The following is a 49,445-nucleotide window of genomic DNA, read 5'->3' as shown; positions in this document are numbered from 1 at the left end:
GAGGTGCCCGCCCTTCGCGAGCACGAGCACGCCGAGCGACGCCGAGAGCCGCTCGGCTTGCGCGAGCGCCTCGGGCCACGTCGCGGCGCGGCGCTCGCCCGCGAGCACGGCCTGCTCGTGCAGGTTGGGCGTGATGAGGTGGGCGAGGGGGAGCAGCTCGCGCAGGGCCGCCTCGGCGTCGGCGTCGAGCAGGCGGTCGCCGCTCGTGGCGATCATCACGGGGTCGAGCACGACGACGGGTGGCTTCACGCGTCGTAGCCAGTCGCCGACGGTGCGGATGATCTCGGCGTTCGCGAGCATGCCGATCTTCACGGCGTCGATCACGACGTCGTCACTCACGGCATCGAGTTGTTCAGCAAGGAACGACGCCTGCGGAACGTGCACGCTCCGCACGCCGCGCGTGTTCTGGGCGACGAGCGCCGTGACCGCCGACATGCCGTAGCCGCCGACCGCGGCGATCGACTTGAGGTCGGCCTGGATTCCGGCGCCGCCCGAGGGGTCGGTGCCCGCGATGCTGAGGACGCGAGGCACCCGGCGGCCGGTCGTGCCGCCGCCGCTCATCGCTCGCCCCATGCTGCCGCGAACCGTGCAGCTGCATCGCGCGGATCGGATGCCGCGCACAGCGCAGACACCACGGCGACTCCCGCCGCGCCGGCCGCACGAAGCGGCCCGACGTCATCGAGCGTGATGCCGCCGATCGCTACGCACGGCAGCTCCGCTGCGCGGGCGAACCGCGCGAACCCGTCGACGCCGAGCGCCGGCGGGTGGTCGGGTTTCGTCTTGGTGGGGTGGATGACGCCGACGCCCAGGTAGTCGACGGAGCCGCGCGGCATCCGCTCGACGGCAGCGAGATGCGTCGGATGGTTCGCCGTGAGCCCCACGATCGCGTCGGCGCCGAGGAGCTCGCGCGCCTCGAGCACGGTGTCGTCGCGCTGTCCGAGGTGCACGCCGTCGACGGGCACGCCGCGCTCACGGGCCGCGACGACGACGTCGAGCCGGTCGTTGAGGAGGAGTACCGCACGGCCGTCGATGACGCCGGCGAGCTCCTCGAGCTGGGCGAGCATCGTCGCGGCATCCGCCGACTTGTCGCGCAACTGCACCACGCGCACGCCGCCGGCGACGGCGCCGGCCACGACCGAGGCGACGCCGCGCGGCCCGCAGAGCGTCGCGTCGGTGACGAGGTAGAGCGAGAGGTCGAGCGCGGTTCGTGTGCTCACGACCGCACCAGCGCCGGGGCATCCGCGACCAGCAGGTCGGCACGTGCCACGAGGTCGTCGGCGGTGACGCTCGCGAGGGCGTCGAGGAAGAGCGGTCCGAAGGTGCCTGGGCCGGATGCCGGTGCCGCGGCGAGCTCGGCCGCGATCGTGTAGCTCACGGTGGCCGCTACGGTCGCCGCGAACGCGTCGTCGCTCACCGCGAGGAACGCCGCGGTCACCGCGCCGAGCGCGCAGCCGCCCCCTGTGATGCGGGTGAGCAGCGCGTCGCCGTTGCCCACACGCGCGATTCGGGTGCCGTCGGTGATGAGGTCGATCGCCCCGGATACCGCGACGACCGAGCCGTGCGCGGCCGCGAGTGCTGCCGCGGCATCCGCTGCCGATTCGGTGGAGTCGGATGCGTCGACGCCGCGGCCGCCCCCGCCGACACCCGCGAGCGCGATGATCTCGCTCGCGTTGCCGCGGATGGCCGTGGGCCGGTGCTCGAGCAACTCGTGCGCGAGCGCGGTGCGCACGGGCAGACCGCCGACCGCGACCGGATCGAGCACCCAGGGCGTGCCGGCCTCACGTGCAGCGGCGACGGCCTCGCGGGCGGCGTCGCGTTGCTCCTCGTGGGGTGTGCCGAGGTTCACGAGCAGGCCCGAGGCGATGCGCGCGAAGACACCCGCCTCCACGCGGATGTCGACCATCGCGGGCGCCGCCCCGAGGGCGAGCAACGCGTTGGCGGTGAAGTTGGTGACCACGCTGTTCGTGATGCAGTGCACCAGGGGCGTTGTGGCCCGCACACGGTCGAGCAGGGCGGCGGCATGCTCGGCCGGATCGGCAGGGCGGGCCGGGTTGGCAAGGCCAGCCGGGTTGGTCAGGTGGGCAGGGTCGACAGACAGACGATCGCTCAACGCAACATCCCTTCGCTAGTTCGAACTAGATCAGGTTCGACGGGTGTGATCTCAGCCGCATGGTGCGGCACCCCGTGTCACTGTCGGTCAGCCTAGCGGCTGCCCAGGTTTGCCGACTGCCGAGCTCGGCGTCAGGCGGTGACGACCGGCGGGCCGACCGGCACCTCGACCCAGTGCGCCGGCGCGGGCAGCATGATGCCGCCCGCCGCGAAGACGATCACCGCGAAGGCGTAGATCATGATCACGATCGCGAGCGCGCCGAGCACCATGGTGGCCGGTACGGCGAGCGAGACGCGCACGCCCGCGTTGCGGTAGCGCGGCACGGCCATGAACGACACGCACATGGCGATGGCGCCGAATCCCGTGATCCAGACGGTGCGCAACGCGTCGCCCTCGAGCGGTGCCGCCACGGCGAGCACGACCGCGCCGATTCCGAGCAGCAGGCCGGTCCACGCGAAGAAGCGCGCGAAGCCGATGCCGCCGATGTCGTCATCGCCGCTCCACCAGGGCCTTACGGGTTCGCTCATGCTCTCGATCGTACGACCTGCCCGGTGGTTGAGCAGCGCCGCCGAAGGCGACGCGTATCGAAACCACAACCCCGCCGGCGCGCTCTATGCTGTCGCGGTGGCATCCGTCGACCGGCTCTTCTCCTATGGAACCCTGCGCCTGCCCCACGTGCAGCGCGAGACGTTCGGCGCCGAGCTGCCGACCGCGCCCGATGTGCTCGCCGGCTGGCGGGTGCGCATGGTGCGGATCACGGATGCCGCGGTGCTCGCGTTGAGCGGCGAGGCCGAGCATCCCATCCTCGAGCACACCGGCGACCCGGCCCACCGTGTCGACGGCGCCGTGCTCGAGCTGACGCCCGCGCAGCTCGCTGCCGCCGACGAGTACGAGGTCGACGATTACCACCGCGTCGAGGTGACGCTCGAGTCGGGGCTGGTGGCGTGGGTGTACGTGGCGCGCTGAGCGGCGCCGATCGCCGTGACTCACGAGGTGGTTTCGATACGCGTCCGGCTTCGCCGGGCGCTACTCAACCACCGAGGCTTGCCGAGTCTGCGATGCCGTTCCCAATCGCTCGTGTGAATCCCGCCTCATGTGAGGCGAATCTCACATGAGCGGCGCCGGCGCTACCTGGGCATCTCGATCGGGCGATGTCCACCCCATTCCGGGAGCTGGATGATCGACGTAGCGTGAGCCTTAGAGACTCCAGCGCCCTTCGAACGAGCAAGGAGGCAGCATGCCGGCCGAAGAGGAGATGCCGTCGACGCTGGCGCGTTCCCCGAAGCACGCACAGGAGATCTGGACGAAGACCTTCGATGCCGCCGTCGAGACGTACGGCGATGGGGAGCTTGCGCGGCGCACGGCATTCTCGGCCCTGAAGCACCAGTACGAGAAGGTCGGCGACCACTGGGAGCAGAAGGAGCATCCGGGTCCGAGTGACAAAGGTGCCACCGATCGCAGCGGCGAGACGGCGGGCGGCGTCGACACCAACGCGTCGAAGGCCCACTTGTACGACATCGCGAAGCGGCTCGATGTGCCGGGCAGGTCGTCGATGTCGAAGGACGAGCTGATCGAGGCGATCCAGCGCGAGAACGATCGGCAGACGGCGGCGCGCCGGCGCCGGTGAGGCATCCCGGCGCGTCGGCGTGGGCTCAGCCCTGAGCTTGGTCGGGCAGTGGCGCGCCGTGCGGCAGTCCGTCGGCGAGTGATCCGGTCTCTCACTCGCGCGACCGATCTGTCTCGAGCGACCATCGGGATGTCTCTCTGCAAAATCGGTCAACTTGTAAACAGATCGACCGTTTTTTCAGGGCGATACCACCTTCGACTCCGCCCAACTCGACTCTGCGAGCGATACGCCCTCGGTCGACTGAGTTGACTCGGTCGACTCGGTGACCCTTCCGACTCGACTCAGCTCGGCGGCCGCACCTCGGGCCCGACGCCGTCGGGAGCAATCGTGTCGTCATCCGACTTGCCGCGATGCGCGATCGCGTCGGGATCGTCGTCGTCCTCGATCGTGACGGGCTGTTCGTCGACGCCGAGCGACTCCGGAACGAGGGCCGCGGCGCCGAAGTCGGTTCCGATGCTGCCGACCCCGGGGAAGCCGCCGGCCCGGTCTATGCCGGCATCGCCTCGGGTGTCGGTGGGGATAGTCCCGTGGTCGCGGGGGCCCTTCGGGGTTTTGTCGGTGCCCGTCGGCTTTTCGTCGGTGGCATCATCCATGGTGGCGTCATCCATGTCGGTCATGGTCGGTCCTTTCGTCCGCATTCTCACCCTCGCAGGCGTCGCGGGAGGGCGCACGGGGTTGACACCGCCGCGGCATCCGATGCCCGTTTGCGTGCGGTGACCCGGCATGGGTTGAGCTCCCCATCGCCCGCGCGAGGGCGCGAGGGTAGCGTCGTCGTGTTCGGCCAGGGAATCAAGGGAAATCCCATGGGGGGCTGACGGATGCTGGGACCGCTCGGTCATCGAGCGGTTGGAAAACCCGTGTGTGGTGAGCTGAACCTCTGATGGGCCGGCCAAGCGACCGGCCCATCACCAGCTTCGAATCCGACGTCATCCGCGCCGAAGAAACGCCGGCAGCGCGGCATCCGGAACCGCACTCAGCCTCGCGTTCGGCCCCAGCTCAGCATGCGCGACATCCAGTCCTTGCGGCCCAGTCGAAGCAGCTTCTTCCAGCCGGTCGATGCGGCGATAGGGGCCGGGGGAGCAGTCGGAGTCGGCCGTGCCGTCGCCGCGGGCGCCGGAACGCTCGGGGGAGCGGTCGTCGGTGTCGGTGTCGGAGCCGGAGCCGACTCCGGCGCAGACTCCGGCGTCGGCGCCGGCGCCGGCTCCGGAGTCGGCGCGCCGGCCGGGAGCGAGAACGCCAGCGTGCCGAACCCGAGCTGGTCGAAGCCGCCGCTGTTGGGTCCGTAGTCGCCGCCGCCGCCCTCGGGGCGCACCTGGGCCGCGATCTCGGCGACGTGCGGCGCACTGAGCCCTCGCCGCACCACGTAGTGGTTGTAGATGAGCTCCCACACGGGCCGCACATGGCCGCGGCCGGCCTCGGAGATGACGGTCTGCGACCGCCAAGCGCCGTTCACGCCGTGCTGCCAGCTGTAGGTCGTGAATGGCACATCGTGGCCGAGGTTGTACTTCGCAACGTACTCGGCGGCCTTAAGGAAGCGGTTGTCGTCGTAGCCGTAGAGGTCAATGCCCTGGTTCCACGCCATCTCGCAGAACGTGCCCATCTGGCCCATGCCCATCAGGGTGTGGCCCTGGTCGCGACCGCTCTCCTGCCACTGGGCGAGGCCGTCGGAGTGCAGGATCGGCACGGCATTGCCGATCGATCCGTTTCCGCCGCCGCTCTTGAAGTAGGTGACGGCCTGGTCGATGAGGTCTTGGCGATCGCAGAGGATGCCGATGGCGAGCACCGCGTTCATGTTGCAGAGATCCCAGTTCGCCCAGTAGTTCGAGATGTGCGCGCCGTTGTGCACAGTGAGGAAGTGGTTGTTCATGGGATAGAACACCCTGAGCAGCAGGTCTTGGGCGGCGGCGAGGTCGAATCCGGCATAGCCGCGCAGCAGATCAGCGGCGACGGCGAACTGGTATCCGTAGATTCCGACCGCGAGGAACCGATCGGCATTGCCGTTGACGGCGGTGAGCGTGCGCGACCAGACGTTGAGGATGTTGCTCGCCGTCGCCGCGTGGGCTTCGTCGCCCGAGACGTGCCAGCGCAACGCATTCTGGTAGGCGGCGTGGATGTCGTTGAAGAACGGCGCGTAATTCTGGCCGTCGCCGCCGCGCACCACCGTCGCGATGGGGCGCGGCGTCCAGCTCGCGCTCGAGTGCCGGTTGTTGACGAGGCGTTCCCAGCCGGCCGTCCACGGTTGGGCCCCGGCAGCGACCTGGGTGCGCATGCGGCTCAGATCAGCTGCGGTGTGGAGCATCCGTGGGTCGGATGCCCCGGCCGCATGAGCAGACTCGGGTGTACCCCAGAGCGGGCCGAGACCGGCGCTGGCGATTGCGACCGCCGAAAGTGTGAGGACCGACCGCCGGCTCACCGCAACGGACGTGAACGTTGTCTCGATTTTCATGTGTGTCTCCCGGTTGTCCCCCGGTGAAGCGAACACGGCCCTCGTCGAAGACCGTTCCGGCCATGCTAGGGGCCGCCTGCGACCCGTTGCAAACGCATATATATCTCACCTTCGGGCCCCGGTGGTTGAGTAGCGCCCGGCGAAGCCGGCCGCGTATCGAAACCACTTGTGCGCCGACGAATAGGCATTTATCCACCCCAGTGTCGATCTCCCCCAACCCCATTCGACGCCAGAATGAGAGCGGAACTACCGCCGGGAAGGAACATCATGCGCACCCTCATCGTCACCGAGTTCATCACCCTCGACGGAGTCATCGACTCGCCCGGCAGCGGATCGCACCCGCGAGCCGGCTGGACCTTCAAGGACGTGCCGTTCGTCGAGGAGGCATACGAGATCAAGGGTCGCGAGCAGCTCGAGGCCGGCGCGATGCTCATGGGCCGCGTCAGCTACGAGGAGTTCGCTCCGGTCTGGCCGACGATGGAGGAGGAGTTCGCCGAGTACAACGCGATGCCCAAGTACGTCGTCTCGAGCACGCTGACGGATCCCGAGTGGAACAACACGCAGGTGCTGCGCTCGCTCGACGACGTCGCGAAGCTCAAGCAGACCGAGGGCGGCAACATCATCGTGCACGGCAGCGCCACGCTCGCACAGGGCCTGGCCGCCGCCGGCCTCGTCGACCGCTACCACCTGCTCGTGTTCCCGATCCTGCTCGGCGACGGCAAGCGCCTCTTCGGCGGCGGCGACCCCTACACTCGCCTCGACCTCGTGGAGCACGAGGCGTACTCCAACGGTGTCACCAAGGCCGTGTTCAACGTCGTGCAGTGAGCCGTCGGCGCGTCAGCCGGCGGCCCGCTCACACCACGTCGACGCGGCAACGGATGCCGGGTGCCGCCGCAATCCGCCGGTCGCGCGTCAGCAGCGTCGCATCCGTCTCTTCCGCGAGCGCGACGTACGACGCGTCGTAGCTCGAGAGGTTGCTGCCGAGCTCCCATGCGCGGGTGGCGAGTGCCTCCCACGGCCAGAGGTCGATCGGCAGGTCGAGCAGGTCGGCATGCGCGAGCGCCGCCTCGGCGCCCGAGAGCAGCCGGGCGTTCATGCGGCGGCGCAGCACGTTCGCCACCTCGAACGGTAGGAGCGCCGGAGCAAGAACGGCAGCATCGCGCAGGCGGGACGCGATCACCTCTCCGGGCTCGCCGGGGTCGATCAGCAGCGTGACGATGGCGGATGCGTCGACAACGACCAGCGGGCGGTGTGCTCGCATCTCGCGCTGTTCCGAGCCTGCTCGGCGCGAGCTCCCGCGTCGGTCAGCGGTGGTCGGCATCGAGGTCGGCGAGCAGCTCTGCGGTGTCGAGCGGCGGATAGGTGCGTGCTCGCATCCTTGCGCGCATCAGCGCTTCGAGCGCACTCGGTCGCGCGGCAAGCGCCTCGAGCTCGCCGCTGAGGTACTCCTGCAGCGATTGCCCGCCTCGGGAAGCGCGCGCCGCGAGCTCGTCGCGCACTTCGTCGGGAACCGAACGGATCGTGATGGTGACGGGCATGCAGGCAGTTTATCGCAGGTGCATGCAAAATGCATGCACCGCGTCAGCCCAGCGAGCTCACGAACTCCCGCACCCGCGAGGCGATCTCGTCGGGCACCTCGCCGACCGTGAAGTGGCCGCCCTCTTCGAGTCGCTCGAACACGCGCAGGTCGAGATAGTGGCGACGTGCGAGCGACTCGGGGTAGGCGGCTTCGTGCCGCTGGATGAAGACCGCCGCCGGCACCGACGTGGGAGGGATGGGGTCGGGCTGGTCGGCCCCCTCGTAATACGGGCGGAACGACGACCCGATCGATTGCGTGACCCAGTAGATCATCGCTTCGGTGAGGATCCGGTCGCGCGAGATGCGCCGCTCGAGAGCTCGCGGGTCGCCCGGCGGGGTGTCACTCCACTCGACGAGCTTCTCGGCGAGCCACGCGAGGAGCCCCGCGGGCGAGTCGTTGAGTGCGGCAGCGAGCGTGTCGGGCCTGGTCGCCTGCACGTGCCCGTAAGCGCCGTCGACCTCATGCTTGGCCGCGATGCCGTCGAAGAAGGCGCGCTCGTCGGGCTCGGTGAGGGCAGCGCGTTCCTCGCTCGTGGGGAAGTGCGCGTGCGTGGCGATGATGCCGGCGATCTGCCCTGGGTGACGCGCCGAGATGAGGTCGCTGACGTTGGCCGTGACATCCTCGCCGTACGTGAAGTAGCGCTCATAGCCGAGCACCTCGGTCATGAGCGCGTGCATCGTCGCGGCCAGGCGCTTCTCGGACATCTCGCCGTCGGCGTATGGCGAAGAGAACGCGAATCCGGGCAGGCTCGCGACGACGACGTGGAAGTCGGGCAACCTATCGGCGAACTCGAGCTGCAGTGCGAACGTGTGCGGCCAGCCGTGCATCACGAGCAGAGCCGGGGCATCCGCTCGCTCGGATCTCACGTGCACGAAATGCACCGCGGCGTCGCCGATCTCGGCGATGAACTGCGGATGCCCGTTGAGCCATGCCTCGCGTGCTCGCCAGTCCCAGTCGATCCACGAGTCGACGAGCTCGCGCAGGTAGGCGGCGCTCATGCCCGCCGGGGGCCGCCGCGGTGAGTCGCCGAGCAGCCGGCTACGTGCGAGACGCGCCCGGAGATCGTCGATGACCTCGTCGGAGACGTGGAGCTCGAACGGTTGCAATGCGGTCATGCGCCGACCGTACTCTCGGCCGCCGACAGCGGCGTTGGCGGGATATCGCGTCAGCTCGGCAGCCGACCGTCGATGCCCAGTGCGAGGGAGCGGCCAGAATGGGCAGGTGACTCGTCGTGGACTGATCCTGTTCGCCGCGCTCGGGATCGCCTGGGGCGTCCCGTACCTGTTCATCAAGGTGGCGGTGACCGAGCTCGACCCCGCGATGGTGGTCCTGGCGCGGTCGGCTCTCGCGGCGATCCTGTTGCTGCCGCTCGCGTTCTTCCGGCGCGAAGTGTGGCCGGTGGTGCGGCGGTGGAAGCCGATGCTCGCCTACACGATCGTGGAGATCGTGCTCCCGTGGTACTTCCTGAGCTCGGCCGAGCAGCGCCTGCCGAGCTCCACCGCGGGGCTGCTGCTGGCCACCGTGCCGCTCGCGGGCGTCGCCATCGCCTTCGCGATGGGGCGGCCCGCGCAGCTCTCCCGCATGAACTGGGCAGGCATCGCCCTCGGCATGCTGGGCGTCGCGGCGCTCGTCGGTTTCGATATCGGCGGGTCCGACCTGATCGCCGTCGCGGAGATGGCGGTCGTTGTGGTCGGGTACGCGTTGGGCCCGGCGATCCTCGCCCGATGGATGTCCGACCTGCCGGGTGTCGGCGTCGTCGCCGTGTCCCTTGCCGGCACCGCGATCGTCTACGTGCCCTTCATGCTGCTGACCGATGGCTGGCCGAGTGTGTGGCCGTCCGAAGCGGCCATCGTGTCGATCGTCGTCCTCGCCGTCGTCTGCAGTGCGCTCGCGTTCCTGCTCATGCTCGCGCTCGTCACCGAGATCGGTCCCGTGAAGGCGACGACGATCACCTACGTCAATCCCGCCGTCGCCATCGTCGCCGGTGTCCTCGTGCTCGGCGAGCGAGTCACGGTCTGGACGGTCGTCGGGTTCGTCCTCGTGCTGCTCGGCTCCTACCTCGTGACGCGCCGTCGGCGGGAGACGATCGCGCCGGCGGAGCTCGAAGAGGCATCCGTCGAGCAGGTCCGCTAGCCAGCTGTCGCCGAGGCTCAGTCGGGAATCCCGGCCGCGAGCTCCTCGAACACGTCGCGTACCTCGTCGTGCACGGCGAGGGGTGCCGACTGCCCCATCCACAGCGATTGCAGGTCGGCGCGACCCTGGCGGATCGCCTCCACGCGGAACTTCCCGGTCATCCAGTTCTGCACCGGGAACGGGGCGATCACGCCGCCCTGCTCGATCTCGCGGATGAAGCGGTTGGCCGCGCCGCGGGCGAGCCGTCCGCTCATCGCGCGCGTGAGCACCGTGTCGTGTGCCGCCGTCGCGCCGATCGCCGCACGGTGCGCGTCATTCGCTGCCGACTGTCGCGTGCGCAGGAAGGCCGTGCCGACCTGCACGCCGGCCGCGCCAAGCGCGAAGGCCGCCGCGACGCCGCGCCGATCGGCGATGCCGCCCGCGGCGATGACGGGCACGCCGACCGCATCGACCACCTGGGGGATGAGCGAGATGGACCCGACGAGCGCCCGCTCGGGCCGACGGAGAAACGACACGCGGTGCCCGCCCGCCTCCATCCCCGTTGCGACGATCGCGTCGACGCCGCTCTCCTCCAGCGCCACGGCCTCGTCGACCGAAGTCGCTGTGCCAACCAAGCGGATGCCGCGCGCCCGCGCACTCTCGACGACGCCCTCGGCCGGCACGCCGAACACGAAGCTTGCCACGGCCGGCCGCGCCTCGAGCACGGCGTCCCACTGCTCGTCGAACGACGGCAGGTACTGGGCGGGTGGCTCGGTCGGCACTGGCACTCCGACCTCATCGAAGAAGGGTCGGAGCGCCTCGACGGCGTCGTCATAGTCGGAACGCGGGAGCGGGGCATCCGCCTCGGGGTCGGTCAGCGGCAGCCAGACGTTGAGGTTGAACGGTCGGCTCGTGGACGCGCGGATCGCCGACGCCGCCTCGGCGATGCGGCCGGCGTCGTACCCGTAGAGTCCGAACGAGCCGAGCCCGCCGAGCTCGCTCACGGCGGCAGTGAGCTCGACCGACGAGAGCCCACCGAACGGGCCGAGCACAATCGGCTGATCGATGCCCAGCATCGCCGTGAGGTGATTCATGCGGTCCGTCATCTCGTCGCTCCTCGTGCCCGGGTTGCAGTGTCCGTGCTTCGTCCAACCTACGGCCGGCCGCCAAGGCTCCGACCAAGACAGTCGACAAGTGCACGAGCGATCGATCCGTCGCCATCGAGCCGTGGATTGAAAATCGTGACATCGAAGCCGACGGCATGCCGGCTGTCGATGGCGACCCTCAGCACGTGCTCGAGCTCATCCCAGGTCAGCCCGCCCGGAGCACGGTAGTCGACGGCCGGCATCACGGCATCGTCGAGCACATCGCAATCGAGATGGATCCAGAAGCCGTCGAGCTCCGGGCGCACGAGTTGTTCCAGCGCTTCATGCGCGGCGTCTTCGACGCCTCGTCGTCGAACCTCCTGGAGGTCGATCATCCTGATGCCCGTGTCCTCGATGCGCTGGCTCCCGAATTCCGCCGCCGTGTCGGCGTCACGCCGCGCGAACTGCACGACGTCGTCGTCGCGAACGAGCGGGCGCTTCCCCTCGAGATCTGCGACGACATCCGGCCCTCGGCCCGTCGCCAGGGCCAGATCCATCGAAGCGGCCTCACCGTTGGGATCGGCTTCCGGCTGGTAGAAGTCGGCGTGGCCGTCGAGGTGCAGCAATCCGTAGCGCCCGCGGCGACGGAGCGCCAGCATGGGGCCCAGAACGACGGTGCAGTCACCGCCGAGCACGAGCGGGATCTCGCCGCTGTCGAGCACCTCGCTCGTCGCGTCAGCGAGGGTGCGAGAGTAGTCGCGGATCGCGGTCGGATTCAGCATGTTCGTCGCCGAATCTCGTTCCGGATCGTACGGCGGCGGAATCACCTGCCCCGCGTGACGCGCGCCGAGGGCGTCGGCGAGACCGGCATCGAGCAGCGCCTCGGGGAGGCGTTCAACACCCCGGGGGAAGAGCCCGAGCACCGACGGGGCTTCGAGGATCGCGTATCCGCCCACGACTCCCATTGTGCCGTCATCGGCAAGGTCCCACCCATCAGCCCTCAACGAGACAGGGCGTCAGATCCCAGCGGTCACTGCACGGTGGTGAAGATCGCGTCGTCGTACTCGAAGCTCGGCGCGATCTCCATCGTGAGCGAGTTCGGATCGGCGACCGACCACGCGGACCGCCACGTGACGGACTCTCCCGGAAGGATCACCGTCGTCGGCGCGATGCCGACGTCTTGGCCGTCACCCGTGATGTCGAAGATCTGGCTCCCCTCCTGGCCGCCCGACGACAGGCGCTCGTAGGGGAAGGGCTCGAGGTTCTCGGTCGAGTTGTTGACGATCGTCAAAGTGAAGACGACGTTGTGCGGAAGGTCGGCACCGGCCGCGTACTCGCTCGGGGTGTAGGGCTCCGGAACCGAGACCGAGAGTTCGACGCCGTTGTCCCAGATCATGGACTGTCCGAACGCGAGGTTGCCGACCGGCTCGGGTTCGACTTCCTCGACCGGCTCGTCGGCGACGGGGAGGTCTTCAAGGTCCTCAGCAGCTTCGGATGCCTCGGCGATGAGCCCGTCGATATCGCCGAACGCCTCGTCGAACGAGGTCGCGACGACGGTGAAGAACACGACGAAGCCCACGATCGTGCCGAGGATCGAGACGATGAGCCCGGTGATCGCCGGCCACTTCCTGCCCTTGAGGAACAGCGCGACGATCGAGAGCACGAAGGCGATCGGCAGCAGGATCCAGCCGACGATCAGCGCGCCGGGGATGCAGGCGAAGATGAACCCCAGCGCCGCGACGGCGAGCGCGATGATCCCGAGAACGTGCGGTTTGGTGGCGGGCGCTGCCGGGGCCGTCGGTGGGGCCTCCGCCGTCGCCACCGGGCTGCCCGTTGCCGCAGCCGCGTAGTAGGGCGACGGCGCGGCGGGTGTCGGCGCGATCGGGTCGACGGGCGGGACGATCGCGGTCGGCGCGTCGCCTGCGGCCGTCGCTTCCGGCGCGGCGGATGACTCAGTGGCGGGAGATTCAGCGGCGGATGCCTCGCCCGACGCGTCGGCGGGCGGCTGCGTCGCACCCGGGCCGGGCGCCCGGTGCTCCGTCCAGACGTTCCCGTCCCAGTACCGGAGACCGCCGGTGCCGTCGTCGTACCATCCTGCCGGGGTCTTGCTCGGGTCGCTCATGTTCTCGATAGTGGCAGAACGCGCCCACCGCCAAGTGGGCGGAAAGGCCCCAGATCGGGGTACACGACGTGACCGGCGGGCCGTCGATTCCGCAGGGGGACGCAGCCTCCCAACCCAGAAAGGGGTGGCCGGCTGTCACGCACTCGCGTGGCAGCCGGCCACCCCTTGTCGCCCTGTGGCGTTCTCCGCGCCTACGCGGCGGCGGCGGACACGCTCACAGCGGCCCGCAGCCCGTCGACGAGCGGCGTCGTCGGGCGCCCGATGAGGCGCGACAGCGTGCCATCCGACTCGGCGAGCACGCCGTTGCGAATACCAGTGTCGATCGCGGCGACGAACCCGGCCGTGCCGGCATCCAGACCGAAGCCCTCGAGCGCGGCCACGTGCTCTTCGGTCGAGAGCGACACGTAGGTCACCTCACGCCCGACGACCTCCGACGCGGCGGCGGCGAGCTCGGAGTAGCTCCACGCGACATCGCCGCCGAGCTCGTACACCTGGCCGATGTGGCCGTCTTCGAGCAGCACCACGGCGGCCGCTTCCGCGAAGTCGACACGGGAGGCGCCCGCGACGCGTCCCTCGCCCGCCGACGACGCGATGACGCCGGTCTCGGCGGCGCGCGCGACATCCGCTGCGTAGTTCTCGGCGTACCAGTTGTTGCGCACGATCACGGCGGGAACGCCCGAGGCGGCGATGGCCTCTTCGGTGGCCTTGTGCTCGGGGACGATCGCGAAGTCGGCAGTGGTGGCGCGGGTGGCGCTCGTGTACACGAGCTTCGTGACGCCGGCGGCCTTGGCGGCGTCGATCACGTTCTGGTGCTGCGCTGCGCGGCTGCCGAACTCGGTGCCCGAGACGAGCAGCACGGTGTCGACGCCCTCGAGCGCGGGGGCGATGGTCTCGGGGCGTGCGTAGTCGAGTTCGACGGTGCGGATGCCGCGAGCCGCGAGGTCCGCGAGCTTCGACGTGTCGCGCGAGCTCGCCACGATGGTGGCGGGGTCGGCGCCACGGGTGAGCAGTGACTCGACGACGAGGCGGCCGAACTGACCTGAAGCGGCGGTGACGAGGATGGTCATGGTGTTCCTTTCGATTGGGACACCAGCTGCAACCGGATGCCGCGCGCTTACCTTCCCTCGCGAAGGTACCCACTTCTTGGTAAGGTACCCACATGACGGTAAGTCTTGCTGAGATCCGGCGCACCTCGGGCGAAGTTTTCACCGAGGGATGCCCCACCCGCGTCGTGCTCGACCACATCATGAGCAAGTGGGGCGTGCTCGTGCTGCTCGCGCTCACCGACGGCACCCTGCGCTGGGGCGAGTTGCGCCGCGAGGTCGAGGGCATCAGCGAGAAGATGCTCGCCTCCACGCTGCGCCAGCTCGAGGCCGACGGGTTCGTGGAGCGCACCTCCTATCCCGAGGTGCCGCCGCGCGTCGAGTACGAGCTGACCGACCGCGGGCGTGAACTGATGGAGCGGATGCTGCCGCTGGTCGAGTGGGTCGCGGCGAACGCCGGCGACGTCCTCAAGGCCGACCTCATTGCGGGGCGCGGGTAGAGGAAGAGCTGGTCGCGAGCCAGCGGCGAAGTTCAGCCATGCCGATGCGCACTGCTGCGCCGATCGGCGCTGACGCCCTACCATCGGACGTGCGCGGGTGCCCGCCCGCCGCATTCGAACCGCCCCGACGACCGCCCAACCCGATCCGCCGACACGACGGACCGACTTCCCCCTGGAGTCCGGTTGACTACGCCCGTTGACGACGAACACGTGTCGGGCTCGGGCGCGCCCTTGGCGGAGCTCGAGCGAGACGACGATCGGGCCGGTGCACACGCGCGGCGTCTCGAGATTCCGGCGATCGACCCGCCGAGGCATCCGCTCGCCGAACGGCCCAGGTACTTCTTGAGCTCGCTGGAACCGAGCGGCGACTACGACGCGGTCATCGTGACCGTCTCCGACGGCGAGCGGCGGCGGTACTTCACGACCCGCGACGGCGCGCAGCTCACCGAGGTCGACGAGGAGTCGTTCGAGCGCCGGCGTGAGAGCGGAGTGCGTTCCCTGCTCGAGCTCGATGAGCGGGAGCTCGGCGAGCTGGAGGTCGAGCTGAGGTTCGTGCGTCCGGTTCGCGGGCGCGATCCGATCGCGGAGGCGGCCGAGTCTGCGGCCGACGCAGCGACACGTGAAGAGGCCGAGCCGGAGCCGGTGCCGGCAGCATCCGAAGCGGCCGAGGCTCCGGCCGATCCTACGAACGAGGACGACGACGCGGAGGTGGACCCGGTGACCGAGGAGTTCGAGGAGATGGTGATGGAGTCGACGATGATGACGTCCGAGGGCATGGAGGGCAGCGGCATCCGGAGAAGCGGGTACGTGCCGGCGGTCGAACCCGAACCGGCGCTGCTCCCGATCCCGTCGGCCGAATCGATGTCGGCGACCGACGCGATCGCGCAGGTGTCGCTCGCGAAGGGCATCTCGTTCATCGCGCACCGCGGCCGGCTCGACAAGAGCGGTGCGCCGTACATCGACCACCCCGGACGCATCTCCGAGCGCTTCGACCCGGTCACCGAGCCCATCGAGGCCGCGGCCGCGTGGCTGCACGACGTGCTGGAAGACACGGCCGTCACGGCCCAAGAGCTGCTCGAGGCCGGACTGATTCCCGAGATCGTCGAGGTCGTGGAAGTGCTCACGCGCACCCCTGAGGTCTCGCTCGACGAGTACTACGCACGCATCCGCCGCGACCGGATCGCGCGCCGCGTGAAGCTCGCCGATATCGACGACAACACCGCGCGGTGGCGTCTGCGCCGCCTCGAGTACGAAACCCAGTTGCGCCTCGTGGAGAAGTACCGCTACGCGCGTCAGGCGCTCGGCGCCGACTGACGATCGCCCTCGGCGGGTTATCCCGACGTGCTGCTTCGGGAGTGGTTCTCGCGCGCGCGGAGCGCCACTTCGATGTCGTCGAGCAATGCGGGGGCATGCTCCGTGACGGTGTTCCAGAGACGTGCATTGTCGAGGCCGGCGTAGTTGTGTGCTGCGACGTTTCGCGTGGCGCGCAATCCATCGCGGGCCAGCGCGGGGAGCGATAGCGTGACCTCTTCGGGCAGCTCGCGCGTGACGAAGTCAGCGAGATGGATCACCGCGAGCATGCCGACGTCGTAACTGTCGGATCCAGCCGCGATGAAGGCTTCGCGGCCATCGCGAGCGGCGCGCGTGAACCGAGATCGAAGACGAGCCACCTCGCCGAGTAACCGCTCCACATCGATGTTCGCTGACTCGCTCGACCTCGGTCGTGCCCGGAATCCCGAGCGGGGAGCCTCATCGCTCACAGGGGCACCGCTTCACTCCGGATCGCTCGAACGATGGCGTCATCCGGATCATCGACCACGGCGTCGACGGGGAAACCGACGATGCGCGCGACCTCGTCACGAAATGCCGCGAGCGTGAGGAAGTCGACATCGTCACGGGCGCTGACGAGGAGGTCGACATCGCTGTGCTCAGTGTCGGTTCCACGGGCCGCCGAACCGAAGACGCGGATGTCGCTGACGCCGAAGCGGGGGCCCAGCTGGCGAATCTGCGCCGCGAACAGTTCGAGGGGAATCGAGGGCCGGAGCTTTGCAGCATGAAGGATGCGGGAGAGCAGCTCCTCGCTGGGATCGCGGGCGCCCGATTCGATTGCTGCCAGGTTCGGCTGTTTCACGCCGGAACGCCGAGCCAGTTCGCGCTGGGACAGACCGGCGTCCTCCCGCGCCCGGCGGACGAGCGCGGCGGCTGAAGTCTCGGACGGCATGCTTGAGTATATCGCGCTGATATCAGCGACGTGCTGACGTTCGCGCGTCAGCCTCCAGCCGACCGCTGGTCGACCTCTCGCCTGAGCCGGTCGTCATCGAGGCCGAGAAGCTCGAACGTCTCGCGAATCTTGGCCGCGGCCTCAGGACGCTTCTCCTCCAGGCAGTCGACCAGCCGCAGACCTTCATTGCTCACCTCGCCCAGGGATCCCAACAGCGAGGTGGCCGTCGAGAGCGGCACGATGATCGTTCTGACCGATTCAAGCGATCCCGTCGCTTCGCCGGCGGACTCCACGACGTAGCGCAACGAACCGCCGAGCGCCGCCCGCTCTTGCGCGCAGACGGTCGTATCCACTTCCGTGCCTTCGAACACGTCGGGCTCGATGCCGACGCTTCCGAGGTACTTGTCGATCTCACCGTCGGACGCCATGATCCGCATGATCTCCGGGTAATCATCGTCAGTGATCTCGATCGTCGGTTCGAGACCTGTTTGTGCATCAGCCATCTCGATCTCCCCCTCGGCGGCGCAACGCTGCACCCCTATCGGTGCGGAATTTACTCCGCACGCCCCCTAGAGGCAACGCCTTGAACTCGACCTCGAGCCCGCCGGCTCCTTGAAGACGGGCCGGCGAGCTCGCTGGCGACCGTCACGCCGTCGCCGCCGCAACGGCGCGCATCCGGCTCAGCGCCTCCACGACGAACTCCGCGTCGCGTCCCATGCCCATGAGCGTCTCCGAGACGACCGAGTACTGGAACGGCATGCCGACGAACGCCAGCCCGGGGCATCCGCTCGCCATTCCCCGGTGCTCGATCGGGAGGCCGGCGGCATCCGTCACGCCGTCGATCGCGATCCAGCTGAGGTCGGGGCGCGATCCCGTGCACCAGATCACCGTCGCTGCGTCGATGACGGTGCCGTCGGCGAGCACCGGGCGGCCTGCCTCGACACGGTCGATGCGAACCACGCGAACGACGCCAGCACGCTCGAGGTCGGCGGGCTTGTTGCGCACGAGCATGACGCCGTGGTCGAGCCCCTCGGCCCTCGCCGCGCGACCCTTGGCGGTGTCGATCGTCGTGCGCAACAGGAAGCGCACGAAGATCCCGCTCACGAGGTTGCCGATCGGCTTGTCGATGTCGACCGGCACGTGCCCCGGATGCCGCCCGGCGAGCGTCACCGCGTGGCCGTTGCGCGACGCCTCGAGCGCGACATCCGTGCCCGAATTCCCGGCGCCGACGACGAGGACGGGGCCGTCGGCGAGCTGCTCGGGTCCGCGATAGTCCATGGAGTGCAGCTGCCGGATCGACGGGTCGAGCTCGGCCGCGAACGCGGGCGCGACGGGGATGCGATGCGCACCCGCCGTCACGATGACGTGGTCGGCGACCACCTCGCCGCCGCTGTCGAGTTCGAGTCGGAACCGTCCGCCGGCGAGCCGGGTCAACTCCACGACCCTGGTCGACAACCGCACGGGCAGATGGAAGTGCTGCACATATCGCTCGAAGTAGTCGGCGAGCTCCGTGGCGGTGGGGTAGCCGAATCGACCCACATCGGGCCGCAGCCCGGGCAGGCTCAGGAACGGACGCGGCGTGAACAGGCGCAGCGAACGGTACCGCTCCCGCCACGAGTCGCCGACTCTCGCGTGGTCGTCGAACAGCTCGAAGCGGATGCCGCGATCGGCGAGCCGCTTGCCGACGAGGAGTCCTGCGGCGCCGGCGCCGACGACTGCGGTGTCGAGTGTGGTGGTGAGCATGGTGGCCTCCTGGTCGGGCTGATGCGGAGTCGCATCGCGTCACCCTTCACGCGGTGGGGGTGCCAGCGTACGCCCGCGCCCTGGCGTCGTCATCAGTGGTGTCCCTACGGTGGCCCGCTGAGGGGCCCGTCACCCGGCGGCGTCGCGGTCGGGCCAGATCGCGATGTCGACCTTGTTGCCTGCTGGGTCGGCGAGCGTCCACCACCCGTGCCCCTCCGGTTCGTCGGCGATCCGCCCGCCGGCCGCGAGCGCTGCATCGACGCGCGCCCGGCCGACGGCACGCGGCACCGAGACGTCGAGGTGGAACGCGTGCCGCAACGGCTTCTCCGCCGCGAGCTGCTGGAACCACAAGCTCGGTCCGCGGCCCTGGAGGTCGACCAAGTCTTCGGAGCCGTGCTCGGCGTAGCCGAACAGTTCGCGCCAGAACGGGCGCACGTCGTCATCGGGCTTCGACGCGATCGCCACTTGGATCGTCTGCACTTGCGACGGGTCGGATGCGGCGCCGAACTCGCGCGAGGTCGTTGAGACGCGCCGTGCGAGGTCGAGATCGGCATCGACGAGCTCGGTGAAGTCGCGGGCAAGCCGAACGGCCAGGCCGTCGGCGCGGACGTCGAGGTGCAGCCGATCCGCCCCGTGCAGCTCGGCGAGCGCGCCGGCGAGCTGTGCGCTGCGGGAGAGCGACCGGGTGCGGAACCACGCCGCCGGTCCCCAGAAGCAGACCGGCCAGTCGTCGAGATCGGATGCCTCGCGAAACGCTCTGAACATGCGCTCGCCTCGCTCGAGGTCGGCGGGGCCGGCGGCGACGAGGGGAGCGCTCCTCGGCTCCGCAGGCGTCTCGGGCGCATTCCGGCCGACCGCGAGGTCGTCGCCATAGCGCGCAGCCTCCGCCTGCGGCACCGGCAGGTCGGGCCAGGTGACGAGGTCGACTTTGTTGCCCGCGGCATCCGCGCACGTCCAGTACCTGGGGGAGACATTACGGGCGAGGCGCCCATCGGCGGCGAGCGCCGCGTCGAATCGCCGAACCGCGGTCTCGCGAGGCACGGCCAGGTCGATGTGCATCGCGTGCCGCAACGGCTTCGCCGGGTCGAGCTGTTGGAACCACACCGTCGGCCCACGACCGCGCGGGTCGACGAGATCGTCGCCCGCGTTGTCGGCGTACCCGAGCACCGCCCGCCAGAACGGCAGCACCTCGTCGACGGGCAGTCGCGTCGCGATCACCATCTGCATGTCCTGCGTGCGATCGGGGCGGGCGGCGAGCCCGCGCTCGCCGGCGGCGGCCGAGATCGCACGGGCCCGTTCGGCCGCGCCGTCGTCGAGGTCCAAGAGGTCGGCGTGCAGGCGCACCGTGACACCGTTGGGTCGCACGTCGATGAGCGGCGGATGCTCCGCGAGCTCGCCGAGCGCCGCGATGGCATTGGCGAACGCCGTCCCGGCGCGCACCGACTCGGCGGCGAAGTGCGCGATTGGCCCGCAATACAGCACCCGCCAGTCGTCCACGCCTCCTGCGGCATGGAATGCGAGCCGATGCTCCTCACCCATGGGATCCCCTTTCCCCGACGACGAGGAACATATCGGAACGGCACCTCGATCCGGAACCCCGTTCGCGGCATCCGCGGTGGCTCGCCCACGCTGCGTCAGTCGCGGCATCCGCTTCCGTTGACGAATGATCCGCGCGCCCCTCGGCGCGCTACGGCCCACCGGCACCGCGGCGGGAGTACGCTCTCGCCCAAAGGACAACGCAGCGCGACATGGGCGGCCTCGGCCGCGACGAGGAGGCGAAGATGGTCCCCGAGATCAACTACTGGGCAGTTCTGCTGGCGACGGCGTCGAGCATGGCCGTCGGAGCGATCTGGTACGCGCGGGCGGTGTTCGGCACTCGGTGGGCGAAGCTCGCGAACGTCGACATGGACCGCCCGGGTGCGAGCGCGGTGATGCCGATCGTCGTGACGCTGCTCGTGAGCTTCGTGACGGCGTGGGTGCTCGCGGGCGCCTCGACGATCGCGTGGCACTTCTACGGCGGCAGCTATCTGATGGCGGCGATCTTCACGGCGCTGATCCTGTGGGCGGGCTTCACGGCCGCGAGGTTCATCACCCACGACGCCTTCGAGGGACGCCCTTCGTCGCTCACCGTGATGAACATCGCGCACGAGCTCGTGACGCTCGTCGTCATGGGCATCATCATCGGCGTGTGGCCTCCGGCCGGCACCGTCTGAGACGCAGCGCGGGCGGCGTTCCACGCGACCCGGCCATTCTGTGGGCTCGGATAGGGCGCGCCCTGTGTGGTCACCGCGCGAGGAGCGCGCCCATGACGGCCGACCACAGGCTGAGGAACGCGACCGGTATCGCGGCCACCACCGCGGCCACAACCGAGACCATCCACCCCTTCCGGCGACGGCGCGCGCGCCCGATCGCCGCATGCAGCCGGTCGAACGCGGCGTGGTCGACGACGTCGGTCTCCGGCATCCGCTTCCATGCCGCGGGCTGGGCCGCCACGGCCGCGAGGTGCTGCACCTGCGCAGGCGTCAGGGTGACCGGATGCCGCTGCAGCCAGCCCACCAGCTGATGATCGTGCAGCAACGCGACGTCGTACGGTCGCTCGCGCACCGTCATCCGTCGTGCGCCGACGATCGCGACGACCGGCGTCACGTCGACGAGCATGCGGGCGGCGACCGACAGCAGCTTCGACGTTCGCTTCGCCTCGTACGCTGCGTTCCGCAGGTGATCGGTGCGCTGCCCGTTCACGAGCACGCGCTTCGCGCCCACCCACACGTGCTGCCCGCGGTGGTGCTTCGTGTTGATCGTGAACACTCCGGCCGGCCCGATCACGACGTGGTCGAGGTCACTCGCGCCGGTGCCGACCGGTACTGAGTGCAGCACGTACCAGCCGGGTCCGAGCGTGGCGAGGCGCCGGGCGACCTCGAGTTCGCCGAGCGCGCCGACGTACCAGGGCTCGGCGTCGCGCCCGAGCGGTGAGACCCCGAAGAAGCGCTGCACCGCCGTGTTCTTCCGGACGGTCGCCTGCACGCGCAGGCACTCGGCGATGACGGATGTGGCGGGGCGACGGACGCCGAGCGATTGGGTAACGACGTGCTCGTTCAGATCGTCTCCAGTTCCGGCAATACCCCCTCGGGCGGGAGCAGGGTCGCGCCATCTTCTCACCGGCGTCTCGGGAGGGGGAGGCCCAGAACGCGGGGTAGCGCCAGTCGCTGAAGCCGGAGTCGCGCGTGCCCTAGTGCGCGAGTTCGCCTTCAGAAGCAATTCGAACACTCGTCATGTCGATCTCGCCTGATCTCGTTCGACGCCTGAGTAGAAGCATCCTTCGAGGCATCCGTTTCGAAGCATCCGCTCACTCAGCGAAGGAAGAAGATCATGTCAACACCTCGGGCACTTCGGCCCTTGCGCAACGCGTCGTACCGGTGGCTCGCGGCGGCTCTCGTGTCGTCGCTCGTCGGCTCGGGCATCTGGATGGTCGGCCTGGTCTGGCAGATCGTCGACATCGGCGGCGGCGCGGCGGAGCTCTCGCTCGTCGCCGGCGCATCCGCGGTCGGGATGCTGCTGACGACCTTGCTCGGCGGCGCGCTCGCCGACCGTATTCCGCAGCGACGGATCCTGCTCGTCGTCGAGATCGTGCGGGCCGCGAGCGTGGGCATCGTCGCCCTGCTCTCACTGACCGGCACGCTGGCGGTCTGGCAGCTCGCGGCGGTCGCGCTCGTCGGTGGCGTCATGGCGGGGCTGTACTACCCGGCCTACTCGGCGCTGCTGCCGAGCGTCGTGCCCGAAGACCAGCTGCTCGCCGCGAACGGCTTCGAGGGGATGGCGCGTCCGGTGCTCATGCAGGCCGGCGGCCCGGCGCTCGCGAGCGGGCTCATCGCGATCTCGTCACCTGGCGCCGCGCTCGCCGTCGCTGCGTTGACCGGCCTCGTGGCGGCGGTGTGCATCCTGAAGCTCCCCGAGTTGCCGGTGCGCGGCGAGCGCCCCGAGGCCGAGAGCGGCGGCACGCGGCATCCGGCCGTCGCCCTGCTCGTCGACGTGCGCGAGGGCTTCGTCTACATGGTGCGCACGCCGTGGCTGCTCGGCACGCTCACGTTCGCGTCGCTGCTGATCTTCCTCATCATGGGACCGTTCGAAGTGCTCGTGCCGTTCGTGATCAAAGACGTCGCCGGCGGCGGCCCCGGCGACCACGCGCTGATCCTGGCGGCGTTCGGCATCGGCGGGGCGGTCGGGTCGATGGTCGTGGCGTCGCTGCGCCTGCCGCGCCGCTACCTGACCGTGATGAACCTGCTCTGGGCGCTCGGATGCCTCCCCCTCGCGGTGTTCGGACTGACGGACCAGATCTGGGTGATGGTGCTTGCCGCCTTCCTCGTCGGCGCGGCGTTCAACGGCGGCGTCGTGATCTGGGGCACGCTGCTGCAGCGCCGGGTGCCGCCTGAGATGCTCGGCCGCGTCTCGAGCCTCGACTTCTTCGTGTCGCTCGCGTTCATGCCCGTGTCGATGGCGTTCGCCGGGCCTGCGGGGGAGTCGCTCGGGCTGCCGGTCGTGTTCCTCATCGCTGGCGTCGCACCGCTGGTGATCGGTGTGGTCGCGATCATCGCAGCACGGATGACCCGCGACGAGATCGCGCACCCGCTCGACACGGTCGACGAGTCGACGGATGCCGCCGAGGTGGCGTCGCCCCGACCGGATGACGCGGAGGTCCCCCGCTCGTCGGCGCGTGAACTCGCGGCGACCGCCAACTGAGCTGCGCTGAGTTGCGATTGGGCCCGGGTCATGGACACCCCGGCGCCCTACAACCCCAGCTTCGCCAGGATCTTCGGGAACTCCACCGTGATCGCACGCCAGAGCAACTCGTCGTCGGTGCCGGTGTAGTCGTGCGCGATGAAGTTGCGCGTCGCTCGGATGCCCGCCCAATCGACATCGTCGTGTGCGTCGCGGAAACTCGCCGGGAGTCGCTCTGCCGCGGTCGAGAGGTCGATAACCACCGATTTCGCGATGCGCCGCTGGTCGTCGTCTTCGGGGTCGAAGAAGCGCTCGCGCCCGCGGGTGACAACCCGGGCCGCAGTGACGCCGAAGCGCCGGATGTCGTCGAGGATCGCCTTGACCCGTGACGGGTCGTCGCGCGTCACAGCGGCACGGCCTCGGAAATGATGCGCTCGAGCACCGGGCTGTGGCCCCGGTCGGAGACAACGTCGACCGAGGTGCCGAGCATCGCCTCCGCGTCGATCATGAAGCCGGCGAGATCGAAGAGGGAAGCCTCGGGGCCGGGGTGCACGAGCAGATCGACGTCGGATCGATCATCGGCGTCGCCGCGGGCGACCGACCCGAACACGCGGAGGTTCGAGAGCCCGCGCCGAGCAGCGGCTTCGATCAGCGAGTCGCGCGCATCCCGCACCCGCGCCAGGTGGGGGGTCTGCAGCACGCGGTCGAGCCGTTCGATCGTGTCGCGGTTCGGCATGCGTCGGCCGACCTCGTAGGCGGACACATTCGGTTGCGGCACGTCGGCGCGCTCCGCCAGCTCTCGCTGGGTGAGCTTCGCCGCGATGCGGCGCGCCCGGAGTTCGGTGCCGTAGCTCGTGCCGGAGGCCATGACGGCAGTATATCGCGGCGATATACGGCGGGCCATCGTCTCAATGCGCACGCTACTGTCGTCTCGTCCGCCCTTCAGAAGGAGCCCCACACCCATGCCCGAACTCATCCTCGCCGGAAACGACCAGCAGACCGTGCCGGTCGTGATCGAGATCGCCCAGGGCCTCGGCTACGAGGCGACGCATCCGTCGCAGGGCAGCATCAAACTCGAGCGGGGAAGCCTGACGAAGACCGTGCTGTTCGGGGGGCTGGCGGGCAAGAACTTCCACATCACGTTCACGTTCGCCATCGGGGTCGACCAGTTCGGCAACACGTGGCTGCGCTTCGAACAAGACGGCGCGCTCAGTGCGGTCAAGGGCGGCGCGATCGGTTACGCGAAGAGCAAAAAGGCGTACGGCGAGTTCATCAACACGGTGCGCACCGAGACGGCGCAGCGCGGATTACTGCTCGGCGAGCGGTAGCCGCAGTCGCCTGTGGGGCGCGTTCAGGGCGAGCGGATGCCGCGCGCCACCCGCGCCCCACAGCGCCCTCCCAGCGACGCCCTTAGGATCAAAGGCATGGCCGGATTCTGGGGCAAGCGAAGTCGCGATAATCATGAGCTCCAAGCCCAGGATGCCGATCTGGCGAAGCGGGCTGGAACGGCCCTGGTTGCCGCCGACGAGCGCATCCGCGTCACCGCCGACGAGCTCGTCTTCGCCGAGGCCGAACTCGGCCACGGCGCGACCGCTGAGTTGACCGAGGCGCTCGCCGCGGTGCGGCAGCACCTGGGCGAGGCGTTCCGGTTGAACCAGCTGAATCACGACGAGATTCCCGACACCGCTGAAGAGCTGCGCACGCGCAACGCACGCATCGTGCAGCTGTGCGATTGGGCCGAAGACGTGCTCGACGAGCGCACCTCAGCCCTCGCCGAGAAGATCGCGGTTGCGCGCCGGGCTCCAGAGATCATCGCCGGAGTGCGAGCGGATGCCGCGCGCCTCCGCGCCCGCATCCCGCACGCCCGCGACACCATCGAACGACTCGCCACGCGCTATGCGCGCGAGACGCTCGCCCAGGTGGAGGTCAACCCCGCCGAGGCCGAGCAGCTCCTCGGATTCGCCGAGCACAGTGCGAGCGTGGCCGAGCGCCGGCGCGAGGCGGGGCAGCGCGAGCAGGCCAATCTCGCGCTCGAGGCATCGACGGAATCGGTGCGCCGGGCGGCGACGCTCCTCGATGCGGTCGAGACCTTCGAGGTCGAGGCGCTGCGGGCCGAGGCCACGTTGGCGGCGATCGTCGAGGATTCCCGCGGCGACCTTTTCGTGGCGCGCAAGGAGCCCCAGAACGCCGGGGTCACGACCGCGATCGCCAACTTGCAGGCTGCCCTCGCCGCCCTTCCGCGGGCGGGCGTCAACACCGACCCGTTCACCCAGCTGAGTACCCTGCGCGAAGCAAATGCGGGACTGGATGCCGCGATCGCGGCGGCCCGCGAGCGCGCAGCCCGTCCGATCCCGCCGCTGGAGCACGTGCACCATGCCATCGACGACGCCGACCGCCAGCTCGCGGTTGCTCGCGACGTCATCGCCGGCCACCGCGGTTGGATCGGCGCCGACGCTCGCACCCGTCTTGCCGAATCCGAGCGCATCCGCATCGACCTCGACCGCTTTCTCGGCACGCCCGCGGCGGCCGTCACGGTGATCGATGAGGATCACCGCGAACAGGCGATGGCTATGGCCCGCCGCGTCGCGTACCTCGCGGGCGAGGCCCTGCGGCTCGCACAGCGCGACATCGACGCCTCACGACCGCAGGACCCGGGGCAGTGGGGCGGCCAGGGGTGGGGCGGCGGTCGCCGCAGCGGCGGGGGCGACATGATGGGCGGAATCCTCGGCGGCCTGGTCATCGGCAGCGTCCTCGACGGCATCTTCGACTGAACACTCTGAGAGACTTCTGCTGCGCGATCGCGCAACAGTCGAGGAGATTCACTAGTGAACAGCACCACCAACCAGCGACTCGCTCAGCTCATCTGCAACATCGCCGATGACGTGCTTCGCGACCTCTACGTACGGGGCAAGTATCGGGACGTGATTCTGCCAATGACCGTTCTGCGCCGGCTCGACAGCGTGCTCGCCGCGAGCAAGACGAACGTGGTGAGCACGAAGAAGACGCTGGACGCTGCGCAGATCGTGAATCAGGACGCGGCCCTGCGCCAAGCTGCCGGCCAGGACTTCTACAACACGAGTCCGTTCACCATGAAGGACCTCCGCGCGGCGAGCACGCAGATGCAGCTGCGTCAGAACTTCGAGGCTTACCTCGACGGCTTTTCGCCGAACGTGCAGGAGATTCTCGAGAACTTCGAGTTCCGCAACCAGATCCCGCGTCTCACCAAGGCCGACGCGCTGGGCACACTGCTCGAGAAGTTCCTCGACCCCACGCTCGATCTGTCGCCGGCCGCGCTCGATAACCATGGCATGGGCAGCGTCTTCGAGGAGCTCGTACGCCATTTCAACGAGGAGAACAACGAGGAGGCGGGCGAGCACTGGACGCCACGTGACGTCGTCAAGCTCATGACACGGCTCATGTTCGAGCCGATCGCCGACACGATCCCAGACGGGACCTACCTGCTCTACGACGGTGCCATGGGTACGGGCGGGATGCTGACAGTCGCTGAAGATACGCTCGCCGAACTCACCAAGGGCAGGCAGATTACGACGCATCTATACGGGCAGGAGATCAACGCCGAGACCTTCGCGATCGCGAAGGCTGACCTCATCTTGAAGGGTGAGGGCCGGGCAGCCGACAATATCAAGGGCGGCCCCGAGTTCTCGACTCTCTCGAATGACGCCTTTGCTGGGCGCGAGTTTGATTTCATGCTCTCGAATCCGCCCTACGGGAAGTCGTGGAAGACTGACCAGGAGCGCATGGGTGGGGCGAAGAAGATCACCGACCCGCGCTTCGTCGTCGAACACGACGGCGATTCCGAGTTCAGCCTCGTGACCCGCTCGAGTGACGGTCAGATGCTTTTCCTTGCGAACCTCCTCGCCAAGATGAAGCAGCGCACGGCCGTCGGCAGCCGCATCGCAGAGATCCACAACGGCTCATCGCTGTTCACGGGGGATGCCGGTCAGGGCGAGTCGAACATCCGCCGGTACGTGTTCGAGAACGACCTCGTCGAGGCAATTGTCGCGCTGCCGCTGAAGCTCTTCTACAACACCGGCATAGCCACGTACATCTGGGTGCTGAGCAACCGGAAGGAGGAGCGTCGCAAGGGCAAAGTGCAGCTCATCGATGCAACTAAGTGGTTCACCCCATTGCGGAAAAACCTTGGCGAAAGGAACTGTGAGCTCTCGTCCGCTGACATCAACAAGATTTTGAAGACGTTTCACGCGTTCGACGAGGCTGACCCCGAGGTCTCGAAGGTCTTCGACAACGCCGACTTTGGATATTACAAGGTGGTCGTCGAGCGGCCGCTTCGATTGACGGATGCCTCGCCGGCTCGCGTCTACAAGCCAGCCGAGATCAAGGTACTGAAAGAGACGAGCAATCGAGCGGATGACGCGACGCCGGTGATCAAGAGGCTGCACAAGCCCGGCACGGCGCCGGACCCCCTGCACGGCCTGTTCGAGACGGTGGTCGATGGCAAGATGCGGGTCGTCGAGTATGAGCGCGACACGGAGCTGAGCGACACGGAGGAGATTCCGCTCATCGAGCACGCCGGAGAGTACGCAAACGGTATCGAGGCGTTCCTCCGTCGCAAGGTGTTGCCCTATGCCCCCGACGCGTGGATTGACCCGTCGAAGACGAAAATCGGTTACGAGGTGAGCTTCACCCGCCACTTCTACAAGCCAGCGCCGATGCGCAGCCTTGACGAGATCCGCGCGGATATCCGCGCCCTCGAAGTCGAGACTGAAGACCTTCTGAGCGAGATCGTCGGCTGATGTTCGCTCGGTTGAAGCCATACGAGCACTACGGGAGCGCGCCTGGTCAGTGGATTCCCCCGATGCCAGCGCATTGGCGGATCTTGCCCGGATCCGCTGTACTCAGACCGGTAGCTACAAAGAACTCAGGGCTGGTCGAGTCGACCGTGCTCTCCCTGAGCTATGGCAAGATCATCGTCAAACCCGCCGAGAAGCTTCGTGGCCTCATTCCTGAGTCATTCGAGACTTATCAAATTCTCGAGCCCGGCGACATCGTGGTTCGTCCGACGGACCTGCAAAACGACAAGACTAGTTTGCGGGTTGGTCACGCGAGCGACCGAGGCATCATCACCTCCGCATACTTGGCCATGCGTACAAGTGGCGTCAGCGACTCCTACGCTTTCGCCTATTTGGCTGCCCTCGATCAAATGAAGATCTTCTATGGGATGGGCACTGGACTTCGCCAGAACATCGAACTACGAGACTTCAAGCGGCTACCGGTCGCCGTCCCACCCGTCGATGAGCAGGCGGCCATCGTGAAGTACCTCGGGCATGCACACACGCGCATCGACCGAGCGATCTCCGCGAAGCGGAATCTCATCGCACTGCTCAAAGAACAACAGCTGGCGGTCATCCATCGGTCCGTCACCCGCGGCCTCGACTCGTCCGTACCGCTTAGGGACTCCGGCATTCCGTGGCTCGGAGAGACTCCCGCACATTGGCCGATCATCCCAATCAGGTACCTCGCCAGGGTGGGCAACGGGAGCACGCCGTCGCGCAGCGAATCTGAGTATTGGGTCGGTGGGGACTATCCCTGGCTCAATAGTTCCGTCGCGAACGAAGCTGAAATTAGACATGCTTCACAGTTCGTCACCCAGCGCGCGCTCGACGAGTGTCATTTGCCGAAGGTTGCGGCCAATAGCGTGCTGGTGGCCATCACTGGTCAGGGCAAGACAAGGGGAAAGGCCGCCGTACTCACACTGGAGGCGACAATCAACCAGCACCTCGCCTACATCACACCGCGCTCGGACCAGGTCGACTGCCGCTACCTTGCGAGCGTGCTGGACGTAGCGTATGGCGAGCTGAGGCGCATCAGCGATGACTCAGGGAGCACCAAGGGAGCCTTGACATGCGCGGACCTCAAGGCGTTCGCCGTGCCTGTGCCCCCGATCGAGGAGCAACAAGGAATTAGGAGGTTCGTGGCTGAGGTGGCGACCGAAACCGAGACTCTGGTCGCGCGCCTCGCATCAGAGATCGACCTACTCCGCGAATTCCGCACGCGCCTCACGTCCGACGTCGCCACAGGGCAGCTCGATGTGCGCGAGATCGCGGTGACCCTCCCCGAGCTGAGCGACGACGCATTGCCCGACGTCGACGACGAGCTGGACGAGCTCGTCGAGGCCGAGCTGCAGCTTGCATGCGACGATGAGTGACGTTGGCGTCCAGCCATTCGGAACGTTGCGCCGACGAAGGCCTCGAGCCGAGATCGAGGAACACCACGATCTGCGGGTACTGACTGAACTGGAATGGGCCGTGGAGAACGACCATTGGGGAGATGAGAATGGTGCCAGCGAACCTGAATGAGGCGAGTCTCGAAGAACTGATCGTGGTGCAGATGGTCGCGACTGGCGGCAGCCCGGGCTGGGCTCAGGGCGACCCCAGGAACTTCAACGCGGCGTATTGCATCGACTTACCTGTGTTCCGCGAGTTCATCCGTGATACTCAGCCTGCGCTCATCGACGTTCTCGACCTCGACGGCGACTCGCCAACCATGCACAAGCTCCTCGCTAGGCTGCAGGGCGAGATCACCAAGAACGGCATTGTCGCATGTCTTCGCAACGGCATCACCCACGGTCGGCACCACATCGATCTCTACTACCCGACCCCGTCAGCACAGAACGACAAGGCTGCCGGCCTGTTCTCCCAGAATCGCCTCACGATCACCCGTCAGGTGCACTACAGCAGCAAAGACGCAGGCAAGTCGCTCGACCTCGTCGCGTTCGTGAACGGCCTGCCGATTGCCACCTTTGAACTGAAAAACTACATCACCAACCAGACCGTCGAAGACGCGGTCAAGCAATACAAGACCGACCGTGACCCTCGAGAGCTGATCTTCGCGTTCGGCCGGTGCATGGCGCATTTCGCGGTCGACGATCAGCATGTGCGATTCGCCCCTAAGCTCAGCGGCACATCATCGTGGTTTCTGCCGTTCGATCAGGGGTACAACGGAGGTGCGGGCAATCCGCCCAATCCTGGCGGTGTGATGACCGAATACTTGTGGAAGCGCATCCTTTCTCCGCGCAGCCTCGCCGGCATCATCGAGAACTTCGCCGCGATCGTGACCAGCAAAGACCCGAAGACTGGAAAGAAGACCTCGTCGGCGATCTTCCCGCGATATCACCAGCTCGATGTGGTGCGAGAACTGCTCGCGGACGTCGCGGCGCGCGGTCCTGGCATCCGGTATCTCATTCAGCACTCGGCCGGATCGGGCAAGTCGAACTCGATCGCATGGCTTGCACATCAGCTGACCGGGGTCGAGCATGACGGCGTCCGTGCCTTCGACTCGGTCGTAGTCGTCACCGACCGTGTCATTCTCGATGGCCAGATCCGCGACACGATCAAGGGCTTCACGCAGGTGAAGTCCACCGTGCAGCACGCCGACAGCTCAAAGGAGCTGCGCGAGGCAATCGAGGCGGGTAAGAAAATCATCATCACGACGGTGCAGAAGTTCCCCTACATCGTGCAGGGGTTGGCGGGCGACCAGCGTGAGAAGCGCTTCGCGATCGTCATCGACGAGGCGCATTCCAGCCAGGGCGGCAAAGTCTCGTCGGCGATGGCGCAGGCGCTTTCGAAAGATGGTATCGACGCCGGAGTCGAAGACACCGAAGACGCGCTGAACCGGCTTATGGAGTCGAAGAAGCTACTGCCTAACGCCTCGTACTTCGCGTTCACCGCCACGCCGAAGAACAAGACGCTCGAGACCTTCGGGCACGCGTATACCGTCGACGCAATGGTCAAGCACCGCCCCTTCCATAGCTACACGATGCGGCAGGCGATTGAGGAGAAGTTCATCCTCGACGTTCTTGCGAACTACATCCCGATCGATACGTACTACAAGCTCGTCAAGACCGTCGAAGACGACCCGGAATTTGATGCGAAGCGAGCTTCGAAGAAGCTCCGAGCGTATGTGGAAGGCCAGAAGCACGCCATCCGGCAGAAGGCCGAAATCATGGTCGACCATTTCCAGGCGCAGGTGTTCGCTCCCCGCAAGATCGGCGGCAATGCCCGAGCGATGGTCGTGACGAGTTCGATTGCACGCGCGATCGACTACTACGAGGCAGTGACCGCCTACCTCGCTGAGACGAAGCGGCCCTACAAGGCGATCGTCGCATTCTCAGAGTTCACGGATGCTGCGGGTAGCAAGGTGGCTGAAGCGCAATACAACGGTTTTCCGAGCGCTGAAATCCCGAAACGTATCCGGGAGGATCCGTACCGGATCCTTATCTGTGCCGACAAGTTCCAGACCGGGTACGACGAGCCGCTGCTGCACACCATGTACGTCGACAAGACGCTTTCGGGGGTGAAGGCGGTTCAGACCCTTTCGCGCCTGAATCGCGCCCACCCGCAGAAGCATGACTGCGCGGTGCTCGACTTCGCCAACGATGCCGAGGGCATTCAGTCGTCGTTCCAGGACTACTACCAGACGACGATCCTCGCCGACGAGACTGACCCGAACAAGCTCAACGATCTTGCTGCCGATCTCGTGGCTGCGGCGGTGTTCACACAGGAAGGCATCGACCACTTCGTTGAGCGATACCTCGCGGACGCCCCGATCAACGAACTCCACGCGCTGCTCGACGCCTCGGTTGCCGAGTATGTCGAGACCATGGATGAAGACGAACAGGTCGAGTTCAAGGGCGCGGCGAAGGCTTTCGTGCGCACGTACGGGTTTCTCTCTGCGATCCTCCCGTACTCGAACGTGTGGTGGGAGAAGCTCTCCATATACCTCGGATTCCTGGTACCTAAGCTGCCGTCACCCGTAGGCGAAGATCTCTCGGCCGGGGTTCTCGAGAGCATCGATCTCGACTCGTTCCGAGTCGAGAAGCGCACCGCTCTGGCGATCGCGCTCGCCGGCGGCGAAGCGGAAGTCCCTCCCGTGCCGGGCGCCAGGGCGGGCGGGCGCCCCGAACCCGAGATCGAGCGACTGAGCGAAATCCTCGCGTCGTTCAACGCGTTGTTCGGCAACATCGACTGGCAGGACGAGGAGCGGATTCGCCTGCGCGTCACTCAAGAAGTGCCGGCCATGGTTGCCGAAGACCCGATCTATCAGACCGCGATGGCGAACAATGACAAGGCGAACGCCAAGGTCGCCATGGTGGACGCGTTGGGCAAAGTGATGCTCAGCCTGGTGCAAGACGAGACGCAGCTCTTCAAGGAGTACTCCGACAACGTCGACTTCAAGAAGTGGTTCGAAGATGCCGTATTCCGTGCGACGTATCGCAAGAGTGCTTGACCAAAGTCGACCCAATCGGCTGCCCAGGGCCACTGGGCGACAAGCGTGGAATCCGCGACTAGCTAGTCGCGGCGTCTGGAACGCGCATAGGGCGCGAGCGACTGATTCTCTTCGCCGTTGATCGGAGCCGATATGGCGCGGTCGCCTTGGTCCGAGCGGAGAACCTGCGAGCGGTGCACCGGGCATCATGAAGACCTGCGATGATCTCGGCATGCCGAGATTCACCGCAGGTACCGGCCTGAGTTCGGCGAAGCGCACGGGCCGGTTGGTGGGGCGCGGCTATGGTGCTCGCGCCGCTTCGGGCCACCTCACAGCCGGACCTCCATTGGTCCAGCCGGTGATTCTAAGCAGCAGCACCTCACCCCAGAACTGGGCACACGAAGGACAGTCTGCATCCATCCACGCGGGGCATGTGGCAGTGTCACTCTCACGACCCGGACGGAAGGTGCACGTTGCGCAGTTCCCTACCGCACGATGCTGGTGTCTGCGAGCGCACAAGCCATGCGACAACGTTCGCAATGCGTAGCTGACCTATGAACGTCGACGAGTGGAATACGGCGATCTTTCGCGAGGCGGTTCAGAAACCGGGCCGCCCGGGTGATCCGCTCTATCTCTACGTCGACGAAGACACACTCGCAGCGGCAACCGGAAACGTACTTTCGCCGTCGGAGGCTGTTCATGACTTCTGTCGGGCGTTCAACGTCCTTCGGCCGAGCCTGCAGTTTCAGCGCGCTGCTCACCGGGCACTCCTTTGGGAACGTGACGGTATGGAGGGTGAACCTCCATTTGTCTATGCGCTGGCGATGACAGTTCTTGCGGTGGCGATGCCTGCGATTGGGCACTCTTCGAACGTGTACGCACGGCAGCGCCAGCTTCTGGGGCTTGCTGATGTGACTGACGGGATTCCACCTGGATACGCCGATCACGTCCCGATCATGTGGGGCCTCTGGAACACGTGGCTCACAGCTGAAGGCGCAGCTTACGGCGCACCGACTGCCTATCCCGGTGCTAAGTCCTACCAAGGCTGGGCTCGTAGCCAGTCATTTATTCGATCGGTCGACAAGGAAGATGTCCTCGCCTATTTCGAGACTGTTGACCCCGCAAGGACACCAACCGAAGCGGAGCTTCTCGATGGCATCCGAGAGTGGCTCCAGTCGCAGGCACAACTAAATCCGCGGCTCCGGGGACGACTCGAAGACCCCGAGCTCAGCGATGAGTTCCGTGCATTCCTCGGGTCGGCTTGGGAGACTTGGTCACGCGATCAAGGCATTGTTCGACGCCACCTCGAGCTTGCGGCCCGACTCTTTTGGAGTGACGAAGACCGTCGCTTCGACTTGATCGTCGATCCGATCGATGCTCGTCCGTTGGTGGGACGCGAGTACGCGCTGCTCGACGGAACCACTGAATCGTTGCCATCCCTTGAGCGACCCTTCTACCTCACGCCCGAATCGGCGAATGTGCTCGACTGGTTGGGCGAACCAATCTACGGCTGGTCTCTATCGGAGGGCATCGTGGTCAATCGATTCGAAACGGACGCCGTGCTCCTGCAGTCGCAGCCGTACTTCGGGTGGATCGAGCCTCGAGACTTCGAGCCCGGCCGTCGATCGATGGTCGTCTATCGCGAGTCACTCCGCGATGAAATTGAGAAGCTGGGAATTCGGGGCGGCGAGTCATTGGAGCTGATCCCCGGATGGGTTGTGCTGCGCGATGCAGTGCTCGATGAAGCCGACTCTGACGACCTCAGAAGCACGTTCGGTCTCGCCGGAGCGAAGTCTCGTTTGCGATCAAGCCGACTGATCGGAGGCCTTCCGCTCGAGAAGGGTCACATCTTTCTTGAGCAGGGCGAGCCCGATGTCCTCATCGACGATCCGATCTCTGTACGCAAAGTATCGGTGGACGGGCGCGATGTAACAGAATCTCTTGAACTCGTACCCGCGACGGGGGCGACAGTAAGGAATGACGAATCCTCCATAACCGAATTCCAGTCCCGGCTGCGAATTGTCGAGCTCTACCTCGATCCCGGGCGACATAGCGTCTCGATTGAGCGAATCACCGGTGCGATACATCGACATGAGTTTGAATCCGTGCCGCCGCGGCTCCTCAAGGGCCGGCCTGAAGGAGACCTCGAAGCGTCAGCCTTTGAATGGAGCGGGGCAACGCAGAATCCACCTCCCTCAGATTGCCGCTCACTCCCTGTGGTCGACGACGCTGCGTTTCTTGCGTCGGAAGATGGCGAGATCGTCAAGAGCATCCGCATGGACCAAGGGCTTCCCGACTGGCTCGCAGAGGTGGGCGTTCCAACTCATATGGCTGGGACCCGGCTCTTGGAGCTTGCCGAGGTGGATTCACCAAACGGCAAGCCAGCCGTAGTTATAACACGATCACGTCACAGCCCCCATGACACCTGGCGTGTGACTGTACTTTGTCATCCTGCGGCGGAGCGAACATCGCAGTTTCGGCTCGCGCCACTAGAGCCGGGATCACATATCTCTGCCTTTCTCGGCGTCGGAGATGACCAGATCCTGGCCGATGAGAGTATCAATCTCCGCCACTTGCGCCAGGGAATCTGGAACCATCACTTCCGGGAGCCTGAGCGCTGGGGGCGTCCGACGGTTACTCGAAAGCAACCGGTGCCGGGTCGCCAGCGATCGAATAGTCGCACCTTCGTTGTTGGTCGTGCGGGCGGGAACCCATACAACGATCTCCTCGAATGGCTGTCGGAGCGACCGTCGGGTCGAGTCAGCGTCAAGCGCGCAAGCGAGGCGTTCACTTGGCTGTGGGAACGCTACTCCCTTCAGAACGAGCCGGACTTCGCGGAAGTTGCGAGGGATCTCGAATCGCTCGGGCATGCGAGGGTGGACCGGAAGCGGCAACAGCTCTGGATAGTACCGACGGTCATGCACGCTCTGCCGAACGCCAGCGCGTTCCGAGTCCTTGCGGGTGCACGGTCTGAACTTCTCATTGAAGCATTGGAAAGCGGGGAGGCAGAGTGGGTCACGGAACCCACGATCGACAAGCTACTTATGGACATGATCGTTCAGCTTGTCTCACCACGATCGCACGGAGATCCGATCGCGCCTGACACTATTTTCGTCCGGCGTGCAACCGTGACTCAGCAAGAGGTTGACGCCATCCGCGAACTCGGAATCGAGCCGATGGGTATTGTCGGTCCCGCATTCCTAATGACGGAACCTGACCTGCCGAGCATCCTGGACAATGCGACAAGTCTGGCGCTTGACCCCCGCGCCCAGGTGAGCATCTGGATACCCGGCGGTAACCGCACCAACGCGTTCGGCAGATGGCGAACGAGCCAGCAGCACGAGTCGCTTGCGTACGCGTTCGTGAAAATCGTCCAAGGACGGCATCGGTTGTATGCCGGGTGGACGAAAGAGCGCGGCTATCTGGAACTCGGATGGGCGGCGGGCCGATGGTGGCATGAGGGTCTCACAGGCAGCCAACGACCACCGGTGTTGTTCCGCGCCGCGGACTCCCGGTTGCTTATAGCTGAGGAAATGCCTCTGACGCGTACGCTAAGGCGTGCACTCGTGGCTCATTCGGGGCTGCTCCCACGGAGGGGACGAATTCGCCCCGACGGTGCCCGCTACATGGTCTTCGAGAACATGCCTGCAGAGAGTGCGCGGCGCGTGGCGCGGATACTAGGACAGCACTCGATTGACGAAACACGCTTGAGCCAACCACTCATCTTTGATGATCTCCAAGGAAGGACTCAGGAGTGACGCGCCTCGCAAGTCTCGCCAAAGATCTCAACCAGGGTGTCCGTCTCTACTTGGACACCGTTGTTGAGCTCAAGGACAAGCAGGTTCAGTCAGAACGGGCTGAGCTGCTGCTCGCGCCAGGCTCTGTGGTTGGAGAACCGTATCTCGAGCTACTTGAGCCTTATGTCGAGGCGGATGCCGATCATGACGAGATCGAGGCGGTGCTCGGTATCCCCGGGTTCGCTGAATTCGTGACGCTCGGGCTCTTCCAGGATGTGCCCCGGCCGTACCGTCACCAGTACGAGGCCTTGAAAGCATCGCTCGCTGGAGAACATGCGGTCGTTGCGAGCGGCACGGGATCCGGAAAGACCGAGGCCTTCCTTTTGCCGATCATTGCGCGACTCCTACAGGAATCACGCGGTTGGGGCGAGAGCGATCCTGTTACCCCACGCTGGTGGGAGCGATCCAATCCGGAGTTCGAGCGGCAGCGTCAAGGACAGGCGAGGCGAAGCGCAGTAAGGGCCTTGGTTCTCTACCCAATGAACGCGCTCGTAGAGGACCAGATGATTCGGCTCCGTCGCGCCTTCGACTCCGACAACATCCGCGAATGGCTCGATGTCGAACGAGCTGGCAACCGCTTCTACTTTGGGCGGTATACGTCTCAATCCAAGCCATCATCTCGACGGGATGCCAGTTCTGCCTCCTCTGCCGAGAGGGACCTGGCGGACAGTCTCAAGCTTCTGGATCGGATGCAGCGACGGGCCGAAACTGAGCCTTCACTTCTGTCCCACTTTCCCCGACTCGACGGTGGTGAGATGAACTCCAGGTGGGACATGCAACTTGACCCCCCAGACATCCTCATCTCGAACTACAGCATGCTGTCGATCATGCTGGGCCGCGATGACGAGCAGGGTTTACTCGACGCAACGCGAGCCTGGGTCGAGGAGTCGAGCGATCACGTGTTTACTCTGGTGGTGGATGAGCTTCACATGCATCGGGGGACATCCGGAACTGAAGTCGCATATCTCATTCGACGCTTCCTCGACCGCATCGGTCTGCTTGATCGGCCCGGGCAGCTTTCGATCGTGGGAACGTCCGCAAGCCTTGGACTTTCGGGCGAGAGTGCACAATTCCTCTCGCAGTTCTTCTTCCAACCCGCCTCACGCTTCACTATCATCGGTGGCCAGCTCGAACGCAGAACTGTCGACTCGGATGAGTCGCGTGAATTGATCAGCATCCTTCGCTCGGGCGAAGGGCTATCCGACTGGCAGTTGACAACTGCACGAAGCCTTGTCGCTCAGCGAATCTCGTCGGACGGTGCGATTCGGCCCGTCGACGCCGCGTCGATGTCGAGGCTCACGTTCCCAGGTGAACATGACGCGAATGAACTGCTCGCTGCACTTATTCGCCAAACGGACGGTCGTAGCGACTCCCCGTTTCGTCTTAGAGGTCATGTATTCGCACGGACAGTCGAAGGGATCTGGGCGTGCAGCGATCCGAACTGCTCCGAGATTCCATCGGAGCATGCATCGAATATCCGGGCGGTTGGCCGGCTGTACAGGGAAGGTCGACTGCGCTGCGATTGCGGTGCCCGAGTCCTCGAACTCCTCGCGTGCAAGGACTGCGGCGAACTCTTTATGGGCGGGTTCGCGGCCGAGGAGGCACAGAGCGGGGCGATGTATGTTCTCCCAACTTCGACGAAACTGTCCGACCTTCCTGAGAAGGCGGTCGAGCGACCTGATGCGTCGCGATACCGGCTGTATTGGCCAGCCGGGCCCGCGCGCGGCATCCCATCGGATAGGGAGCGACAAGGCGGAGAGGCCGGCGACCCAGACCGAGCTCGATATACCTTCGGGTATCGGCCCGTGTCTTATGTGCCATCTACGGGCCGTCTCTCGAACGTAGGCGGGAGGGGAGCGCGACCGCGAACCGGATTCGTCTACTTCGTAGAGGAGAAGGGCGGTGGCCCCATCGATCGCATCCCGGGCTTGCCTGCGCAGTGCCCCGCATGCGGCTCGGATGAAGAACGCCGCAAAGGTGTACTCGAGTCGGAAGATCGATTGCGGAGTCCAATCGTCAGCCAGGCGATGACCGCTGGCCGTATGAATCAGGTCGGCGTACGGATCCTGCGGAGGTACATGGGGTCGAAGCTCGTCATGTTCTCCGACAGTCGTCAGGGCGCTGCACGCAGCGCTGCCGATCTGGAATTCGGGCACTTCTATGACGCGGTTAGGCGATACGCGCATGCCTCCCTCGTGACTCGGACCGGGCGCCCTCGTGTGATCGATGTATCCGGGAACACTCTGCAACTCAGCAACAGCGAGCGTGCGTTCATGAGCGAACGCCACAGCTCCGTCTACGCCGATTATCGAGACGTAAGGCTCGCAGAGCTGGATGGACATGCGCCGGATGCAAATCAGCTCAAACGCCTTGTCGATTTCCAAGAGGATGCCTCCGGCGTGAGATTCGAAGACCTGCGTTCTGACGTTGAACGACAGCTTGTGGCTGCGGGTATCAATCCTGGGGGAGCATCGTTCTCCGAGCACCGGTCAGGTGACTGGTATCGCGTCTACGAATGGAACGGCGAACAAGCTATCCGGCGCCGCAATCCGACGCAAGATCAGCGACGGCGCACAGACACGATGGATGCCGCCCAACGACGGGAGCTCCTGCGGATTCTCTTCGCCCCTGGAGCGCGAGGAATTGAATCAATTGGGATCGGCTATGCGACCGTCGCAGCAGAGGCGATGCCGGGATTGAGTCGCGACGTCTCCGAGCAGATCATCGCCTCGACGGTTCGGCTGTTGGGTCTTAAGCGGCGCATCGCGGGCATGGACTTCTATGAGTACAGTTCGACGAGCCTGCCGCGAACGCTTCAGACATATCTCGCGGAGGTTGGGAGTCGGCATTCTGTTCCCAAAGAAGAGCTCATTGCCTACGTGGTCGAGAGTTGTGGCCTGAGCGCAACCAAGTACGTGGACGCCGATAAATTGACGATTCGTCCTGCAGTGGGTGTCGGATGGCGATGTTCTCGATGCACCACGATGCACCTGCAGGCGAGCGCAGGTGTCTGTACGACGTGCACCGCGTCGATGGAGCCGGAGCCCAACGGGCTCTCGAGCGACGACAATTATCACGCAGACAATGCGGCACGTCCGCTAGACCGCCCCGAGCTCGAACGTCTACATGTTGAAGAACTCACCGGGCAGACCGACTGGGAAGACGCCCAGTATCGCCAAGCTGAGTTTCAAGACGTGTTTGTCCGCGAAGACCCGGTCCCGCTGGTTCAAGGGATCGACGTTCTTTCTGTCACGACAACGATGGAGGCGGGGGTCGACATCGGCTCTCTGAACGCGGTCCTTCTTGCGAACGTTCCGCCCCAGCGCTTCAATTACCAGCAGCGCGTCGGTCGCGCCGGCCGACGTGGGGAACCGCTCGCAGTCGCGCTAACTATTGCGCAATCAGATAAGAGCCATGACGAGTACTACTTCGCACACCCGGAGAAGATCACAGGCGATGCACCTCCGGCCCCATACATCGATCTGAGATCGGATCACATCGCGCGGCGGGTCTTCGCTGCCGACCTGCTGAACCGCATATTTGCCATGGCTCCGCGGGAGTTCGAGCGTGGACGCGAGGTGAGTGGTGGATACGGGCGCGTTCAGGAGTGGAACGACTCGCCCTTGGGGATCGGTGTGTCCCGCGCGATGATACGTCGGGGACTCAAGGACACTCAGCTCGTGCTCGCGTCGGCACGGGCGGCAGGCCTGGGGGAGCACGGCGGTCGCGGCCAGGATTTCATCGATCGAGTTGTTCGAGAACTCGAAGACGACATCGATTCCGCAGTAGCGTCATCGCCGCCTGAAAAGGCGCTTTCGCGGGTGCTCGCGGAGAAGGGCCTACTCCCCATGTACGGGTTCCCGACCCAAGTGCGGCAAATTCTCACGTCGCCACCACGAGGCGGCGAGCAAGCGTCGAACTTGGATCGTGAAGCGGAAATTGCGATCAGCGAATTCTCGCCCGGCTCCGAGCTCGTAAAGGACAAGGAAGTCCACGTCGCTGTCGGCCTCGCCGCATACGTTCGGGTCGGCCGCTTTTTCAAGGCGGTGCTGCCATATGAGGGACGGAGAGTAGTGGGGCTCTGTCCGTCCTGTCTCACCGTGACCGAAGACTCCAGGATCCAGCGGTGCCCCGTCTGCGCAAGCGAAGAATTTGAGCGCATCGACGTCGTCGAGCCGCTTGGATATCGCACCTCGTACAGACCGCGCCCCTTTGAGTTTGTTCGGAGAGCTGGAGCTGGTCGCGCGATTCCGAAGGCTGCCTTCGGGCCCACGGCATCCGAACTCAGCAAGAATATCGAGACACAATTCAGCGAGCGAGCCGAACTCTATTCGCTCAACACCAACAGTGGACGAATGTTCTCGTTTGACAAGGCTGACGCTTCCGCTACGCGCGAGTCGGGCCTGATCGAGCGGATCTTCCTAGAGCAAGGGGTCGACGCAGATCGTGCATCCACCCAGGGATGGAGGAGTTCCTCCGCCGAACTCGAGTCGGTTGCCCTGCTCGCTCATCGAGTTACCGATGCAGTTGCGATCCGACCTGCTGGAATGCCGGGCGGCTTCAGGATCGACCCTCGCGATGCTGTTGGACGTGCGACCTGGTCATCGTTGGGATTCGCCCTGCGCAATCTCAGCGCCGCTGCGCTCGACATTGACCAGGCTGAACTCCAAATTGGTCTCGCTCCGACTGAGCGAGAAGGGAAACCGGTCGCTGGGCTGTTTCTTGCTGACTCACTGGAGAACGGCGCAGGATACGCCTCCCAAATTCGCCTCCGTCTCGAAGAGTTCCTCGAATCGATCCCAGCTCACTTCGAGGGGTTACATGCTCGGGGAGATGGGGCCTGCGATTCGAGCTGTCACTCTTGCCTGAGGGACCACGCCAATTGGCCGTGGCACGCACTGTTGGATTGGCGGCTCGCACAGGACGCAGCGGACCTCTTGCTCGGGCGCGACATCGATGAAGCGGCATCCGAACCACTAACAATCCGCGCATTGGAGGCGATGGCTCCCGAGTTCGCGTGTGACGTTGTCCACATCGCCGGACTGCCGGCTCTTAGGAGTACGCGGAGCAGCAAGGTCTCGGTATTCGCGCACCCGTTCGTCGACACCACCCCCTACAGCGCTCATCCCGGCATACTGCGAGCACGTGGCGAGCAGGCGAACGCGCTCTTCTCCTCGACGTTTGTCCTGAGTCGAGAGCCTCAGCGTGTGTTTCGTGACCTGACGTGAGATCCCCCACGCCGTTTGCGACGCTCGCTGTAGCGCATTAGGAAGGATCGCCGTGCCGAACATCGTGCTGACGAAGCTTAAGGACCAGCCCACCGACAAGACGGTGAAGGCGAAGATCCTGACGTTCCTCGCCAAGCTAGCGGAGGACGACACGACCAAGGGCCTGCACATCGAGAAGATGAACCAGGCGGTCGATTCCCGCGCACGCACGGCGCGCGTCGACCAGAGCTGGCGGGCCGTGCTCTACTGCCTCGACACAAAGGATCAGGAGCGCACGTACGTCTACGCCGGAACGTGGGAGCACGACACGGCGATTGAGCGGGCCAAGACGATCAAGGTGAATCTGAACGCGGTCAATGGTGCGGTCGAGCTCATAGCTGAGACGATGCCTGCCGAGACGCTGGCCGCCAGGCCCGACGTCGGCGCCCCTGTGGTCGGCTTGCCGAAGCCACCGGCGGCATTGCCGTACCTCGAATCGCAGTTCAACTACACGATCGCCGACCTCGTCGAGATGCTCGGCTTCGACGAGGCATCCGCACGCGGGCTGCTCAGCGCCACGAGCGAGACGGAGGTGCTGGCGATCGCCGAAAAGTTCGAGAACGCGTGGCAGCAGACCGCCGCGCTGGGGCTCGCGGTCGGAGATTCACTTGACAAGATCCGCGACGATCTCGGCCTCAACGAGAAAGTCGAGCCGGTGCCCGGCGAGACCGAGGACGACCACATCGTCCGTGCGCTGCAGCACCCGGCCTCGAAAATGCAGTTCACCTTCGTGGAGGACGACGAGGAGCTTCGCCGCATCATCGAGGGTGGCGATTTCGGCGCCTGGCGGGTCTTCCTGCACCCGGAGCAGGCGAGGTACGCCACGCGCAAGTACAACGGGCCGTTCCGGCTCACCGGTGGCGCGGGAACCGGCAAGACCGTGGTGTTGCTCCACCGCGCGCGGCACCTTGCACGGGCGACCCCTGAGGCATCCGTCGTCCTGACGACTTTCACGAAGGCGCTCGCCGAGAATCTCAGGCGCGACCTGGAACGGCTCGATCCTGAGGTGCAGCTTGCCGAGGGCCTCGGCGAGCCCGGTGTACTTGTCCGAGGCTTGGACCAGCTGTCGAACGCAGTTCGTGGCAAGGCGGGCACGAGCTATGCCGATGCGGCGGCGGTCATCTTCGGTGCCGCGATCGAACCTGCGCGATCTCTCGTGGGCGCCGCCGACGGCTGGCGTGAAGCGATCGACGATGTCTCGCCCGATCTGCCGACTTCGCTGCTGATGCCGAGCTTCTTCGAGGGCGAGTACCTCCATGTCATCCTGCCCGCTCGGCTCACGACGGAACAGGAGTACTTCGCCGTGCGCCGCCCGGGGCGTGGTGTTGCACTCGATCGCAAGAAGCGCGCTGCGGTTTGGGCCGTCGTCGATCGTTACCGCAAGAGCGCCCGGATTTCGAGTTCGCTCTCGTTTCCTGAGATCGCGGCGATCTCGGCGGTGTGGCTCGAACAGCGCGGAGCGGATGCTGGTGTGCTCGCTGAACACGTGCTCATCGACGAAGCGCAGGACCTCACTCCACTGCATTGGCAGTTCCTGCGCGCGCTCGCGGGCGAGGGCAAGGACGATCTCTTTATCGCAGAAGACACCCACCAGCGCATCTATGGTCAGCACGTGGTGTTGTCGCGGTACGGAATCAAGATCACGGGGCGCTCGCGGCGGCTTACCCTCAACTACCGCACCACCGAGGAGAATCTGCGCTACGCGCTCGGGTTGCTGTCGGGCGCGCAGTATGTCGACAGTGAGAGCGAGCAGGAGGGCGTACACGGGTACCGTTCCGCCCGCCGTGGACCGCAGCCGTTGCCTCTCGCTGCGGCGAGCAATGCCGAGATGAACCAGCAGATCGCTGAGGTTGTGCGGGAGTGGCTTGCGGATGATGTCGACCCTTCGACGATCGCGATCCTTGCGCGAACGAAGGGTGAGGCGGTCGCGGCGCGGGACGCACTGAACGCTCAGGGTGTGCACGTGGACGTCATTACTACCCAGCAGACTGGAGGCGACAAGCCGGTCGCCTTGACGATGCACACGGCGAAGGGCATGGAGTTCAGTCGGGTCGTGCTGTACGACATCTCGGACGGGGTTGTGCCGAATGAGTACGCGCTGCGCAATGCCGCGCCCGAAGAGCGCGAAGATGCCCTCCTTAGAGAGCGGTCGCTCCTGTACGTGGCGGCGAGTCGCGCGCGGGATGCGCTCGTGGTGTCGTGGCACGGGAAGGTCTCTGAGTTGCTTGCCGAAGGTCCCTGAGCCTGCTCATGTCGCCTCAGTGAACTCCGCGTCGAAGCGGCCAAGTTCGCTCATGAACCAAGTGAGCACCTCGACAAGCTGATCCCGCGCGAGCCGGTCGGCGAGGATGTCTGTATCGAACGACGGGCGCTTGCCAATACTGTCCCCTCCGAGATCGATCCCTGAAATTTCGTTCAGGCGCATGCGAAGTTCCTCTCGGAGCTCCGGCTCATCGAACGGTGGGCGGGTCGAGAGATGTTGAAACACAACCTCGACACTCCCGTACGGATAGATGACGAGCGGCCATATGTTCTTGGGCCGATTCGGGCCGCGACCGGCCTGCAAGAAGCAGCTCACTTCCTGGCCGGATCCGTAGCTGAGATGTCCGCCAAGGCCTTCCCATGCGTTCAGCAATTCGACTATGCCGTGGACGGCTGACGGCGTGTGCCGGGTCGCGAACTCATTTATGAACGCGGCACGATCGGCCTCCTCCTCTTCGTCGGAAGGCTCCGTATCGGACCGGACGGACAGGCCGATCATCTCCCCGAGCTCGGAGACGAGCATGCGCTGGTCCTGCGATGCACGCATTGCATCGTCGAACTCGATCCCTTCTTCTTCCAACACCTCGACGACATCGCGACCGGCGTGCGCGTTGTCGCCCCAATCGAAGCCCGGAGACACCGTGCCGGCCGCCTGGAGTACGCGATATGCGTTGGGAATTGGCGCGGACGCGAGGAATTGCCCGAGTGGCACTGGGTGGGTTCCGGCCACGGCGGCGATGTCCCCGTAGCTCGCCCATCGTCCGGTAGGGATAGCATCCACCAGATCGACCACCAGCTTCCAGGAGACACCGGAATCGCTGATGTCGGTTTCTGCGATTGGCGCCGCCCACGTGGAAGCCACACGGGTAGCGAGAACCGCGCCGCGATCCAGAATGTCGCGTCGCGTCCAGGACGGTCGCGACGCGATCTCCCCGTTCATGCGAAGTCCCGAAGACGCCAACAGGTCGCGTTTTTCGGCGTACGAACGGTTGCTGAGCTCTGAGTTGTAACCGCTCAGCGTGAGGTTGGCGAGTGTGTGTAGCAACTCTTCGTGGAGCTCGTCCACGGTCTCGCTGGGACCGAGATCGCCGGCAAGCGCATCACGCCAAGCGTGGCTCAGCGTTTGCGGCATGATGTGCTCGATGGTTGTTCGCTCGACGTCGACCTGCTCCTTGGCCATGAGCTCGCGCTGACGCCAGGCAACTGGAGTTGCCTCCTCTAGCCACGCCAACAACGTCTTCCGCTGGTTCGGGCGGCCCTGATAGTAGAAGGGCTTTGAGATGACCGCGTCCGCGATCTGCGCATCGGTCGCGAAGAACTTGCGGCCAGTAGAGAAGTAGCGATGTAGCGACGTCGCCACATCGGTGTCACCGATCTCTTCAGGCGCGCGATAGAGAATGCGAGAGAGTGGGCTCGGGGAAGCGCCAACGATGAGTCGGCGAATAATGAACGACTCCACAAGATGGAGGGCTTGTGCAGTCTCCTCGTTTGTGGATCCGCCGTCGGCCCGGACCCGGAGAAGATGAAGCACGAGTGCGTCGGTAGCGCTGAGACCCCATGTTGCATTGCGTTGGAGGCCCCGCCTTACTGCTGGATCAGGTTCTCTGGACGGGTTGCGGATTAGTTCCATCAATTGGGCGAGATGACTGAACCGCTTGACCTCGTCGACGATCTGATCCTCAGCGAGGTGCCGCATCCGCTCGACTTGCATCGTGTAAATGTCGCCCTGCTTTACGGCCGGATCACGCCACACTAGGTCGATCCAGAACAGCGCTTCCAGGTCGGCTGGCGAGAGTGCCCTCTGCATGGGCAACCACCAGCTGTCGTAGATCTCCTCGCCGCGTTGATTGAGTCGCATGAAGAGGTAGTTGCGCAGAAGATCACCTTGCGTGAGCTTGAGCCCGGTGTTGTTGAGCGACTCAAAGATCCGGTAGACGTTGTCCTCGTTCTTTGCCGTAATCGAGACGAAGACAAGTCCATTCAGAGCGGCCGACTCGAGGCGATCGATGTCGTGAGGGTCGTCTGGGTCATCCGCTTGACGCAGCTTTGCGCGGAAGAATCGATAGGCCTCCGTCAAACCGGATGCTGTGGCGCTCGCCACGTTGCGATCGATGATCGCTCGGAATGCCGGTCGGTCGGCCTGTGTCGGCAGCAGCTTCAGGCGCGCATCGCCGGTCTTGAATCGGTCAATGAGGTAGCTCTCTTCAAGTCGCGCGACCTTCGCCGGGTTCTCCAGTTCGGTCTCGAGGTAATGGTCGCGCAGCGCCGCGACAAGCACGCTCAGGGTTGTGAGGCGCTGCTGACCATCGACCACAAGGAATTCGCTCCCACCCGGTCCGATCTGACCGAGGGAAAGGACGAGCGAGCCCGTGAAATGGGTCGCTTGCGAAGCCTCGACCCGCTGGGCGGCAAGATCGGTTAGATCGGCCCACAAGCGATCGAGCTGCTTGATCGACCACGAGTACGGACGTTGGTAGAGCGGAACTCGATACTGCTTCTGGCCCTCGAGTACTTGCTGAAGGCGAGTCTCCTGAACATCCATTCGTCGATCCCTTGATTTGATCGTGCGCTCGACTCAGCGTATCCGTCGAGATTGCGCGGCAGGGCCGCTGGCGCGAACCGCGAAGATCGGATCTTGTGGTGACACCCGATTCGCAACCCCGATGCGGCAACGCGGCAGGCGAACTAGCCTGAACGCATCGACCGAGGAGGAGCAGCATGAGCGACACCACGGACCGCGACGACCGGGACTTCGCCGACGACGCGAACGAGCAGAAGCGGCTGCGCGCCGAACACGACAAGGAGCTCGGCGTCGATCCGTTCTTCGAGGGGGCGAACATCACCGAGAGCGATGGTCCCTACCTCGAGACTGGCGATGATCTCGACACCGGCGGTGGGCACCGCACTCCGCGCGAGTAAACGACTGACTACTCCTCGACGCCCGGGTCGCCGCCGTCCAGACCGCCATCGGTGGAGTCGGTGAGCGGGGCAGCGCTCGTGGTCGAGCCGGGGAGGTCGTCGTCGGCCCTCGTGGGGTCGACCGTTCGATCCTCGTCGGGCTTCGTTTCCGGGGCCACCTCGGGCGAGTCGGGGTCTTGGGTGGAGCCGTCGGGTGCGGTCGAGTAGGTCATCGGTTGCTCCTTCGTCGAGTCAACGGTCAACTGGCTTGCCAGCCTGCCGCGGTGCACGGCGCTCAGGTAGGGGTTGACACCAGACGGCGCGGAATCGGATGCCGGGGCATCCGCTCAGCAGGCATCCGCTTCCCCCCAGTTCGGGGCGAGGGGGCGCAAATCGCACCTCGGCGAGTGTTGGGAGCCCTACGGTGAGTGCTACCGAACCGAGGAGCCGTAAGTTGAAGAAGTTCTGGGCGATCATCGCCCTGCTCGTCGTGATCGTCCTACTGATCAATTTCTGGTTCGTTGCCCTGATCCTTGCCGGCGCCGCGGCGCTCGTGATCGGCATCGTGGCCTTGGCCAGGGGTACTGCCTATAAGGTCCGTTCTCGCACAGCCGGCGCCGTCGTATTGGCGGTCAGCCTTGTCGCGCTTGGCATCGGAGGCGCAGGGGCCGCGGCGGCCACACGTCCGAGTGACAGTCTGAGTGAGGCTGCGTCCGCGCGCGTTGAAGCTAAGCCCCGCGCTGCGACTGCAACTCCCACGCCAGTACGTGAGATCAAGACCATCGAGGAGAACGTGCCAGTTGCGTTCACCTCGTCCACGGTGGACGACGGCAACATCGCCCAGGGCACCGTCGTAACCCTCACGCCAGGGGTGGACGGTCAGCGCACACTCACGCACGAGATCACATACGAAGACGGCGTGGAGGTCGCACGCAAGACCATAAGTGATGTGGTTTCGATCGCACCGGTCAACGAGGTGATCGCAAACGGCACGTATGTCGCGCCGCCTGCTCCCGTTGCCGCGGCGCCGGTCGACAACGGCTGTCATCCGTCGTATGCCGACGAGTGCGTGCAGTACGCTTCAGACGCGGACTGTGCCGGTGGGAGCGGCGATGGGCCGGCGTACGTGAACGGACCCGTGCGTGTCGTCGGTCCTGACGTATACGACCTCGATCGTGACGGCGACGGCATTGCCTGCGACGCGTAGCCGCACATGACCTTGAGCCCCGGCGCCCTTCACCATGAGGGTGAACGAGGCGGGCGATCCCGTCGCCGCGTACGCCACCGTGATGCAGTCGGCCTGCTCTTGGGTGATGACGCCGTTCTCGGCGTCGCGGTGATGACCGCGAGAGATGTCGGTACATCGGAATCTGGTACGAGAATCGCACCGCGGCGCGGAGGCTCAGACGACGATGCAGTCGACCCCGGGCAGCTCGTCGAAGCGCGCCGCGTGGTGGGTCGTCAGCACGATGCGCTTCGTGGCGACGGCCGTGGCGGCGATGATGAGGTCATGGGTTCCACGCTTCGTGCCGCTGCGTGTGACGTGAGCCAGAAGGCGACCGTGTGCTTCAGCTGTCGCGAGGTCGTACGGCTCGACCGGCAATGTCTCGAGAACTCTCACGAGAAACTCGGCGCGTCTCGCTCGGTGCTGAGGGGTGGCGAGTTCGACTCCCGTGCGGAGCTCGGCGAGGGTGATCGCGGCGATGACCAAGTCGTCGTCGGGCGCGACGATCGCGGAGAAATCGCGGCGCTGTCGCTCGGAGGCGATGAGCACCCCCGTGTCGAGGATCAGTCGGCGGGCCATGCCGGCTCGGTGAGTTCGACTGCCTCGCGCGCGGCGGCGACGTCGGTCGCGAAGCCGTCATCGACGGCCGAGGAGGCAAGGAGAGCCACTACCTCGGATCCGTTGCTGAGATCGGCCGGGCCGACCGTCGCAATGCGCCGGCCCGCGCGCGTGATGATGATCGTCTCACCGCGCTCGGCCTCGTCGAGCAGTGTCGCGAACGATCTGCTCGCCTCGGTTGCGGTCATGGTACGCATGGAATCAGATTATCTGATTTCGTCATGTCGCGCCATAGGCGGCTCAGCATTCGCTCCCTGAAGGAAGCCCACCGGCATAGACTGCGGACAAATGGACGAGTCGGCCGCTCTCGACACGACCGCGGCGCGCGCCGTCGAGACGGCTGATCGCGATCGCGTGCTGTGGTCCGATGCCGACCGCGAATGGGCGAGCCGCGCGGCGGCGTCCATCGTGGGGGAGCGGGCGAGCGCCGAGGAGTTCCTCGCACGGCGCGCGCAGCTCGTGCTCGAGCGCGTCGGCACACGTCAGGCGGCGGTGAGGCGCACGGTGCGCGGCATCCGGTGGCGGCCGTGGGTGGGCGTCGTGACGGTGGTCGCCGCGTTCCTGTTCGGCCTGCTCATCGACCGCATCGGCGGCGGGTCGAGCATCAACCTGCTCGCGCCGCCGGTGTTCGCGCTCGTCGCGTGGAACCTGCTCATCTACATCTGGCTGCTCGTGCGGCCGCTCGTGCTCGGGCGCGGTGCGGCTGGGCCGGTGCGGTCGTTGTTGATCCGGGTCGCGTCGGTGCGGGCATCCGGCGACCTCAGCCGAGCGGATGCCGCGGCCGCCGCCCGGCGCACCGTGCTCGCCGCGCTCCCCCGCGACTGGGCG

At 65.9% G+C, this 49,445-nt stretch carries 44 protein-coding genes and 1 riboswitch; of the genes, 19 read left to right on the top strand and 25 right to left on the bottom strand.

The window, feature by feature from the left end:
* From ESP51_RS14290 to ESP51_RS14275, 4 genes are all read right to left on the bottom strand, one after another.
* The coding region (locus tag ESP51_RS14290; protein WP_241843181.1) for a bifunctional hydroxymethylpyrimidine kinase/phosphomethylpyrimidine kinase at window positions 1-561 on the bottom strand (561 nt) is incomplete at its 3' end.
* Window positions 558-1,217: a thiamine phosphate synthase gene (gene thiE / locus ESP51_RS14285; RefSeq protein WP_129521567.1), complete on the bottom strand. Its 660-nt coding sequence runs from the start codon at window positions 1,215-1,217 to the stop codon at window positions 558-560. The genes thiE and ESP51_RS14290, both read right to left, overlap by 4 nt.
* Window positions 1,214-2,011, bottom strand: a complete 798-nt coding sequence (gene thiM / locus ESP51_RS14280) for a hydroxyethylthiazole kinase (RefSeq protein WP_479683768.1) — start codon at window positions 2,009-2,011, stop codon at window positions 1,214-1,216. Before thiM ends, thiE begins: the two co-directional genes overlap by 4 nt.
* An 89-nt stretch (window positions 2,012-2,100) precedes the next feature.
* Window positions 2,101-2,195: riboswitch (TPP riboswitch) on the bottom strand.
* Window positions 2,196-2,241: 46 nt separating this feature from the next.
* Window positions 2,242-2,637: a hypothetical protein gene (locus ESP51_RS14275; protein ID WP_129521566.1), complete on the bottom strand. Its 396-nt coding sequence runs from the start codon at window positions 2,635-2,637 to the stop codon at window positions 2,242-2,244.
* Here ESP51_RS14275 and ESP51_RS14270 point away from each other — a divergent pair.
* Entirely contained in the window at window positions 2,636-3,076 is a 441-nt protein-coding gene (locus ESP51_RS14270) for a gamma-glutamylcyclotransferase family protein (protein ID WP_129521565.1), read from the top strand. The genes ESP51_RS14275 and ESP51_RS14270 overlap by 2 nt on opposite strands.
* 271 nt (window positions 3,077-3,347) lie before the next feature.
* On the top strand, window positions 3,348-3,737 hold the full coding sequence (locus ESP51_RS14265; RefSeq protein WP_129521564.1) for a ChaB family protein: 390 nt from the start codon (window positions 3,348-3,350) through the stop codon (window positions 3,735-3,737).
* 281 nt (window positions 3,738-4,018) lie between these two features.
* Here ESP51_RS14265 and ESP51_RS14260 read toward each other — a convergent pair whose 3' ends face one another.
* Complete coding sequence (locus ESP51_RS14260; RefSeq protein WP_129521563.1) at window positions 4,019-4,354, bottom strand: hypothetical protein; 336 nt, start codon at window positions 4,352-4,354, stop codon at window positions 4,019-4,021.
* A gap of 356 nt (window positions 4,355-4,710) precedes the next feature.
* On the bottom strand, window positions 4,711-6,036 hold the full coding sequence (locus tag ESP51_RS14255; protein WP_206737319.1) for an alginate lyase family protein: 1,326 nt from the start codon (window positions 6,034-6,036) through the stop codon (window positions 4,711-4,713).
* A 414-nt stretch (window positions 6,037-6,450) separates the two neighbouring features.
* On the opposite strand from ESP51_RS14255, the gene ESP51_RS14250 reads away from it, so the two are divergent.
* Complete coding sequence (locus ESP51_RS14250) at window positions 6,451-7,008, top strand: dihydrofolate reductase family protein (RefSeq protein ID WP_129521561.1); 558 nt, start codon at window positions 6,451-6,453, stop codon at window positions 7,006-7,008.
* Window positions 7,009-7,036: 28 nt separating this feature from the next.
* On the opposite strand, the gene ESP51_RS14245 is transcribed toward ESP51_RS14250, so the two are convergent.
* From ESP51_RS14245 to ESP51_RS14235, 3 genes are read right to left on the bottom strand one after another with little or no spacing between them, the layout of a single operon-like run.
* Window positions 7,037-7,444 (bottom strand): type II toxin-antitoxin system VapC family toxin, encoded by a 408-nt coding sequence (locus ESP51_RS14245; protein ID WP_129521560.1) that lies wholly within the window; start codon window positions 7,442-7,444, stop codon window positions 7,037-7,039.
* A gap of 43 nt (window positions 7,445-7,487) precedes the next feature.
* Complete coding sequence (locus ESP51_RS14240; protein WP_129521559.1) at window positions 7,488-7,721, bottom strand: FitA-like ribbon-helix-helix domain-containing protein; 234 nt, start codon at window positions 7,719-7,721, stop codon at window positions 7,488-7,490.
* Window positions 7,722-7,764: 43 nt separating this feature from the next.
* Entirely contained in the window at window positions 7,765-8,877 is a 1,113-nt protein-coding gene (locus ESP51_RS14235; protein WP_129521558.1) for an epoxide hydrolase family protein, read from the bottom strand.
* 106 nt (window positions 8,878-8,983) lie between these two features.
* Between ESP51_RS14235 and ESP51_RS14230 the strand changes: the two genes are divergently transcribed.
* A complete protein-coding gene (locus ESP51_RS14230) occupies window positions 8,984-9,895 on the top strand; it encodes a DMT family transporter (RefSeq protein ID WP_129521557.1) in 912 nt (303 codons plus the stop codon).
* Window positions 9,896-9,912: 17 nt separating this feature from the next.
* Here the strand turns inward: ESP51_RS14230 and ESP51_RS14225 are convergent, their stop codons facing one another.
* The 4 genes from ESP51_RS14225 to ESP51_RS14205 all read right to left on the bottom strand — a co-directional run bounded on the left by ESP51_RS14225 (window position 9,913) and on the right by ESP51_RS14205 (window position 14,148).
* Window positions 9,913-10,980, bottom strand: a complete 1,068-nt coding sequence (locus tag ESP51_RS14225) for an NAD(P)H-dependent flavin oxidoreductase (protein ID WP_241843180.1) — start codon at window positions 10,978-10,980, stop codon at window positions 9,913-9,915.
* A 47-nt stretch (window positions 10,981-11,027) separates the two neighbouring features.
* Complete coding sequence (locus tag ESP51_RS14220; protein ID WP_206737318.1) at window positions 11,028-11,915, bottom strand: arginase family protein; 888 nt, start codon at window positions 11,913-11,915, stop codon at window positions 11,028-11,030.
* Window positions 11,916-11,989: 74 nt separating this feature from the next.
* A complete protein-coding gene (locus ESP51_RS21095; protein WP_241843179.1) occupies window positions 11,990-13,081 on the bottom strand; it encodes a DUF2510 domain-containing protein in 1,092 nt (363 codons plus the stop codon).
* Between the two features lie 191 nt (window positions 13,082-13,272).
* The gene (locus ESP51_RS14205; RefSeq protein ID WP_129521555.1) at window positions 13,273-14,148 is read right to left on the bottom strand and encodes an SDR family oxidoreductase; all 876 of its coding nucleotides are present in this window, start codon (window positions 14,146-14,148) and stop codon (window positions 13,273-13,275) included.
* 92 nt (window positions 14,149-14,240) lie between these two features.
* On the opposite strand from ESP51_RS14205, the gene ESP51_RS14200 reads away from it, so the two are divergent.
* Both ESP51_RS14200 and ESP51_RS14195 read left to right on the top strand, forming a co-directional pair.
* Window positions 14,241-14,624, top strand: a complete 384-nt coding sequence (locus tag ESP51_RS14200) for a winged helix-turn-helix transcriptional regulator (RefSeq protein ID WP_129521554.1) — start codon at window positions 14,241-14,243, stop codon at window positions 14,622-14,624.
* A 183-nt stretch (window positions 14,625-14,807) separates the two neighbouring features.
* Window positions 14,808-15,938, top strand: coding sequence for a hypothetical protein (locus tag ESP51_RS14195; protein ID WP_129521553.1), 1,131 nt, complete (start codon window positions 14,808-14,810; stop codon window positions 15,936-15,938).
* A 17-nt stretch (window positions 15,939-15,955) separates the two neighbouring features.
* Here the strand turns inward: ESP51_RS14195 and ESP51_RS14190 are convergent, their stop codons facing one another.
* From ESP51_RS14190 to ESP51_RS14170, 5 genes are all read right to left on the bottom strand, one after another.
* Window positions 15,956-16,204: a HepT-like ribonuclease domain-containing protein gene (locus ESP51_RS14190; protein WP_129521552.1), complete on the bottom strand. Its 249-nt coding sequence runs from the start codon at window positions 16,202-16,204 to the stop codon at window positions 15,956-15,958.
* Between the two features lie 176 nt (window positions 16,205-16,380).
* Entirely contained in the window at window positions 16,381-16,845 is a 465-nt protein-coding gene (locus tag ESP51_RS14185; protein ID WP_129521551.1) for an XRE family transcriptional regulator, read from the bottom strand.
* Window positions 16,846-16,892: 47 nt separating this feature from the next.
* Window positions 16,893-17,348, bottom strand: coding sequence for a hypothetical protein (locus tag ESP51_RS14180; RefSeq protein ID WP_129521550.1), 456 nt, complete (start codon window positions 17,346-17,348; stop codon window positions 16,893-16,895).
* A gap of 142 nt (window positions 17,349-17,490) precedes the next feature.
* The gene (locus tag ESP51_RS14175; protein WP_129521549.1) at window positions 17,491-18,588 is read right to left on the bottom strand and encodes a flavin-containing monooxygenase; all 1,098 of its coding nucleotides are present in this window, start codon (window positions 18,586-18,588) and stop codon (window positions 17,491-17,493) included.
* 129 nt (window positions 18,589-18,717) lie between these two features.
* On the bottom strand, window positions 18,718-20,127 hold the full coding sequence (locus ESP51_RS14170; RefSeq protein ID WP_129521548.1) for a VOC family protein: 1,410 nt from the start codon (window positions 20,125-20,127) through the stop codon (window positions 18,718-18,720).
* A 242-nt stretch (window positions 20,128-20,369) separates the two neighbouring features.
* On the opposite strand from ESP51_RS14170, the gene ESP51_RS14165 reads away from it, so the two are divergent.
* Complete coding sequence (locus ESP51_RS14165) at window positions 20,370-20,801, top strand: DUF1761 domain-containing protein (protein ID WP_129521569.1); 432 nt, start codon at window positions 20,370-20,372, stop codon at window positions 20,799-20,801.
* Window positions 20,802-20,871: 70 nt separating this feature from the next.
* Here the strand turns inward: ESP51_RS14165 and ESP51_RS14160 are convergent, their stop codons facing one another.
* Window positions 20,872-21,612, bottom strand: coding sequence for a nuclease-related domain-containing protein (locus ESP51_RS14160; RefSeq protein WP_164990527.1), 741 nt, complete (start codon window positions 21,610-21,612; stop codon window positions 20,872-20,874).
* Window positions 21,613-21,957: 345 nt separating this feature from the next.
* Here ESP51_RS14160 and ESP51_RS14155 point away from each other — a divergent pair, with 345 nt between their 5' ends.
* Entirely contained in the window at window positions 21,958-23,325 is a 1,368-nt protein-coding gene (locus ESP51_RS14155; RefSeq protein WP_164990526.1) for an MFS transporter, read from the top strand.
* A gap of 47 nt (window positions 23,326-23,372) precedes the next feature.
* Here ESP51_RS14155 and ESP51_RS14150 read toward each other — a convergent pair whose 3' ends face one another.
* Both ESP51_RS14150 and ESP51_RS14145 read right to left on the bottom strand, forming a co-directional pair.
* Window positions 23,373-23,711, bottom strand: a complete 339-nt coding sequence (locus ESP51_RS14150; protein WP_129521545.1) for a HepT-like ribonuclease domain-containing protein — start codon at window positions 23,709-23,711, stop codon at window positions 23,373-23,375.
* Window positions 23,708-24,172, bottom strand: a complete 465-nt coding sequence (locus tag ESP51_RS14145; protein ID WP_129521544.1) for a helix-turn-helix domain-containing protein — start codon at window positions 24,170-24,172, stop codon at window positions 23,708-23,710. Before ESP51_RS14145 ends, ESP51_RS14150 begins: the two co-directional genes overlap by 4 nt.
* Before the next feature lie 94 nt (window positions 24,173-24,266).
* Between ESP51_RS14145 and ESP51_RS14140 the strand changes: the two genes are divergently transcribed.
* The 8 genes from ESP51_RS14140 to ESP51_RS14105 all read left to right on the top strand — a co-directional run bounded on the left by ESP51_RS14140 (window position 24,267) and on the right by ESP51_RS14105 (window position 43,856).
* The gene (locus ESP51_RS14140) at window positions 24,267-24,632 is read left to right on the top strand and encodes a hypothetical protein (RefSeq protein WP_129521543.1); all 366 of its coding nucleotides are present in this window, start codon (window positions 24,267-24,269) and stop codon (window positions 24,630-24,632) included.
* Window positions 24,633-24,728: 96 nt separating this feature from the next.
* Complete coding sequence (locus tag ESP51_RS14135; protein ID WP_129521542.1) at window positions 24,729-26,075, top strand: coiled-coil domain-containing protein; 1,347 nt, start codon at window positions 24,729-24,731, stop codon at window positions 26,073-26,075.
* Window positions 26,076-26,129: 54 nt separating this feature from the next.
* On the top strand, window positions 26,130-28,079 hold the full coding sequence (locus tag ESP51_RS14130; protein ID WP_129521541.1) for a type I restriction-modification system subunit M: 1,950 nt from the start codon (window positions 26,130-26,132) through the stop codon (window positions 28,077-28,079).
* A 146-nt stretch (window positions 28,080-28,225) separates the two neighbouring features.
* Window positions 28,226-29,491 (top strand): restriction endonuclease subunit S, encoded by a 1,266-nt coding sequence (locus tag ESP51_RS14125; RefSeq protein ID WP_164990525.1) that lies wholly within the window; start codon window positions 28,226-28,228, stop codon window positions 29,489-29,491.
* A 128-nt stretch (window positions 29,492-29,619) separates the two neighbouring features.
* Complete coding sequence (locus tag ESP51_RS14120; RefSeq protein ID WP_129521539.1) at window positions 29,620-32,571, top strand: type I restriction endonuclease subunit R; 2,952 nt, start codon at window positions 29,620-29,622, stop codon at window positions 32,569-32,571.
* Window positions 32,572-33,104: 533 nt separating this feature from the next.
* Window positions 33,105-36,308: a hypothetical protein gene (locus ESP51_RS14115; RefSeq protein ID WP_129521538.1), complete on the top strand. Its 3,204-nt coding sequence runs from the start codon at window positions 33,105-33,107 to the stop codon at window positions 36,306-36,308.
* On the top strand, window positions 36,305-41,575 hold the full coding sequence (locus tag ESP51_RS14110; protein WP_129521537.1) for a DEAD/DEAH box helicase: 5,271 nt from the start codon (window positions 36,305-36,307) through the stop codon (window positions 41,573-41,575). Before ESP51_RS14115 ends, ESP51_RS14110 begins: the two co-directional genes overlap by 4 nt.
* Window positions 41,576-41,627: 52 nt before the next feature.
* Window positions 41,628-43,856 (top strand): 3'-5' exonuclease, encoded by a 2,229-nt coding sequence (locus tag ESP51_RS14105; protein WP_241843178.1) that lies wholly within the window; start codon window positions 41,628-41,630, stop codon window positions 43,854-43,856.
* Window positions 43,857-43,862: 6 nt separating this feature from the next.
* On the opposite strand, the gene ESP51_RS14100 is transcribed toward ESP51_RS14105, so the two are convergent.
* Entirely contained in the window at window positions 43,863-46,418 is a 2,556-nt protein-coding gene (locus tag ESP51_RS14100; protein ID WP_129521536.1) for a GmrSD restriction endonuclease domain-containing protein, read from the bottom strand.
* 176 nt (window positions 46,419-46,594) lie between these two features.
* On the opposite strand from ESP51_RS14100, the gene ESP51_RS14095 reads away from it, so the two are divergent.
* Window positions 46,595-46,795 (top strand): hypothetical protein, encoded by a 201-nt coding sequence (locus tag ESP51_RS14095; protein WP_129521535.1) that lies wholly within the window; start codon window positions 46,595-46,597, stop codon window positions 46,793-46,795.
* Window positions 46,796-46,803: 8 nt separating this feature from the next.
* Here the strand turns inward: ESP51_RS14095 and ESP51_RS14090 are convergent, their stop codons facing one another.
* On the bottom strand, window positions 46,804-47,007 hold the full coding sequence (locus ESP51_RS14090) for a hypothetical protein (RefSeq protein WP_129521534.1): 204 nt from the start codon (window positions 47,005-47,007) through the stop codon (window positions 46,804-46,806).
* 221 nt (window positions 47,008-47,228) lie between these two features.
* Here ESP51_RS14090 and ESP51_RS14085 point away from each other — a divergent pair, with 221 nt between their 5' ends.
* Window positions 47,229-47,981, top strand: a complete 753-nt coding sequence (locus tag ESP51_RS14085) for a G5 domain-containing protein (RefSeq protein ID WP_241843177.1) — start codon at window positions 47,229-47,231, stop codon at window positions 47,979-47,981.
* Between the two features lie 195 nt (window positions 47,982-48,176).
* Here the strand turns inward: ESP51_RS14085 and ESP51_RS14080 are convergent, their stop codons facing one another.
* The gene (locus tag ESP51_RS14080) at window positions 48,177-48,578 is read right to left on the bottom strand and encodes a PIN domain-containing protein (protein ID WP_129521532.1); all 402 of its coding nucleotides are present in this window, start codon (window positions 48,576-48,578) and stop codon (window positions 48,177-48,179) included.
* On the bottom strand, window positions 48,563-48,805 hold the full coding sequence (locus ESP51_RS14075) for a type II toxin-antitoxin system Phd/YefM family antitoxin (RefSeq protein ID WP_241843176.1): 243 nt from the start codon (window positions 48,803-48,805) through the stop codon (window positions 48,563-48,565). The genes ESP51_RS14080 and ESP51_RS14075 overlap by 16 nt, the downstream gene beginning before the upstream one ends.
* A gap of 100 nt (window positions 48,806-48,905) precedes the next feature.
* On the opposite strand from ESP51_RS14075, the gene ESP51_RS14070 reads away from it, so the two are divergent.
* Window positions 48,906-49,445, top strand: a 540-nt coding sequence (locus ESP51_RS14070) for a hypothetical protein (RefSeq protein WP_206737317.1), incomplete at its 3' end; no start/stop codon positions are given.

Source organism: Agromyces albus, assembly GCF_004134825.1.
Classification (GTDB): domain Bacteria; phylum Actinomycetota; class Actinomycetes; order Actinomycetales; family Microbacteriaceae; genus Agromyces; species Agromyces albus.
This window is presented reverse-complemented; position numbering and strand designations above follow the sequence as displayed.

Coding starts and splice junctions, on each gene's coding strand:
- ESP51_RS14270 (WP_129521565.1), top strand. CDS start 2,636: ATGCTCTCGATCGTACGACCTGCCCGGTGGTTGAGCAGCGCCGCCGAA.
- ESP51_RS14275 (WP_129521566.1), bottom strand. CDS start 2,637: ATGAGCGAACCCGTAAGGCCCTGGTGGAGCGGCGATGACGACATCGGC.
- ESP51_RS14265 (WP_129521564.1), top strand. CDS start 3,348: ATGCCGGCCGAAGAGGAGATGCCGTCGACGCTGGCGCGTTCCCCGAAG.
- ESP51_RS14260 (WP_129521563.1), bottom strand. CDS start 4,354: ATGACCGACATGGATGACGCCACCATGGATGATGCCACCGACGAAAAG.
- ESP51_RS14255 (WP_206737319.1), bottom strand. CDS start 6,036: ATGCTCCACACCGCAGCTGATCTGAGCCGCATGCGCACCCAGGTCGCT.
- ESP51_RS14250 (WP_129521561.1), top strand. CDS start 6,451: ATGCGCACCCTCATCGTCACCGAGTTCATCACCCTCGACGGAGTCATC.
- ESP51_RS14245 (WP_129521560.1), bottom strand. CDS start 7,444: ATGCGAGCACACCGCCCGCTGGTCGTTGTCGACGCATCCGCCATCGTC.
- ESP51_RS14240 (WP_129521559.1), bottom strand. CDS start 7,721: ATGCCCGTCACCATCACGATCCGTTCGGTTCCCGACGAAGTGCGCGAC.
- ESP51_RS14235 (WP_129521558.1), bottom strand. CDS start 8,877: ATGACCGCATTGCAACCGTTCGAGCTCCACGTCTCCGACGAGGTCATC.
- ESP51_RS14225 (WP_241843180.1), bottom strand. CDS start 10,980: ATGACGGACCGCATGAATCACCTCACGGCGATGCTGGGCATCGATCAG.
- ESP51_RS21095 (WP_241843179.1), bottom strand. CDS start 13,081: ATGAGCGACCCGAGCAAGACCCCGGCAGGATGGTACGACGACGGCACC.
- ESP51_RS14205 (WP_129521555.1), bottom strand. CDS start 14,148: ATGACCATCCTCGTCACCGCCGCTTCAGGTCAGTTCGGCCGCCTCGTC.
- ESP51_RS14200 (WP_129521554.1), top strand. CDS start 14,241: ATGACGGTAAGTCTTGCTGAGATCCGGCGCACCTCGGGCGAAGTTTTC.
- ESP51_RS14190 (WP_129521552.1), bottom strand. CDS start 16,204: ATGCTCGCGGTGATCCATCTCGCTGACTTCGTCACGCGCGAGCTGCCC.
- ESP51_RS14185 (WP_129521551.1), bottom strand. CDS start 16,845: ATGCCGTCCGAGACTTCAGCCGCCGCGCTCGTCCGCCGGGCGCGGGAG.
- ESP51_RS14180 (WP_129521550.1), bottom strand. CDS start 17,348: ATGGCTGATGCACAAACAGGTCTCGAACCGACGATCGAGATCACTGAC.
- ESP51_RS14175 (WP_129521549.1), bottom strand. CDS start 18,588: ATGCTCACCACCACACTCGACACCGCAGTCGTCGGCGCCGGCGCCGCA.
- ESP51_RS14170 (WP_129521548.1), bottom strand. CDS start 20,127: ATGGGTGAGGAGCATCGGCTCGCATTCCATGCCGCAGGAGGCGTGGAC.
- ESP51_RS14165 (WP_129521569.1), top strand. CDS start 20,370: ATGGTCCCCGAGATCAACTACTGGGCAGTTCTGCTGGCGACGGCGTCG.
- ESP51_RS14155 (WP_164990526.1), top strand. CDS start 21,958: ATGTCAACACCTCGGGCACTTCGGCCCTTGCGCAACGCGTCGTACCGG.
- ESP51_RS14145 (WP_129521544.1), bottom strand. CDS start 24,172: ATGGCCTCCGGCACGAGCTACGGCACCGAACTCCGGGCGCGCCGCATC.
- ESP51_RS14140 (WP_129521543.1), top strand. CDS start 24,267: ATGCCCGAACTCATCCTCGCCGGAAACGACCAGCAGACCGTGCCGGTC.
- ESP51_RS14135 (WP_129521542.1), top strand. CDS start 24,729: ATGGCCGGATTCTGGGGCAAGCGAAGTCGCGATAATCATGAGCTCCAA.
- ESP51_RS14120 (WP_129521539.1), top strand. CDS start 29,620: ATGGTGCCAGCGAACCTGAATGAGGCGAGTCTCGAAGAACTGATCGTG.
- ESP51_RS14115 (WP_129521538.1), top strand. CDS start 33,105: ATGAACGTCGACGAGTGGAATACGGCGATCTTTCGCGAGGCGGTTCAG.
- ESP51_RS14100 (WP_129521536.1), bottom strand. CDS start 46,418: ATGGATGTTCAGGAGACTCGCCTTCAGCAAGTACTCGAGGGCCAGAAG.
- ESP51_RS14095 (WP_129521535.1), top strand. CDS start 46,595: ATGAGCGACACCACGGACCGCGACGACCGGGACTTCGCCGACGACGCG.
- ESP51_RS14090 (WP_129521534.1), bottom strand. CDS start 47,007: ATGACCTACTCGACCGCACCCGACGGCTCCACCCAAGACCCCGACTCG.
- ESP51_RS14080 (WP_129521532.1), bottom strand. CDS start 48,578: ATGGCCCGCCGACTGATCCTCGACACGGGGGTGCTCATCGCCTCCGAG.
- ESP51_RS14075 (WP_241843176.1), bottom strand. CDS start 48,805: ATGACCGCAACCGAGGCGAGCAGATCGTTCGCGACACTGCTCGACGAG.